Here is a 57,671-nt window from a genome sequence, read left to right as displayed (position 1 = left end):
CAGGGGCCGCCATGTTCTCGTTCCCCTGCCCTTGCAGCGTCGTCCTGGGTCGCATCAGCAGTTTTACACCCAGCCAGACGAGATACGCGGCACCGACAATTTTCAGCGCCAGGTAAGCCCACTCAGAAGCTTGCAACAGGGCACCGAGGCCCAGTGACACCGCGGCTCCCCACACCAGACACCCGAGCACGATACCGATAGCAGCCATCGCCGCCGAACGTCGACCGCCGGTCGCTGTAGCGCGAAGCACCATGGCGGTGTCCACGCCGGGAGTCACCGTGAGCACTGACGCGGCAGCGATGAAGGCAAGCAGCAGGGATAGGTCGTTCATTTGGATGTCCAGGGCAGTCGGCAGCCGTACGGTTAGCCACTCTAGTTAGCCACCTGGCGTTCGGTCAAACGTTCTGTAGCCCGTTGGCCGAGGACATGTACACCAGAAACATCTGAGCTACGATCCCCAGATCAAAAGACACCACATCGAATCCGATAGTCAGGTTGGCTCACGGCCGCGTCAAGAATGAAGGTGGCGGCTTTCGCAAGCGCCACCCCCATCCTGTTTGCAGCCTCTAGCGTTGCGCCGGGGCGCCTTCTAGAGCGCCTTCTCGGCGTTAAAACCGTCGAAGTTTTCGAAGACCCCCATAAAGCCCGGGACAGACGACTCCCGTGCCCAGTCGCGCTGGAGCTCGCAGTACATCTGCACACGGCTGATGAGTTTCGCACCCGCCTGCTCGATTCGTCGAAGGGCTGCCTCGTGCGCGGCAACTGACGTGCCACCGACCGCATCGACCGGCACATACACTTCATAGCCTTCCTGGATCGCGTCCAGTACTGGGAACGTCAGGCAGGCTTCGGTCCAGAGCGCGGTCATGATGAGCTTGCGGCGGCCGAGGCCCTTGACTGCCTGCTTGAACTCAGTGTCCTCCCAGCTATTGATCGAGGTGCGGTCATAAGTCGGCAGATGGCCGAGCACGTCCTGCAACGCTTGGATCGGCGGTTTGTTGCGACCGGTCGCGACGTTGACCGTCGAATGAATGATTGGAAGGTTGTAGTTGACGGCCGCCTTGGCAACGCTCGTGATGTTGAACACGAGCTCGTCACGGGGCATCGAGCGAATCGAGGAGACCTGGATCGGCTGATAATCGATGATGATCAGCGCGCAATTCTCAGGCGACAACAGGTGGTCGGTATGGGGGTTGCGGATAGTCTCGCTTGTCATTGTCTGGTCCTGTTCTCAGTTGTCATACACGGTGCCAGAGAGCCAGCGCGCACTCGGATAGACGGGCATGGCCCTGACGAAGTGTCTACTGATGTTGTCAGTGGATGGGGTGTTTCCAGGCAGCATTCGCAACTGGCGACATTGCCCGGAAGCGAGGATTATGCTGTTGCCATTTTCGCCGCAGTAGTCGCAACACGAGGCTAGCTGTGTCGCACAAAGAGGAACGCTGACTTGGATATGGAAGAACTGCAAACATTCGTGGAAGTGGCTGACGCCGGGGGCGTTTCGCCTGCGGCGCTCCGGCTTGGGGTATCCAAATCGATCGTCAGCCGCAGGCTCGCCAGGCTTGAGGCGGAACTTGGCATCCAGTTGCTTGCACGATCCACCCGCGGGGCCGCCCTCACTGAAGCCGGGGCCACGTTCCGAGATTACGCGGCCAGGGTCTGCGCCGAAATCGAGGCAGCCAGAGAAACGATCCTGCCGACAGGCGCCCTTCGTGGTCGCTTACGCGTCGCGGCGCCGCTGTCTTTTGGCCCTACCCATTTCGCGCCCATGCTCGCGCAAATGGCACACCGCCATCCCGAACTTCATATCCAGACCTGCTACAGCGATCGCTTCGTCGATCTCATTGCCGAGGGATTCGATTGTGCGATACGCGTCGGGTATCTCCCCGATTCCAATTTGATCGCGAGGAAAATCGGCCCGATCTACACGAAGCTCGTCGCGAGCCCAGGCTACATAAAAGCGCACGGCGCACCAGAGACACCGGACGAGCTCATTGCCCATGAGGCTCTCCTGCAGGGTACCGAAGCGTGGCAATTCATGGAGGGTGACAAGATCATCACGGTTCGTCCGCAGGGCCGCTTCAAGGCGGACAACGGCATAGCGCTCGTGGCGGCCGCAACCGCGGGACTCGGCATCGCGTACCTACCGGATTGCCTGACTTATGAACATGTGAACTCAGGGGCGCTCGTGCCGATCATGACCCGCTATCCACCACCCCCGGCAGGTGTATACGTGGTCCGTCCGCCAGGCCAGCATCCGGCACGGAAGATACGAATGCTCACAGAGCTGCTGATTGAATCATTCGGACAGTCTCCGCACTTCGCGGGGCCCGCTCGTATTTGATTGCCGCAACGATCACCACTGGCCGCCCATGGCCACGGCGTGACTCAAGCGATTGAGGGCTACCTGTCGCCTGCTTCCGCTGCCCCCCTGAACTCAATGGCCTACGGCGGGAGGTGATGCCAACCTGCCTGTACATTTTTTGAGCGCACGTTGAAACCCTTTGCCTACCTGGCATCAGCGCGGTTATCCACAGACATACTCACGGATTTCTTGGATAACTGAATGGGATCGTGAAGCACTCCTGCCGTAGCGAACCTATGGATTCGAGCCCGCCGTTACCGCACACCGTCATCAAAGCATCCAGCCGGGAGATGACCGACCGCGGGCCTTGCATACAAATATCCCTGCATCAGTTCGATACCCATGCCTAGCAGCGTCGAGCTTTCTTCACGAGTCTCGACACCTTCGGCGATGACCAGGATATCCAAGCGCCTGGCGACCAGGATGATGCCTTCGACGATCGCTTGTTTGACCGAGTCTCGATCGATGTCTCGGGTCAGTGCCATGTCAATCTTCAGCACCTGCGGCTGGAACATGGCCAGCAGGTTAAGGCCCGAATAGCCCGCGCCAAAATCGTCGACGGCGGTAATGAAACCCTGACGCTCGTACTCGACGAAAATCGATTTGAGGTGATCAGGGTCTACCACCTTCTCGCCTTCGGTCACTTCGAACATGAGCCTTTCTGGCGGGAAATGGGTCAGGCGCGCCGCTTCCAGGGTGGCCCGGATACACGTCTCTGGCCGGTACACGGCGTTGGGCAGGAAATTGATGCTCAGCAAACAATCGGGAATGTCCAGCAGCCCCAGCCTTGCGGCTTCTTCGATGGCCTTCACCCGGCAAGCCTGGTCGAATCGGTAGCGGTTGCTGTCGTTCACGAGCCCCAGGATGTAGCCAGCCGATTCGCCATTGATGCCCCTGACCAACGCCTCATACGCAAACGCAGTGCGTGTCCGGACGTTGAAAATAGGCTGGAAGGCCATGGTGAAATCAAACCCCAATGCCTCATGGTTGCGGCATTCGGCGCAGCCGAGCGATTGGAACGGAGGGTGTTTCGTCATCATAATATTCCGTGGCGGTCTTGATACATCCCTGCGGGTACAAGGAACTGTAGCCGACACCACTTGAATCGGCGCGGGCCGAAGTTTCTGAAGCGCTGTCGGCCGCCCCCGGACGCTCACGTTGATCGGTACGACATGCATACCTGGCCTTTACGGCTAAAATGCGTAGATTCCGCCACCCGCCGGGGGCGCTTCGTGAGGCCGCGTAGAACCGCGCAACCTCTCAGCGGATATGCAATCTTTTGACCGCCTAACGGTTTTAGCGTGATACACCTACGCCGTTAACCTTATTCGCCGATAAAGATGTGAATCCCATTGGAGCTGACGATGCCCCATCGCACACCCAGACTTCTCCTCGCAGCAGCTACTGCCACGCTGGTTATGTCCGTCACGGCCGCAGTAGGTCCGTTTACCCTGTTCTGGACGAACGAAACGCGTAACGACCGCAACGTGGTAGAAAAGCAGCTGGACGGCATTCGCACAGTACAAGGTTTGCTCGTGGATGCGGAGACAGGCGAACGCGGGTATGCATTAACGGGGATGGAGACATTTCTTCGCCCGTATTACGTCGCCACGTCGCAGCTTCCCAGCGCGATCAAGCTGCTTCGTGAAAACTATCGAAACGATTCGTCCGCTGAAATTGCCAAGGTGGAGGACTTCATAGAGAAGTCCGCACTGAAGCTGGACCACCTGGACATGGTGATCAATTTGCGCAGCACCCAAGGTGCTGCTGCGACGGTGGCCGAAATCGCTTCGGGTAACGGCAAGCACCTCATGGACCAGGTCCGCGACCTGGGAGGCGAGCTGATTCAAGCAGAAGTCGAGGAAGTGGCTGTTCTGGACAACCAGCTTAACGCCAACCTGCGTTGGGCCGTCGCCGTTTCCATCGCAAGCTTCCTGCTGACGCTTGTGCTGGGCCGTTTCATCTACGTGTCCATGCGTCAGACCATAAAACGCCAAGCCGAATCGACGGCTAGCGCACTGTCTTCAAGCACCCAACTGAGCAAAAGCCTGAAAAACCTTGAGCGGCGCAATGCAGAAATAGGTTTGCTCGCAGAAATGGCCCGTCTACTCCAGACCGAGATGAGCCAAGAGGAAACGCTCCAGTTGGTCAGCACTTACTGCCAACAGTTGCTGGACGGCAGTAGTGGAGCGCTGTACCTGTACCGCAATTCGGCTGATGCTTTGCAACCGGCCGCAAGCTGGGGCCACGTCGAGCCTCAATCAGATGTCCTGATCGGTCCCAAAGACTGTTGGGCCATACGTCGAGGCCATGCCCATGTGGTTGAACATCGTCATGAGCTGCGCTGCGCCCACTACTCAGAAACATCAGAGTTCGACGATGGAGACATTCACTGGTGCCTGCCGCTGATAGCCTACGGAGAAACATTGGGACTCTTGCATATCCAGCATGCTGGCGGAAATGACGATAAGGAAGTCAACCGCCAGTTTGCGGAAGCTGCCGCGGAGCAAACCGCGCTAGCGTTGGCGAATGGCAGGATGCGCCAGGTCCTGCAAGTCCAGTCGATCAAAGACCCGCTGACGGGTCTGTACAACCGTCGCTTCATGGAGGAAACACTCAAGCGCGAACTCTCCAAAGCCACTCGAGACGCAGTGGACCTGAGCGTCATCATGCTCGACCTGGACAACTTCAAGAAGCTGAACGACATCCATGGTCATGCTGCGGGTGACGCGGTGTTGCGAAGCACGGCATCCTTGATCACGAAGTCAATCAGAGCCACCGATGTCGCCTGCCGCTTTGGTGGAGAAGAGCTGATCATCATATTGCCCGATTGCTCCATTGAAGACGCTCTCCTGCGAGCCGAATCCATCCGGGATTCGCTGGAAAACTTGAGCCCTACGGATGGATTGCAGACGTTCAGCGTTACCGCATCCTTTGGCGTGGCCTCGACGACGCGTAACGGGACCGATCAAACCTTATTGCTGCAAGCAGCGGACGCCGCGCTGTATAAGGCCAAGCGCGAGGGGAAAAACCGCGTAGCCTCGTAGCCGGTCATAGAGAAGGCAGAACGTAAGCATCCTCGGAACATCAGGCAGCCAAGGGACGCCCCCTCTTCGCAACGCCTGTATGACCTTGGACAAAGCGCCCCTGACACCCCCCAGCTCATCCGCGAGCAACGTCAGCACCCAAATACCCGATGAAGTCACCGCAACGGTGTGTTCCAGAGGGTGAAACACCTTCCCTTTCCCTCGGAGTTCGAGGGGTTCGATCTGAACCCAACGTCCACCGACAATTAATCCGTTTAAATACAAGCACTTACATGATCATTGAGTTTATTCTATAAAAATATATTGCGCGCAAACATTTTAGACGATAACTTTATCGCAGTTGATTAGCGCGCAAGCATTTACCGCGCATCACAATCACTGGGTAACCCGCCCTTTTCTTCTCTTACAGGTAGTCACTCATGAAAAAGATTCTTTCTGGTCTGGCCCTCGCCACCGCTTTCGCAGCCACTGGTTTTGCAAACGCGGCTGACGTCAAACCTACAGTGGTCTTGGTCCATGGCGCTTTCGCCGACTCATCGAGCTGGAACGGCGTAGTCAAAATTCTGAAAAAAGACGGCTATCCGGTCATTGCGGCGGCGAACCCGCTGCGCGGCGTCAGCAGTGATGCACAATCGGTGGCAAGCATCGTCAAGAGCATCAAGACACCGGTGGTTCTGGTCGGCCACTCCTATGGCGGTGCGGTGATCAGCGAGGCGGCGTATGGCAATCAGAACGTGAAGGGCCTGGTGTACGTAGCGGCGTTCACCCCGGAAACTGGCGAAACCGCGGCAGAACTGTCTGGACGATTCCCGGGGGGCACCCTGGCCTCGGCCTTGTCGGCCCCGGTCGAACTGGCCGATGGCGGCAAGGATCTCTATATCCAGCAGGATAAATTCCACGACCAGTTCGCAGCCGATGTGCCTGAGGCTGAGGCTCGCCTGATGGCGGCCGGCCAACGCCCCATCACCGTCGCCGCGCTGAACGAAGCCGCCACGAATCCTGCCTGGAAAACCATTCCGTCCTGGTTCGTATACGGCGACAAGGATAAGAACATTCCCCCTCAGGCCATGGCGTTCATGGCCGAGCGTGCGCACTCCAAACAGACCGTCGTGGTTAAAGGTGCCTCCCATGTGGTGATGGTTTCCAACCCGAAGGTGGTGGCAAACCTGATCGAGAAAGCTGCGCAATAAATGTAATTGGCAACACGAGGCCCGCGCATGCGGGCTTTTTGCCGTTGTCCGTGAAGTTGAGTTTTTCGCCAGCCTGGTGGCAACGCTCATCGCTCGGAAAAAAAGGCCTCCCGTGCCGACGGCTCCTCAGCGACGTGATGACCGCTGTCAATGCCTGCGCCAGTGACTTTCCGTTCTGCCCACTGCCTTGATGAGACGTGACAATAGGGCCTAGGATCGCAAAGACGGGAACAGACATGCAGAGGAGAATCAGCCCCATGCCCCCGCACCTTGCCGATCTTTATAGCGACTACATCGCCTGCCTGAATGCACAGGACTGGGAAAACCTAGGCCATTTTGTGCACCCGGATGTGGTTCACAACGCGAGACCATTGGGGTTGCACGGCTATCGAAGCATGTTGGAAGCGGATTATCGGGCTATCCCCGACTTGCGCTTCGCCATTGAATTCCTGGTGATCGACCCACCTAAGTTGGCAGCTCGCCTGGCCTTCAATTGCACGCCGGTTGGGGAATTCCTGGGCCTGGCGGTGAATGGGACACCCATCTCCTTCGCCGAAAACGTTTTCTACGGGTTCGAGGACGGCAGGATCCGCGAGGTCTGGTCGGTCATCGACAAGGCAGTGATCGAAGCTCAGCTCCGATCAGGGTAGCGGATGCCTCAAGGCTGCAGGTTATCCAGGGCCTCCATGCTGGTGTGAAGCCTGCTCCGTTCCCATGGGTGACGGAGCAGAGCATAGACAAAGCCTGACCAGAACTTATGCCATGGGTGGGTGGCTGAGCAATCAACCACCTCGCTTTCCCAAGCCCTAGATCATCGGTGAACTGCTCACCACCCGCAGCGCCAACCCCTCGAACGCATCCAGCGTAATGGTGAATTCGCCCTCAGGCGTGAGATCACCTTCGACCCGCTCATTGATGATGTCGACCACCGGCCCCGGTGCGATATTGGGCAGGTGCAGGGTTTCAGTGATCGGCGTCGAACCGAAGTTCAGCGAGGTGATTTGCGTACCTTTGCCTGCCGGCAGTTCGTGAACCATGATCAACAGTCCCGGATGCTCGACGTCCGGAATCAGTATCTGGCGACTGGCGGCGATATCATAGGCACGGCGCGCAGCGAGAATCTTGCGCAGCTGCGAGACGAACGAATCCGGATCTTTCAACTGGCTTGGCAAGCTGCCATACAGGGTCTTCGGACGCGGCATCTGGCCGGCCGAAAATGCCGCATCAGGGTTGAGGTCCACCAGATCGTAGGCACCGCGATGAATCCAACGCGTGTCGCCGTCGCCCATCAAATGCTCGACCTGTTCGGCCGGCAACGGCAACGCGCCGACCAGGTCCCAGCCAGACAATGCGAAGACGCCGGGTTGCATCGCGTTGTACATCACCAACAGCAGATGAACCTGGCGAATCTGCTGGATATCTGCCGTCGTAATGGTTTCGAGATCGCGAATCCCCAACGCCGCCGTGATGATGCTCGCGGTGGTGCAGGACACGCCGTTGGTGACGAATTTCAGATTGTAAGGCGCATGCTCGCCAGTGAGGCGCTCGTACATCTGCTCGCGGATGTGCTCGCGCAGGATGCTGCCGGGAAAGGTCTGGCCTTGATAGAGGTAAGTATCGTGGGCGTGCAGGGTCCAGAAGTGCACCAACTCCAGGGTCAACTCATCATGATTCTGCAGCGCATGAATCAGCGAGCCCGGATCGATGCCGAGGGTGTGCATCTGCCGCAGCATCAAGCGCAGGAATTCGGCATCGCCCATCAGCAAAGCATGCTGGTAGGCGGGTCGGGTGATGAAGTCGTAAGAGAGATCCGCCCCTCCATGGGACATGGCGGCGATATCGTCTACGGTCAGGTTCAGTTCCTGGAAACTGAAGCCGCCGGCCTTGCGAATCGCTCCAGCGAGCAACTGGTTCCCGGTGATCGATAGCGGATGGCTTTCGGACCAGGCGGTACCCTCGAGCTTGCGCTCCACGCCAAGAAATCCGTTGGCGTCCAGACGGAGGATTTTCGCCCCCGAGACATCGATGGCATGCAGCGCGTCCCCAATGACCATCTGCTGAGCGGCAAAGGTCGGGTCCAGCCAGTTCAGCGAAGGTTGCCCTTCCTTGAAGTAATGCAGATAGACCCAACGGCGCGGCTTGCCGTCAACGCCCATCACCACCGGTGTCGCACTCCAGTCGGTTTCCTTGACGCCTGGTTCGAAGAAGATCACCCGTTGCAACTGCCCGACGATGTAATGCTTGTCCCGCAGAATGTCGACCTGCTGCGGGGTGAGGTTCTGCGCATCGCGCCCCTCGGCAATGTCGGGCAGCAGCGGCCAATCGTCCTCGCGGATTTCCACCATGTGGTAGAGCCCCGGATAATCTTCATACGCCATCTCGGCCAAACGAAAATCCGCGCCTTTGCCGGTATGGGACGGGATGACATCCTCGATGACGACCGCATTGTGCGCGGCGGCCATTCGGGTCAATGCTTGCAACTGCGCCTCGGTGCCCAATTGCGGGTCGAGTTCGAAACTGATGCGGTCAAAATTGCCGTCAATCGTAGGTGTGTAGTCAGTGCCCGAAAGACCACCGGACCTTTTCAAAGGGCCATTGTGGATGCCCTGGATACCGATTCTCGACAGCGCATGCCATAAGGTTTCATCCCCCAGCGCTTCGAGCACAGTGCCATTTTCGCCGGTAACGATGGAGGCCGGATACGCGGTGAACCACACCGAAGCCAATGCCGAGGCGTCGCGAGGCCGAGTATGGGCATAGGGCTGCTGCCACATTCGGCCCTGGCCCGAGTAGAGCTTGGCGCGCTTCCTCGCAGCATTGAGCATCGATTGTTCGACCAGCCAGTCGACATGATTTTTCTCGGCTGCCGTCATGGACACAATCACCTCCGTCATGGAAAAACCGCAGTCGCCCCTCTCCAACCGAAGCGCCGCTCGTTTTCATATGAGGCCACCACACGACATTCGTTGCATCGAATCAGGAGAAAGCCTGCGAGGTGCAATCGGCCAGGTCAGAGCGAAGCTCGATCGGCTGCAAACAAGCTGCGGGGGCTCATCGTCAATGCCGCCGCAGTTCGGCCGGCCCTACCTGGCGCCATTCATTCCACAGGCTCACTGCTTCGACGTGCCTGTCGACTGGCCCCTGGCGGCTGGCCATTGATGCGCTTGAATGCACGGCTGAATGCCGCTTGTGAGGTATAGCCCAAGCGTTGTGCGACAGCATCGATCGACAGGTTGTCCTGCGTCAGCCACTGGCTGGCGATCCGCATCCGCAGTTCGGTGGCGTATCGCAATGGAGGTACGCCAATGGTGGCTTGGAACCGTTGGGCGAACACGGAGCGCGAAACGTGGGATTCGGCCGCCAGCTCGGCCACCGTCCACTCGCGCCCGGGTTGGCGATGCAACGCAAGGATAGAGCGTGCCAGGCGCGGATCGCGCAGCGCAGCCATGAGCCCTTGCGCACTTTCCGAGCCATGCTCGACCCATCCCCGTACGAACAAGGAGGCAGCGACTTCCGCAAGCCGAGCCATGATCCCGGCATACCCGATGCGTCCGGCGCAGATCTCACGCTTGATTGAATCGAGTATCGCTCCCAGCCCTGGATAACGTTGACCACTGGTGTCCGCCACCATGACATTCGGCATCAGCTTGCCTAACGCCCGCATGCCCCCCAGGTCGAACTCCATGCAGCCATAGAACAGGATCGTACTGGGCGTGGAAAGTGTGCTCGGACAAGTGTTCACACCGCTGACAGCCTCGCCCAAGGGAGCGGCATCAAGTTGGTCGATATTCTGGACCGTGACATCCAGGGCGGATAGCAGTTCGTGCCCATGGCCTTGCGGCACCAACACCGCGTCACCTGTCGAGAGGTGATGCATCGCGCCATCGCCCGTACGCAGGATAGCCGTACCCACCGCCAGATAATGAAAGTAGGCATGGCCCGATTTGTGTTCGAAACCCAAGCCAAAGCTCGGGCCCGTTTGAATACGGCGGTACTGAACACCGCGCAGCCGCATCCCCGTGAGCAGTTCGCTAATCAGCTCAGAAGACAGAGCGAATGGTCCTGATTCCGTCATGTTAGGTGTTTCGATCAAAAGACTAAGACTTAGCATCATAGATCATCCTGACGCTCAGCCCTAGAGTGTGTCTCACAATCACTTTCCAAGGATTCTTGAGATGAGTAGCGATGTTCTTGACGCTGCACCTGGCAGCGTTGCTGGAGTAGAGCCGGCCACCCCGGCATGGACGGCGGTTTTCTCCCTGACCATGGGGGTCTTCGGCCTGCTGACGGCCGAATACCTTCCTGCCAGTTTGCTAACCCCCATGGCCTCTGATTTGAACGTGTCCGAAGCGCTGGCCGGACAGGCCGTGACCGTCACCGCCGTGGTTGCGTTGTTTGCCGGGCTCCTGGTACCCGGCCTGACCCGCCAGCTCGACCGCCGTACCGTCTTGCTCGGTTTCTCCGCGCTGATGATCGCCTCCAACCTACTCGTTGCCCTGTCATCGAGCCTGGCGGTCCTGCTGTTGATGCGGGTGCTGCTTGGCATCGCGTTGGGCGGGTTCTGGAGCATGGCGGCAGCCGTGGCCATGCGGCTGGTACCGGCCAAGTTCGTACCTCGTGCGTTGTCCATCATCTTCAGCGGCATCGCCGTGGGAACAGTGGTTTCCGTGCCGCTGGGCAGCTATCTGGGCGGCCTGCTCGGCTGGCGCAGTGCCTTTTACGCAGCCGCGGCGGTCGGCGTTCTGACGTTGATCTTCCAGTGGTTCACCCTACCCCGCATGGCGCCTGGGAAAATGGCACGCGCCGCCTCCGTGCTGGAATTGCTCCGCCGTCCTGGCATTGCCATAGGCATGGTCGGATGCGTGCTGGCACACACAGGTCAATACGCACTGTTCACCTACATACGTCCCGCACTTGAAAGCGTTGTACCCATCGACACCGACGGCCTGGCTTTAATGCTATTGGGCTTCGGCGCCGCCAATTTCGTTGGCACGCTCGTGGCGGGTTGGCTGCTGGAGCGTAGCTTGCGCCTGACATTGATCCTCATGCCTGCCTTGGTAGCCGTGGCCGCGTTTGCCATGATCTCGCTTCCTCTCCAGGCGCCGGGACTGGCACTCGCAGTCGCCCTCTGGGGCCTGGCTTTCGGCGGGGTGCCGGTTGCCTGGTCAAACTGGGTGGCACGCGCGGTTCCGGATCAAGCCGAAACCGCAGGTGGGATGGTCGTCGCTGCGGTGCAGTCGTCAATCGCCGCGGGCGCTGCACTCGGCGGGTTGGTCTTCGGCTTTGGCGGCGTAATGGGCGTCTTCATCATCGCAGGCGCAGTGATGTTGCTGGCCGCTCTGCTGATTGCGCTTCGTGTTCGAGTGGCATTGCCAAAGCATGCTGGAGACGAACGATCAGAACATTCCCGACTTGCGCTTTGAAATCGAATGTCTGCGGGTGCGGCAATTCGGGGCCAGATGCGGCAAACCAGAGGAACGCGCAACGTTCGCGTATTGCTCCAACAGCCGAGCCAAGTCCTGGTAACAGATCGCTAGATGATGTGCTCCGAGTCTCCTCATCGACCTCGATGTACGCCGGGCCTGGGCGGCGCTGATCGCCGGATGATGAGCATATCGAGCGATCCGCCGGGCTCCGGTTTGTGCGCATTGGGCGACGGGCGATTCAGGATCGATACCACTCGCGTTACGCTGTAGCCGGCTCAATTGTTTACTCAGCTGCAGCGACAAATAACCCGCGTGGTAATCCTGCGTGTTATCAGCGCCAAGCAAACTTTTCAACGCGACGAGCCGGGATAGTTGTTTCGCTTGCCATTTTGAGTGATCGATATGGCTTCCACGGCGAAGTAGCCGGCGTATGTCCTTGTGGAGCGAGTGTGTCAATGCCCGAACATGTTTAGCGGGATCCTTCGGCAAGACCTGGAACGCTAATAGACAGACGAGCATTGCAACGATCCAGGCCAGCGCTTGGTTGGCGAAATCGACGAAATTGTAGAAGGCGGTATCGCCGGTGCTCACCAAGGTATTGAACCCGATCAGGTAGGCAATTCCTTGCAGTGCGTAGCGCGGTTGGCTCGTCGCATGGATCCCGAAGGACCAGAACGCAGCCAATAACAGGAATAACAAAGGGAAGCCGTTGATCTGCGGCATCAACAGGAATTTGCACAGCGCTGCCGCCAAAATGGCGTAGAGCGTGCCCCGAATAAAGCTGGCGATACCTTGGGCGGGCGCGGAGGCCGGCGCCAGCAGTGTGCAGCAAGGACCCAGAACCGCCAGTAGCGCGGGCCCTTGATCCCAACCGCTGAGATACCAGACCGCACCCGCGGCCAACGTGGCGAGCAGTGCCCTGATGCCGTTTCGCGCCGCATCAGCGTAATTGCGCGGATACACCACGGCACGTACCTGCTCGCGGCGAGCATGGTCGAGGCTGGAGAAGTTCAGCAAGGCCTCGCCCAGATCCGTCAGTTGTTCGTCCAAGCGTTCGCTGAGCAACCGCGAGTGGTGGTTTGAGTCAGCGAAATCATTCACCAGGCTACGCAGTTGCCCCACCGTATCGGCAGCGGCGAGAAAGTCGCAGTGGGTGTCGTTCATCCGCTCACCCAGTTGCCGCAATGCCGCGCTTATCCGCGCGAGCAACGTGGGGTCGATCCCGGGGTATGGATCGTCGCTGTGCACATCGAGTACAGCGGATTGCAAATGCGCCAGGCCCGCCTGAATCGCCAACTGCCGGGAGCGAATCCGCGACGATTCGCCCCGCCCTATTCCCAATTGGTCGTCCACCTTGCCGATGTCCATGGCGAGCGGGTGGCGTTGCGTCACCAACTCCGCGGACTGCTCGCCTGCAAGCCTCGCGGCAAGTAGCTGAGCACTGCGGACACAGACATCGACCAGCGAGTTGCGAAGCTTCTTCTCCATCGTCCTGGAACTGCACAGCGTTACCACCAGGCTCAAGCTCAGCACCCCGAGTGCCACCGCCGTGCCGCGAGTGAGGATGTGATCGAAGGCCTGTTCAGGTACGACGATGGCAGGCCCCAACGCCAGGCAGACCGTATAACCCGCCACCACTGCCGCGGTAGCTTGGTAATGGCGCAAGACGCTCATTGCACTGACGCACAGGCCCAGCCACATACCGATGGCGAGTATGAACAGCAGCATCTGTTGAGCGAACAGCCCTGTCAGCACGAAAGCCGCCACCAGGCCTACCAGGGTTCCCAACATCCGGTAGAAGCCCTTTCCCAGCACCGCTCCTTGGATGGGCTGTACCAGCAGCAACACGGTGGATGCCCCCGAGAACGGCGACTCCAGATGCAGTTGGAAGCCGAGCCACAGCGCCAGCCCCGCCGCCAAGACACTACGCAACACGTAGAAGAAACTGGCGGGCGTCCAGGGCAAGGGGATGGTCGCGAGCAAGCGTGTCGCCAGGCGAGTCATCACATGAACGCCTGCAGCCATTGGGTGAGTCGCCAGCGTGGCGCGGCGTTCGGCTGCGTCACTTCGACACTGGCGGTCATGCCCGCCGCCAACTCCACGCCGTCCGGGACCCTGACCAACTCGATGCGCACGGGTACGCGCTGTGCCAACCGAATCCAGCTGAAGGTCGGGCTCACCTGAGGCAAACCGCTGTCGTTGCGCAATTCATTCGCATCGGCGATGCCCCTGCCCATGCTTGCCACATGCCCTTCCAGCAGTTGGGCAAACCCCATCAGCTTGATCGACACCGGCGCGCCGATGCGCACACCCGGCAGCTTGGTCTCTTCAAAATAACCCGTGATCCAGAAACTATGGCCATCGACCACGAATAGGTTGGTGTGGCCAGCCTCCGCGTAGTCACCGGGCTGTAGCCGAAGTTGAGTGACGTAGCCGTCCACCGGCGAACGAATCATCGTGCGGTCCAGGTCGAGCTGCGCCTGGGCTAACTGGCTGCGTGCCGCGTCCAGGCGCGCTTGGGCCACAGCCAAGTCACGCGCCGCGTTGTCAATTTCTTCCCGGGCGATGGCGTCGGCCAATTGGGATCGCCGCTTCAATTGTGCACTGCGCTGCTCGAACACACTGCGCGCTTCAGCGTACTCCGCCGCACGCTGTTGCAGCGCCAATCGATAAGCACGCGCATCGATGTGATACAGCAAATCGCCCCTGGCGACCCATTGGTTGTCGCTGACCGACAACTGATCGATTTGGCCGCTAACCTCTGGCGCAATGCGGACGACCTGCGCGCTCACCCGTCCGTCCCGCGTCCAGGGCGCCAAGACATAAGCCCGCCAAAGTTGCAGGCAGAACACCAGGGCCAGCACGCCAAGTCCCAGGGTGGCGGCAGGTTTGAGGATTTTGACGATAGACATGGCCGGCCTCACTCAGCAATTGACGACCATCGCCGACACGACGATAAGCGAGACAAAAAAACGCGCCAGCGCCGGGTGCCACGCCTCGTCCAGCCAACGTCGGGCAAGGCGCTCAATGAGTTTGTAGGCCAAGACCGATGCCCCCAGGTAGATCAACAAGGGGGGGACATAGAGGTTGGCAATGGAGATTTCGCTGAGCATGGCAAGCACCGGGATTCGGAGGGGTCTAGGGTTCGCCCGCGTACTGAAGGGGGCTTGGTGATGATGCTAAGGGACGACCATCATTGCCGATATTGAGTACACTGCCAAAATATAATCAAATTCAGACAGACGCCGACGACACGCCATGGCCGAAATCCACCGTTTCCACGTCGATCAATTCGAGTACGACAACCTGTCGCAACCTGCCGTGGCACTGATGCTGGAGACCCGGCGCAACGACAGTGAGTCCGCCGAACACAAGCATCGCAAGGGGCAACTGGTCGTGGCTTATTGCGGGGGTATTGTGTGTACGGTGGAAGATGGCGTGTGGATGGTCCCGTCAGGGTTCGGCGTCTGGATTCCGGGAGGGGTCGCCCATAGCAACCGCGTCACGGCCAACGGGCAGGTCTGTTTTTTATTCGTGGAACCCGGCGCCGCGTCGCTTCCCGATCGCTGCTGTACGCTGGCGCTGTCGCCACTGATCCTGGAACTCATCCTCCACCTGAGCGGCCAGGTCCAGGATTACCCCGCCAATTCGCGCATTGCACGGCTGGCCAACGTGCTGCTGGAAGAACTCGAACTGGCGCCCACGGAACAGCTTTACCTGCCTTTGCCCGCCTCAACCCAACTTCGCACAATTGCCCGGGCGCTGGCGCAAGAGCCGTCCAACCGCGCCACCATGGCCAGTTGGGCACGGCATGTGGCCATGAGCGAACGCTCCCTGGCCCGCCTGATAAAAAGCGAGACCGGGCTTACCTTCGGTCAATGGCGCAAGCAATGGCAGATCATCGTCGCGTTGCAAAGCCTGGCCGAGGGGCAGTCGGTGCAGAGAACCGCTGAAGCGCTCGGCTACGAGTCAGTCAGCTCGTTCATCACCATGTTTCGCAAGACCTTGGGCACCTCACCGGCACGCTACCTGCGCAATACCACGCTACGGCAATGAGCCGGGGGCGAGAGATATCCGCATCATGGTCACGCAACCGCCGCTGCAGCCGCTCTGGAGCGCCAGACAAACGCCAACACCATCAACAGCCCCAGCCCCGCCATCGCCGCGCCGGCCAGGGAAATCGCCGGATAACCCAGCCCGGCATTGATCACTGCGCCGCCCAGCGCCGCCCCTATCGCGTTGCCAAGGTTGAAGGCACCGATGTTCACCGCCGAGGCCAGATTGGGCGCGTCCTTGGCGGCTTCCATGACGCGCATCTGTAGTGGCGGCACCAGGGCGAAGCTGGCGATGCCCCATATCAGGATGGCCACGGCGGCCGGCAGAGGCCAACGCATCAGGACGGTGAACGCCAGCAAGACGAGAATCAGTACGCTCAGCGAAACGATCAGGGTGCGGTCTATCGAGCGGTCGGCGGCCTTGCCACCCCACATGTTGCCCAGCGTCAACCCCACACCGAACAGCACCAGCATGGCGGTGATGTAAGCGGTGGACCCGTGGGTCTCGTTGCTGAGGATCGGCGCGATGTAAGTGAAGACGGTAAACATTGCACCCGAGCCGACGACGGTCAGGGCCAACGCCCCCAGCACCGGGCCACGGCCCAGTACTCGAATTTCAGCCAGCACACCGACGCCTTGCGACATTTGCAGGTTGGGCAAGGCGAACCACAGCGCGGCCATGGTCAGCCCGCCGAGGCCGGTGATACCCCAGAATGCCGTGCGCCAGCCAAACAGTTCGCCAAACCAGGTGGCCAGCGGCACACCGCCGATGGTCGCCAGGGTCAGGCCCATGAACATTGCCGCAACCGCCCCGGCACGTTTGTCCGGGGCGACCACGCTGGCGGCGACGATGGAGCCAACGCCGAAGAACGCACCGTGGTTCAGCGAAGTCACCACCCTGGCGATCATGAGACTGTAGTAATCGGTCGCCAGGGCTGACATCAGATTACCCAGGGTGAAAATCGCCATGAGCCCGATCAGCAGATAGCGCCGGGGGATCCTGCCGGTGGTCAGGGTCATCAGCGGCGCGCCGAGCAGTACGCCCAGAGCGTAGGCACTGACCAACAGTCCGGCGGCAGGAATGGAAACACCGAGATCCGCAGCGATGCCCGGCAACATGCCCATGGGGGCGAACTCGGTAACGCCGATGCCAAAGGCACCGATGGCGAGTGCAACAAGTGGTGGATTGATACGCATGGAAGGCTCCTCATCTATGCTGCGAATGCTACGATCCCGTCTTTTCAGGCGGTAGATAGCATTGTTGGCAATCACCTTTGCGTAAGAGGCACAAATGGACTTCAACGGCAGGTCAGGTGAAATGAGCGTGTTCGCCACCGTGGCGCAGGAAGGCAGCCTGTCAGCCGCCGCGCGTGCATTGGGGCTGACACCCTCGGCGGTCAGCCGGATCATCGCGCGTGCCGAACAACGCCTGGGTACCCGCTTGCTGTTGCGCACCACCCGAGCGATCACCTTCACCGCCGAGGGCGAGGCTTTCCTGCGCGGCGCCCGGCGTATCCTGGCCGACATGGATGAGGTCGAAGAAGCGATCGCCGACCAGGGCGTACCCAGGGGCCGTTTGCGGGTCAGTGCCGCCCTTGGCCATGGGCGGCTGGCCATCGTTCCTTTGGTGGCGGCATTCAGCGCCCGCTACCCGAACATCGTCGTCGACCTCACCCTCGGCGACGAAGTCGTCGACATTCTCGGCGGCCAGGCCGACGTGGCGGTACGCTTCGGCCATCTGCCGGACAGCCCGCTGACCGCGCGCAGGATCGGCGACACCGGCCAGGTCGTGGTGGCATCGCCCGAGTACCTGCAGCGCCACGGCATCCCCCAGGAGCCGGAAGACCTGCTACGACACAATTGCCTACGCTTCAACTTCCGGCGTGCCGAACCCAACTGGCCGTTCATCCGCGACGCCAGGGAGTTTTCCCTGAAGGTCAGCGGCAACATCGAATGCAGCAGTGGTGAAGCGCTGGCACAACTCGCGCGAGTGGGTGCCGGCATTGCCCGTATCGGCGAATTCACCGTGAGCGAAGATCTGCAGCGCGGTGACCTGATACCGCTATTGGAAGCCTGGAACCCAGGCGACCGGGAACCGATTCACGTGGTGTTCGTAGGGGGCTCGGCAATGCCGGCACGGGTTCGGGTGTTCGTGGATTTCTTGCTGGAACATCACCGGATGTAAGCGGTGGCATCACGGAAAGCGACCGTGATCACACGCGCACCTTTCCATCTGGCAAGCTGCGCCGCTAGATGCCGTATCACTCTGCAGCCAGGAGCCTCTTCACCTCGGCGACAATCGAGTCGATGTCGAATGGCTTGGGCAGCACTGCATCAAACAAATCCGATCTCTTCATCCCCACGTGAGCCTGGGCGCCGCTCATCAAGATGATCGGCAAACCCTTGACGGACGGTAGGGCTCGCACGGCCGTGGCGAATTCAAGACCATCCATGACCGGCATCATGAAGTCAGTGATGATCAAGGCTGGACGTTCTCTTTCCAGCACTTCGAGTCCTTTTTGACCATTGCTGGCTTTTACGACCATGAAGCCCTCGTCCTCTAGCGCAAAACCGAGGATGTCAGCGATCAAATACTCGTCGTCGACGACCAGGATGGTGGTCATGTTAATTCAACCCGCTCAAAGACTTATGAAATTGAACCAGGCAATGACTCAGCTGCGACTGAAGGTTCATTTTTCAAAGCCTTTTCAAGGAAAACATCTTGATCCCGGATGACCACCTCGAATCGCGAGGGGTCATAAGCGCTGTCTCGTACCTTAAGAATGGAGAGCGTCCTTCTTAGTTCAGAGCGATCCTCAAGGAAGCGCATGAGCATCAGGTTGTCGACGATGCTGGACAGGTCCGAGTTCGGTGAACTGACCTCGGAACCGAATAGGTCTCGCATCTCCCAGGAGGCGAACACCGTAACGCCCCGGGATCGCAGCTCGTTCATCAGCGCGCTGTAGAAATCGGTAATCCGCGCGGGATTTGTCGAAGTCCGTGTCATGCCGCTCAGGCTATCGATGAACAGGCGCTTGATACCCTTTTCCTTGACGATGTTCAGCAGTCGTGCGCCGAGTCCATCCAGCAAGCCTTCGGTGGTGGGCTGCCAGGCAATGCTCAACGCACCGCTTTTTTCCATGTCTTCGATATCGATGCCCAGGGAGAGGCCTTTGAGGCGCAGTCGCTGCGGGCTTTCATAGAATCCGAAATGCAAGCCAGGGGCATCCGCCGTCGACTTGGCGAGGAATTTGAGACCCAGCGTCGTTTTACCAATCCCGGAAGGACCGATGACCAGGGACACGCTGGAGCTGTGCAAGCCTCCACCCAATATGTCATCCAGTGAATCAATCCCGCTGGCTATACGCGTCATGTCAGCACTGTCGGGCGCAGAAGGACGGCTGTAGAGGCTTTCCAGGCGCGGATAGACAACCAAACCGTCGTCGTTGATTTCACATTCGTGAAGACCGGTCAACGCACCGCTGCCGCGGGTCTTGCGCAGTTGAATGCGCCGAACCGAACGCGTCCCGAACAGCTCTTCACCCATTTCGATGACACCGTCCACCATCGTGTGCTCGGGGCTACCGTCGTCGAGCCGCGAACTGGTGAGGAACAACACGGTGCAACCGGCGAAAGCGGCATGTCCCTGCAGCTCTGAGATGAATTTCTTGGTGTCGATGGGCGAGTCGGCCTTGGAGCGCGCATTGAGCAGACCATCGACAACCATCACGGTAGCCTTTTGCCGACTGATCTCCCGTCGAAGCAGTTTCACCACTTCATCCAGGCCTTCGTTTTCCAATGTGTCGAATGCGCTGACAAATTGGATTTCAGCGCCGACTTTGGCTGAGTCGAAAAAGCTCAGCGTAGAAAGAAACTGGAAAAGTCGATCATGTGATTCGGCCAGCAGCGTGGCGACTAAAACACGACCACCACTGCGGGCATGATGGAATCCAAGTTGGTTCGCGAGGATAGTCTTGCCTGAACCTGGGCGTCCTTGGATTATGTATGAAGCACCCGCGACCAGCCCTCCCTGGAGCAGCGCGTCGAGTCCTTCGATTCCGCTTTGAAGGCGTTTTAGCTTTTCCACAATGCGACCCTGATCTGAAAAACAGGCTGTTCAAGCCCAATGGAGGGGATGCTAACGCCATTTCCACTTCGGAGCCATTCAGGTTGAATGGAAAATTGGTCTGGGAGTCGCCCGTCTTGGGCCGATACGACTCCACCGACAACGCCCAAGCGTTGCCCGCAGCTTCCTCAATAAACGCTCAAAACAAGGCATCCAATACTCGGTAATAGCTGATTCCGGCCGCAAGATAAAGCCGCTGCAACGCATGAAACGGAATTCGCCGCAATGGCATCACCGGGAATGGGAAGTCCTGCGTCGCCCCTGAGAGCTTCGCGGCCAGATGCTTGCCTAACGCCGTGGACAGGGCGATACCGCGGCCGTTGTAGCCGAGCAAGACTGACAGCCCCGGTGCCGGATCGTGCACATGGGGAAGAAAGCTTTGCGTCAGCGCGACCCGACCACTCCAGCGGTATTCGACAGGTACATCCGCCACTTGCGCAAACAGCGCCCCCAGCGAACGCTCCAGGTGCGCCCAGTCACGCTGCCGGGAAGGCTCCGAGAACGGCCCTCGCCCTCCCAGAAGCAAACGCCCCTGGGCATCCAGCTTGAAGTAGAGCAGCAAACGGCGGGAGTCCGAACAGACCTCGCCACCGGGCAGGATGGTCTTGCGGATCGCCGGCGGGAGCGGACGGGTCGCGATGATGAAGCTGTTGGCGGCGACGACGGTCTGGCGCAACCCGGGCCACAGGTCGTCGGTGTAGCCATCGGTGGCCAACAACACCCGTTGCGCACTGACCTTGAAGCCTTGCGCTGTGGACAATAGCCAGCCTGATCGCTGTCGCTGCAGCCCCGTGACGCGGCTGTGGCCGTGGATCATTGCGCCCTGCCCCACTGCGGCCTTCGCCAGGCCACGGGCGTAACTCAATGGATGCAAGCTGCCGGCCCGAGGATCGACCCACCCCCCCAGGTAATGCTCGGTACCGATACGCTGGCTGACCGCGGCCCGGTCCAACAGCTCCACCTTGACGCCCCGGCGTTGCCATTGCGCGGCGCGCTGCTCGATGGTCTTCATCGCGGTCGTTGAACAGGCCGGTTGAATCCAGCCTTTCTGGGTGGCATCACACTCGATCCCGTACTGACGAATCAGCGCAAACACCTCGTCAGCGGCTGACCCGGCCGCCTCGATCATCGCTTCGGCCCGGGCCGGGCCGAACTTGGCGTGCAATTGATCCGGGTCGAACTTCAGCCCGGGAATCACCTGCCCGCCGTTGCGCCCCGAGGCCCCCCAGCCTGGCTCCCCGGTGTCCAGCACACAGACGCTGACACCCGCTTCGGCCAAGCGTAAAGCCGTCACCAAACCGGTATAGCCGGCCCCCACGATAGCCACATCCACTTGCTTGTCTTCGGCCAAGGCCGGCGTTTGCACCGCCGGTGTGGCCGTCGCGGCCCAGAGCGAGGCCGGCAGTTGCGGGGCGAAAGGTGCATTCATGCCGGCACCTCCCCGCTGTGGTTGAGCAGTCGGCGGAGAAAGTCCTGTGTGCGAGGATGCGTCGGCGTACTCAGTACTTCCCCGGCGGGTCCTGACTCGACGATCTTGCCGCTGTGAAGAAAACAGACCTTGTCGGCGACGTCTCTAGCGAAGGCCATTTCGTGGGTCACCACGATCATGGTCATGCCCTCATTGGCCAGATTGCGCATCACCGCCAACACTTCACCGACCAACTCCGGATCGAGGGCCGAGGTCGGTTCGTCGAAGAGGATCGCCTGGGGGTTCATCGCCAACGCCCGGGCAATGGCGACACGTTGCTGCTGCCCCCCGGACAGTTCGTCCGGGTAGGCATTCATCCGATGGGCCAAGCCGACCTTTTCCATCAGCGCCTCGGCATTCTTGCGCGCCGCCTGAGGGTTCTCCTTCTTTACGTAGATCGGCCCTTCCATGACATTTTCCAAGGCTGTGCGGTGCGGGAACAGATTGAAGCGCTGAAAAACCATCGCCACCCGAGTGCGAATGTCGTGGATGTTCCTGGCATTGCGGTCGACACGTTCATCGCCGACCAGGACCTCGCCCTGGTCATAACTTTCCAGGCCATTGATACAGCGCAACAACGTGGACTTGCCCGACCCCGAAGGGCCAATCAGGCACACCACTTCACCGCTCTTGACCTGCAAATCGATGCCTTCGAGGACCGGCACGTTGCCGTAACGCTTGTGAATGCCCTTGATCTCGATCATGACGTTCTCCGGTTGCTGAAGCGTGCTTCCAGACGGCGCAGCGCAAAGGACAGCGGCAGGCTCATCGCCAGGTAGAGCAATGCCACCAGGGTGTAGACCGTCATGTTCTCGAAGGTCGAAGAGGCGATCAGTTGCCCCGCGCGAGTCATCTCGGCCACGGTGATGGTGGAGACCAGCGACGAGTCCTTGAGCATCATGACCAGGGTGTTGCCGTAAGGCGGCAAGGCGATGCGAAATGCCTGGGGCAGCACCACTCGTCGCATCACCATCGCACCGCGCATACCCAAGGATTCCGCCGCCTCGATCTGCCCTTGCTGGATCGCCTGGATACCGGCCCGGAAGTTCTCCGCCTGATAGGCCGAATAAGCGATTCCCAGGCCAATGACACCGGCTTGCATGGCCGTCAGTTGAATGCCGAATTCCGGCAGGACGAAATAGATGTAAAACAGCTGCACAATGATCGGCAGCCCCCGGATGATGTTCACCACGCTGATGGCGAACAACGCGATCGTACGTATTTTCGAGACCATCATCAGGGCCAGGAGCAGGCCGATCAGCGAGCTGAGTACAAACGACCCGGCCGTCACTTGAAGAGTGACCACCGCCCCCTTGAGCAAGATAGGGAGGAAGTCCAACGCATTCTGGAGAATCATAAAAGCTACCCACGGAACAATGAGTGGACCCGCCCGCTACCGCAGGCGGTCGACAAAACCCTCAGTTGAGCTTCCACTTCTCGATGATCCGTTCGAGGGAACCATCAGCCTTGATCGCAGCGATGCCTTTGTTGACCTGCTCCAGTGTTGCGTTGTCGCCCTTGCGCACGATCAGGCAAACGTCCCCCATTACCACCGGCTGATAGCTCTGCACCAGGTGCACCTTGTTCTGCGTGCCCTGGGCCAATTGGTAGGCGACGATCGGGCGATCGGCGAAACCCGCCTTGATACGGCCGAGGGCCAGGTCGCGCATCAGATCGGGGATCGAGTCATAGCCACGGACTTCCTTGAAGACGCCACGCTTGTTCAGCTCATCGATGAACACGGTGCCGACCTGGGCGCCGACAACTTCGCCGGCAAAATCCTCCATGCGGGTGTATGCGGTCTGGTCGTCGGCCTTGACGATCAGCCCCTCGCCATAGGTGAAGACCGGATCCGAATACTGCACCACCTTTTCCCGCGCCGGCGTCCGGAGCATGGCGGCAGAAATCAGATCGATCTTGTTTGACGTCAGTGACGGGATCAGCGAAGCGAAGGTGGTCTGCTGGATCTCCACCTCGAAGCCGCCAGCCTTGGCCACTGCCTGCGCGGCGTCGATCATCATGCCCTGGATACTCTGGCTCTTGACGTCGAGAAAGGTGAAGGGAATCCCCGTTGCGGTTGCGCCGACCTTGTAGACGGGCTCGGCGACGGCGTTGGCTGAAGCGATGCCAGCAGCCAGGGCAACAACGAACGTGAGTGCACGAAAGCGAGTAAGCATGGCGTATCTCCCATTGGACGCTTTTATTGTCTTAAGTCCGGTAAGGGTTGCCCCATAGGAATGGCAGGAGGCTCAAAATGACTGTAAAGCGATTTACAAAAATCGTAAAGAGATTTATAAGTATCGAATATCGATATTCAAAGCGCAGAATTTAAGGATTTCCATGAGCGATAACCCTCACCCGCTGTTCAATCAGTCATTGGAAAAAGGCCTGGCGGTGCTGCGAGCGTTCAACGCAGCCCGGCGCACGATGAACCTGGCGGATATCGCCCAAGCTGCAGACATCAACAAAAGCTCCGCGCAACGCATGATTCATACCCTCGAAGAGCTGGGTTATGTGCGCAAGCATCCGCAGACCAAGCGTTTCCAGTTGACCCCGAAGGTCATGGAGATCGGCTACAACTACCTGGCCGCCGATACACTGGTAGACGTGGCCAACCCGTTCCTTGCCGAGTTGGCGCAGGCTACCGGGGAGACGACCAACCTGACCGAACCCGACGGGCTGGACATGGTATACGTGGCCCGCTTCGTGGCGCCGAAATTCATCCCTATCCACATGCCCATCGGCAGCCGGATCCCGATGTACTGCACCGGTTCCGGACGGGCCTTCCTGAGTGCCCAGCCCGACGACGAACTCCTTGCCGCACTGCAAGCCAGCGAGCGCAAACGCCATACCCAGTACACCCTGACCGAGATCGACGACATCATCGAGCAGATCGAGACCACACGGCGCAGGGGCTACGCCACGAACAAAGAAGAGTTGTTTCTTGGCGACATGTCCATTGCCGCGCCGATCATTGGCAGCCAGGGCCTGCCGGTCGCAGCCGTGCATGTAGTGGTGCCCACGAGTCGCTGGAGCATGGAGGAAGCCGAGCGCAAGCTGGCGCCTGCAGTGATCGAATGTGCACGGGCGATTCGCTCTTCGATACGAACCCTTTAGCCGGACACCAACGCAGTAGCCAACAAGCGTGCGCTCTGTAGTGAACAATTCCTAAGGTGTGGCGTTACTGGGCCGGGGTGATTGAGCCCTAAAGATAATTCAACTGCATGTCCTTCCAACGGAACACGCCGGAACAGGTCGCGATGTTTGAACGAGAACAGCGCCAACGGTTTGATCACGCAACTTACCTATCACTCCGGTTGCCGCCACGGCCCGTCATTATCCAACACACAAACAATCAAACCGAAGCCGTCAGGTCCACTCCCAGCGTCTGGGCAAAGGCCCTGACCCAGGGGCTGCCCACAGTGTTGTGACGCAGTATCAGACTGGACGGCGTGGCGATGTTGACCAGGTCCGGGCGCCCCCCCGCGCAACTCTCCCCGCGCCAGTTCGGCGCTTGACAGCACTCTTCCCAGGTCTCTAACATCAGCCCACTGAAAGAAATGATGTTTCTTTCAGTGATACGCTAAATCCAGCTCGATAACTGCCCGCCTTCTTGGGTGAGAGCGCACGACTGAGCCGGTCAATTTTCGAAGTCCCCCTGAAACCAGGAGCGTCCATGACCACCTAGCCCACATAAACCATTCCTTCTGGCAGAACGCTGCACGCCCCATAACAACAATTACAGCGCTGACCGTTTCCCGCCCAAAGGAAATGGCTGGACGCTTGCGCACGCCTGGAACATGACTCATATGAACAACAAACATGTTTTGACTGTTGCCCTCACCTGCACACTCCCCCTGAACGCGCTCGCCGACAACGGCGGCTTTGTCGAGGATTCGCACTTCTCGATCAAGGCGCGCAACTTCTACATGAACCGCAACTTCCTCGATGACCGCACTGCGCAGAATTACTCAGAAGAATGGGCGCAGGGTTTCATCGGCATCTTCGAGTCCGGTTTTACACCGGGAACGGTCGGGTTCGGTGTGGATGCCATCGGCCTGCTGGGGATCAAGCTCGACACAGGCAACGGGCGCAAGGGCGGCGGCACGCTGCTGCTCGAAGAAGACAGCGACGGGGCCAAGGATGAGTACTCCAAGGGCGGTATGGCACTCAAGGCGAGGCTATCGAAAACAGTGTTGAAATACGGCGAGCAGTTGGTGAACCTTCCAGTACTGGCGACCAGTGATAACCGGCTGCTGCCGGAAACCACCCAAGGCTGGCTGGTCACCAGCAAGGAACTGCCCGGCCTCACCCTCAATGCAGGGCATTTCACCGCCCTGCGCGGGCGCGATCAGAGCGAGCACGACAGCGGCCGCCTGACCGACCTTGACCTGATCGGCGGCAGCTACCAGTTCACCCCCAACCTCAGCGCACGGGTCTACCACTCCGACGTCGACGACTACTGGCGCAAGACCTACGTGGGCGCCACCTCAATCCTGCCGCTGGGCGCAGGCTACAGCGCAACCTTCGACTTCAACGGCTACGACACCAAGAGTCAGGGTCAGCAACGAGGCGGTGTCCTGGACAACCGTATCTGGAGCCTGTCGGCGTCCCTGGCGGCCGGGTCTCACACGTTCCTGATCGCTCACCAGCGCGTCACCGGCACCGGCAATTATACCTACGGCGTGGACGGTAACAGCACGGTGTTCCTGGCCAACTCGGTCCAGTATTCGGACTTCAACTATGAGAACGAACGCTCGTGGCAGGCGCGCTACGACTTCAACTTCGCTGCACTCGGCGCACCGGGACTGACGTTCATGACCCGCTACCTCAAAGGCACCGATTTCCACACGGCGCTGACCAACAACGGTCACGCGTGGGAACGCGACATCGAGATGAAATACGTGCTGCAATCGGGCCCGGCCAAGGACCTGTCGTTCCGGGTGCGCCAGGCCAGTTTCAGAAGCCCGGATCGCGGGCTGAACTTCAACGAAGTCCGGCTGATTACCGAGTACCCGCTCAACATTTTCTGATCCCCATCGCCTTGAACAATAAAAAACCCCAGACCTGAAGCAGGCTGGGGTTTTGTTGTGAGGATCAGGTGCGAAACATCACAGACGCTGGTAAGTCCCCGCGTGAAGGCGCTCGCTGATTTCTGCCGCAGCCGATTGCAGTTCGCGCAACATGGCCGCTGGCGGAGGTGACGGAATTGCCGCGCTTGGCCCGACGATACCGATGGTGCCCACGATCACATCGTTCTCGCGAAAGATCGGGCAGCACAGGGCGTTGATGCCCATGGTCACTTCGCTGTCGGCGTCGTCGTACAGACGCTGACGAATCAACTCCAGACGCTGTGCCAGCAACTCAGGCTCATGCAGGGTGCGCTCCGTCAGTCGTGGCATCTTGCGACGCATCACCCGCTGCTGACTGGCGGCATCGGCGAACGCCAGCACTGTACGGCCCTGCGCCGAGCAGTAAGGCAATACGCGGTTGCCCGGCTTGACCGAGATGCACACGTTGGCCTTGGACTCGACGCAGGACACGACCAGAGCGGTGTCATGGGTGGCGACAGCCAGCAAGGCCGACTGCCCCGTGGCATCGCGGATACGGGTCAGGTAAGGGTCTGCGATTGCGCGCAGGTCGAACTGCTCGCCCGCGGCCTCGCCGTACGCCACCAGACGAGCGCCCAGCAGATATTTCTCAGTGACGGGATCCTGCTCGAGGATCCCCAGCTGACGCATCGAAGCCAGATGCCGGTAGGTCCTGGGCTTGGCGGTTTGCAACTGATGCGCCAGTTCGGTCACACCCAGGGGACGGCGCGCAGCCGTCAATTCATCGAGCAGACGGAACACCATTTCGACCGACTCGAGCAATACCGGTCCGGTGGTGGGCTTTTCGTCATCCTGTTCCAAGAGGTCACCTCAGATCGATCACTGGAAAAGCCCGATTGTATCTCCTGCCGAAACGCTTGTGTTGTTCTGCGATATCAAATAGCAGAGGGTTGCGGCATGGCCACCACGGTTTGCGCGCTGGTCGGCTTGACCCTCGACATCACCCAGGCGCCGATCAAGGTCATGACTGCCAACACGTACAGGCCATACTCCAGATGCCCGCTGCTTTGCTTGATCCAGCCCATCATGAACGGACTGGCATAACCACCCAGGTTGCCCACGGTGGCAATCAGCGCAATGCCCGCAGCCGCGGCCGTACCGGTCAGCAGCACGCCAGGCAAGGCCCACAGCACACAGAAGCCTGCCAGGCCGCCGGACATCGCCAGGCTCAGACCGGCCAACGACAGTACCGGCTGATCGTGAAAGAACGCAGCAATCGCCAGACCCAGTGCCGAGGCGAGGTTGCACAGTGTGCCGTGCCAGCGGCGCTCACGGGTTCTATCCGAATGACGGCTGACCAGCACCATGACCACCGACGCCACGGCGAACGGAATCGCCGCGATCAAGCCAGTGTGAAACAGGCTCTTGACCCCCAAGCTCTGCACGATCTGCGGTAGCCAGAACGACACGCCGTAGGTACCGCACAACAAGGCGAAGTTCACATAGATCAGGCACCACAGCCCCTTGCTGACGAATGCCGCACGAAAGTTGTGCCCCGCCCCTGCCGCCTCATGCTCCTGTCGTTGCTCGGCCAGATGCTGCACGACACGCGCATTCTGCGCCGGGGTCAGCCAGTGAACGTTGCCAGGGCGGTCATCCAGGTAGAAGAACACCACAATCCCCAGCAGCACGGCAGGCATGCCTTCGAGCAGGAACAGCCATTGCCAGCCCGCGAGCCCATGGACCCCAGCGAAGGTCTGCATGATCCAGCCGGACAAAGGACTGCCCAACACGCCCGCCATGGCGATCCCCAGGTTGAACCAGGCCATGCCCTGTGAGCGAGCGTAGGACGGGAACCAGTACGTCATGTACAGGACGACGCCGGGGTAGAACCCCGCCTCCGCCATGCCCAGCAGGAAACGCAGGATGTAGAACGACGTCGGTGTCTGGACGAACATCATCGACATCGACAGGAGCCCCCAGGTGATCATGATCCGGGTGATCCAGTACCGCGCCCCGACCCGTTGCAGCATCAGGTTGCTGGGGATTTCACACAGGCAATAGCCGAGGAAAAACACCCCGGCGCCAAACCCGTAGGCCATGTCGCTGAGGCCGACGTCGGCCGCCATCTGCAGCTTGGCGAACCCCACGTTCACCCGATCGAGGAAGGCAATGATGTACAGCACGAAAAGGAACGGCAGCAGGCGCCAGGCGATGCGATTCCAGAGGAGGCTGTCCTGTTCATTGTTAAAGGTGTTACGAGAGATAAGGTTCATCGCTGTACTCTTGTAATTGTTGTGTATGCGAAGAGAAACCGGTTCCGAAAAACCGGTTTTTTCAAGACATCCGACGTTCAGGCAATCAGGCAGCGCTCCCCAGGATGAAATCGGCACAACGTTCGCCGATCATGATACTGGGCGCGTTGGTATTGCCACTGACGATCGTCGGCATGATCGAAGCGTCAGCCACACGCAGCCCCTGCACACCGTGCACTTTCAGGTCCGGGCCGACCACGGCATCGGCGTCGGTACCCATTCGGCAGGTGCCTGCGGGATGGAAAACCGTCTTGGCCACGCTGCGCACATAGTCCTCCAGCACATGATCGGGAATGTCGTCGTGGTTGGGGAGCAGCAGCATGTTTTCCACCACACTGGCCAGCGCCGGCGCGCGCAGAATACGACGGGCAAACCTGACACCAGCGACCATGGTGCGCAGATCGTGTTCATCGCTCAGGTAATTGGCCTTCAGCGCCACTTCCTGCATCGGGTCTGCGCTCTTGAGGCGCAATTGGCCTCGGGAACGTGGTCGCAACGCACAGGGGTTGATGGAGATGCCGTGGCCGCCGGGCGGCAAACGATCGATGTCGCCGACCAACGCCGGCACCACGTGAAACTGCACGTCGGGGCGGCCACAGCCGGTGGCATCGACGAACGCACCGCTCTCGACCACGTTGGAACTCAGCAGTCCCGAGCGATTGGCCAGGTACTTCAACCCATGGCCCACGGCACGCAGGCCTCGATCATGGCCCAGCAAACTGACTGGCTCGCGGGTCTGGGCGTAGACCGAGGCACTGAGGTGATCCTGGAAGTTCTCGCCCACCCCCGGAGAATGCACCCGGGTGGCGATGCCCATCGCTTGAAGATGGCTTTTCGGACCGATACCCGACAGCATCAGCAACTTGGGCGAAGCGACCGCACCGGCGCTGACAATGACCTCGGCCCGTGCCGTAAATTGTGTCGCCGCGCCGCCACGACCCAGCGCCTGCACGCCCGTGACACGGCTGCCATCGAACAGCAGCCCTGTCACATGGGTATCGGTCATGACGGTGAGATGGGGATCGCGTCGCATCGGCTTGAGGTACGTGACGGCGGAACTGGCACGACGTCCTTGTGAGGTCGTGGTCTGGTAGAAACCTGCACCTTCCTGCTTCGAACCGTTGAAATCATCGGTCTCGGGCACGCCGGCCTGCACCGCTGCCTGGACGAACGCGCGACTCAAGGCATGCCGGTGATCCGGGTCGCTGACCTTCAACGGGCCGTCCTGGCCATGCAGCTCGCCACCCAGGCGAGCATTGGACTCACAGCGGCGGAACACCGGCAAGACGTCCTGCCAGCCCCAGCCAGGGCAGCCGCTGGCTTGCCACTCGTCGTAGTCCTCGACCTGGCCACGAATGTAGATCATGGCGTTGACCGAGCTCCCGCCTCCCAGGGTGCGTCCCTGGGGGATGTAGATACGACGCTGATTGACGAAAGGCTCAGGCTCGGTGCGGTACATCCAGGTCCGCTGCGAACCGTGAATGCGAATGAAGGTGCCGGGAATGTGGATGTAGGGATGATTGTCGGCAGGACCTGCTTCGAGCAGCAGCACCTGCTTGCCCGCCTGTGCCAGCCGTGCGCTCAACGCACAGCCGGCCGAGCCGGCCCCGACGACGATGTAATCGAAGGTTTTCATTGTTGTTGTTCTCGTTGTGTGGCGTCTTCTCAGCCGATCTGGCTGACGAATTTAGTGGTGAAGTAGGCGTCCAGCCCTTCGCTTCCGCCTTCGCTGCCGTAGCCGCTATCCTTAACGCCACCAAACGGTGTTTCCGGTGCTGCCAGGCCAAAGTGGTTGATGGACACCATGCCCGATTCCAGCTCGTCGGCCAGCAAGGTGGCGCGCTGGATAGAGCGGGTGAAAGCAAAGGCGGCCAACCCGAACGACAGGCCGTTGGCTTTCTCGATCACCTCTTCGACGGTGTCGAAGCGAACGATCGAAGCGATGGGCCCGAACGGTTCCTCGTTCATCACCCGGGCGTTGTCCGGAACATCGGTCAACACCGTGGCCGGGTAGAAAAAGCCGGCGCCTTGTGCCGGTTTGCCGCCCAACATCAACTGCGCACCGACAGCCAGTGCGTCATCGACGTATTCCTGTACCGCGCTTACCCGACGCGGGTTGGCCAATGGTCCCAGTTGAGTCGAAGTGTCATGACCATCACCCATCTTGATCGCTGCACCGGCCTGGCAGAATGCGTCAACGAACGGCTCGTAGATCGACGACTGCACGTAGAAACGCGTCGGCGACGCGCAGATTTGCCCGCCGTTGCGAAACTTCAGACCGGCTCCCAGCGCCGCCACGGCCTTGACGTCCACATCGTCACAGACGATGAACGGCGCATGCCCGCCCAGCTCCAGGGTGCAGCGTTTGAGGTACTGCCCGGCCAGCGCGCCCAGTGCACGGCCAACCGGCACGGAGCCGGTGAACGACACCTTGCGAATGACCTCGGAGCGGATCAGGTAATCGGAGACTTCGGCAGGCACGCCGAACACCAGGTTCAGAACGCCATTCGGCACACCAGCATCCTGAAACGCCCGACACAATTCGATGCACGATGACGGCGTTTCTTCCGGCCCTTTGGCAATGATCGAGCAGCCCGCAGCGAGTGCTCCGGCGATCTTGCGCACCAATTGGCTCACCGGGAAGTTCCAAGGACTGAACGCCGCGACCGGGCCCACTGGTTCGCGCAGGACGGTCTGCCGCACACCACGGGCACGGGGCGGAATCACACGTCCATAGGCGCGACGCCCTTCCTCGGCGTACCAGTCGATGTGATCGCCAGCGCCGAACGCTTCAAGCTTGGCCTCTGCCAGCGGCTTGCCCTGCTCCAGCGTGATCAACGCCGCGATCTCGTCCGAACGCTGACGCACCAGATCGGCAGCTCGACGCAGAATCTTCGAACGGTCATAGGCAGACGTCTTGCGCCAGGCCTGGAACCCACGTTGCGCGGCGGCCAGTGCTCGGTCCAGGTCGGCCGTCGAAGCCAGGCTCAGCTTCGCGATGACCTCACCGGTGGCGGGGTTGAACACATCCGCCTGACGCTCATGAGCACCGGTGGACCACTGGCCATCAATGAGCAGGGATTCAATAACTCGCATATCACGGGCCCCTCAGAATTAATCACGGTTTATTTCATTGAGAGAAACACTATTTCTCTGAATGACGTAATCCTAGATTTCCCGAAGAACAGGTGTCAAGCCAAAAAAAGTCACTTGACCGTCTATTTGACCGGGCGTTAGCTTTGTCTTACAGAGAAATATAATTCTTACAAAAGAAACAAAGGAGTCACCGATGAGCCTAGCCAACGCATTGCTTCACAACTGGAATGACCTGCCACGCGAGACGGTTCGCAAAGGCGTGGAGCGTGTCGCGTTCCGCGGGGACGACACGCTCTGTGTCATGAACTGGCTGACGCCGGGGATGGACGTGTTTCCCCACAGCCACACCTTCGAGCAGCTCGTCATCATCGTGCAGGGTCGGGTGCGCTTTCATCTCGGCGACGACGTCGTGGAAGGTGGCCCGGGCAGCATGATTCGCATCCCGCCCCACGTGGTGCATTACGCAGAACCTGTGGGCGATGAGGTGGTGATGAATCTGGATGTGTTCTCGCCGATTCGCGATGACTACCGCCACTTGATCGAATACCAGGCGGCCGAATTTGCGGGTGCCGGGCACCAGCCGTCATGAGCCGTACGGATTTCGCGACCAGGCTGCGCGGCGGTGAAGCGCTGGTCAGCACCTTCATCAAGACGCCGAGCCATGCCGTGGTCGAGATCGCCGGGGACTGCGGCCTGGACGCGGTGGTGCTGGATGCCGAACATGCGCCCTTCGACCAGGGCAGTCTCGATCGTGGGTTACTGGCCTGCCGCGCCAGCCATGTCGCAGGCTTGGTACGCGTGGCCGACGATCGCGCCACGACCCTCCTGCAAGCGCTGGATCTGGGGGCCGATGGCCTGGTGCTGCCGCATATCGTCCATGCCGCCCAAGCCAGGCAGGTCTTGCAGGCCACCCGCTATCGCAGCGGCACTCGCGGCTTCTCCAACTCGCCAAGAGCAGGCGGCTATGGCCGTGCGAATCTGGCAGAACACATGGTCGCCGAAGATGGTCGCCACGGGATCATCGCGCAAATCGAAGACCGTGAAGCGCTGGACAACCTCGCGGCCATCGCCAACGTCGATCAGATCGACTGTCTGCTGGTGGGCCGTGCGGATTTGAGCGTGTCGCTGGGCGTCAGCACGCTGGATGACCCGCGCGTGGAGTCCGCTGTCAGCCGGGTGATCGACGCGGCACAACAGGCCGGCAAGACGGCCGGCATTTTTGTCTCCAACAGCGACGACCTGGCGCGCTTCCATGCCATGGGCGTGCGCTTTTTCATTCTGGGTGCGGATCAGGCGGTGCTGCGTACCGGCTGGACGCAACAGGTCCGGCACTTTCACGGCCTGGTTCGCTGAACCCTATCCAAAACAACAAGAGGTAATGTCATGAACGCCATCGTCAAACCCACCATCGAGGACCGCCAGGCCCACATCGACAGCCTGATGCGCGGCGCCATCGATCTGCACTGCCACAGCGGCCCGTCCGTGATGCCCCGCTACTGCGATCACCTCGAGGCCATGCGTGAAGCCAGCGAAGCCGGGCTCAAGGCTGTGCTGCTCAAGGATCACTACTACAGTTGCACACCGGTCACGACCTTGCTGAACAAGCATTTCAGCGAGCTTGACGTGCACATGCTTTCCGGCGTGCCGTTGAACAACGCGGTTGGCGGCCTGAACGTACATGCGGTCGAACATGGTTTGAAGCTGGGAGCGAAACTGGTCTGGATGCCGACTTTTTCTTCGGCCAATCACATCGCACACCATCATCAGGACGTCAAGTTCACCGAGAAATTCCCGCAGACCACCCAGCGCATGCTGCAGCCGATTCCGCTGACCGTACTTGATGACGACGGCCATCTGAAAGAAGAAGTCAAAGCGATTCTGGACCTGATCGCCGCCGAAGACATCGTGCTTTCCGCCGGTCACCTGAACATCCGGGAAATCTGGCCGCTGTTCGAAGAAGCTCGCAACCGCGGGGTCAAGCGCTTGCTGGTCAACCATCCGACCTACGTGGTCGACGCGACCCTCGATGACATGCGTCAACTGGCCAGGGAAGGTGTGTTCATGGAGCACTCGATGTGCATGTGGGTGCCCGGTTCGAAGTTCAAATTCTACGATGATCAATTCCTGCGACAAGTCATCGAAGCCGGCACGGTCGACCTGACCATCCTCGGCTCCGACCTCGGCCAACAGGGCAACCCGAGCATTGCCGAAGGCTTTCGCAACGTGATCGGCCAACTGCTGGACCTGGGCTACAGCGACGAGGACATTCGCAAAATGACCTCCGGCAACGCCTCCCGCCTGATGAACCTGTGAGTGGGAACGACCATGACGCGACTCACCACACCCATCGGAAGGCTGACGCTGAAAAACCCGGTCATCTGCGGCGCCGGCGAACAGACCATGACCCGCGAGGCCATTCGTGCCGCCCTGGCCACCGGCGTTGGCGCGGTAGTGGCCAAATCCACCAACGAATCCCAGGCCGCCAAACAGCAACTGGACAAGACCGACTACGTGCTACTGGACTCGAACTGGAACCGTTTGCCGTGGGACTTCTCGCCACCGGCCGATGCCAGCCTGTTCGGTCGCTCCGGCCTGGTTCAGCGCGAGTTCGGCGAATGGCTCGATGAACTGGCGGCGTTGGACATCGAAGCCCGACGGCAAGACGCCTATGTCATTCCAAGCCTGATCCTCAGTGACCTTGAGCAATGCGCCGAGTACGCCCGGCAGATCGAACAGGCCGGTCTTCGCGTACTGGAGCTGAACATCGGCGCACCTCACGGCGAAGAAGCGGCCAAGGGCGCCATCGTACTGGAACGGGGAGCGGCGCGAATCGAGGCGATTGTATCGCGCATTCGCAAGGCCACCACCCTGCCCTTGTGGATCAAGCTGACCGGGCAGAGCGAGGACGTGGTCGGCCTGGCTCAAGCGGCACGTCGGGGGGGCGCGGACAGCGTGGTGATGATGGGCCGCTTCATGGGGTTTCTACCGGATCTGGACAGCGGCCTGCCAATGCTTGGGACCAGTGCAGCAATCGGTGGTGGTTGGGCGCTGCCACTGACCGCACGCTGGCTGATGATGACCCGCAAGGCCATGGGCGACAGCTACCCGCTGATCGCCACCAACGGTGCCCGTAACGGTCTGGATGTCGCGCGTTTTCTACTGGCGGGTGCCTGCGCCACTGAAATGACATCGGCGGTATTCGCCGGCGGTTACCCGGTCCTCTCACGCGCCGTGCAGGAACTGGACGACTATGTCAGCCGGCGCGGCCTGAGCGTGGAGCAACTGCTGGGCAGTGCGGCCGATCAGGTGCAGACCTATCAGCAACAGGCTGACCGTCCCGACTGGTGGAAACACTTCGCCCCGGAGTGCCCAGGGTCTCCAGACTGAAGCGGCTTGGCCGGGAGATCACTGAAAGCTGGCGATTCATGTTGCCGTAAAAAGGGCCCCTGTAGGGTAATGCTGCTCACTAAAGCGGAGCAGCATTACCGCCGGAAATCGCTTTTTTGGGATCTTCACCGTCCTCGGCCTCACAGGCCTAGGGCCGTGATCCAGGAACAAGCTGCCGACACCCATTCTATGGGATGTTTGGATAAAAGTGCTCAGGTCGCAAAAGTTGAAAAGTTCGCGTTTGTTGCCCTTACGGAACACGCCGGAACAGGCAGCGGTGTTTGAACGAGAACAGCGCCAACGGTTTGATGGTGCAACTTGCCCTATCACTGCGGTTGCCACCAAGGCTCGTGGATGACTACCCCATAAACATCAAACCGGCGCCTTCAGATCCACCCCTAATGCCTGGGCAAAGGCCTTGACCAAGGGACTGCGCACAGTGTTGTGACGCAGTATCAGACTGAACGGCGTGACGATGTTGATCAGGTCCGGACGCACTGCGCGCAACTCTCCCCGCGCCACCATCGATGCGGCGTAATGCTGGGGCAGGAACCCGAGGAAACGCCCCGTCTTGATCAGCAACGCCACGGCTTCCACCTGGGTGGCCGAGGCGGAGAAGCGGTCATAGTGTGCAAATTTCAGTTTGTCGCGATGAATCGCGTAGCGATGGTTGACGCACTCATACTCCTTGAGCACATGTTCCCCCATGTCCGCGTCCGCCATGGAGAACAGCGGGTGGCCGAGTGCGCAATAGACCTGCGAACGTTCTTCATAGAGTTCGTAGTAATCGAACTCTTCGCGCTTTTGATAAATCGGTACGATCCCCGCCACCAACCGTCCTTCGACGACACCTCTTTCGACTTCATCGAGTTGCGAAGCCTGAAGTTGAAACCGGACCTTGGGCGACTGTTCATTCATTTGCCTGAGCGCAGCAACTAACGGGGAATTATAATCCGAAATAGTATTATCAATAACCCCCACACCAAGATCACCAACAAGTTCGTTTTGCGCGGAACTAAGGCGATCACGAAAGTTGTCGACCGAGGCAAATAAGTCTATCGACGCCTGATACACCAGGCGCCCTTCTTCCGTCAGGTGAAAGCCCTCGCGCCCGCGCGTGCAAAGGCGCATCCCGATGCGGATTTCCAAGTCGGAAATCTGTTTGCTGATGGCCGCAAGCCCCACATTCAGCTCATTTTGTGCGGCACTAAAGCCTCCCGCCTCGACCACGGCCTTGAACACTTTGAGCAATTTGAAGTCCAGCCCGCTGAGGGCCAATGGTGCCCTTTGCGGGGTTCTTGGCGGCGGGTTTCCGGAATTGGAAAGTGGGGTTTCCATAATGCTTATTTACCTCTGGCGCTCTATTCAACAACCTGTGCCCAACAACAAAAACAAGCTGACCCAATAATAATGAACACAGAAAACCAAGCTTGGCAACCGACAATAAATTCCGAACATCAGCGTCAAAACGCTGGTCGCGAAACATCAAAAGCTGACAGTTCGATCAGCTCTCGCACCGATGCAACTGCCCTATTGAAAACTGCTCTGGCCTGACTTCGCTCGCTGACTTTCGTAGCGACGCCGTGGCCTGGAGTACCCGTTTCAGTTCGCGTAACCGACGAGGAAAACAACAATGTCTCAAACCACCGACCGACTCTGGGGTGCTCGCTTCAAATGCGGCCCTTCCGAAGCCTTGGCGGCCCTGTCCCGTTGCCCTGAGCGCTATTTCCGGCTCACCCCGTACGACCTCGCCGGCTCCAAGGCCCATGCCCGGGAACTGCAGCGCGCCGGACTGCTGACCGAGCAAGAAACCCAGACCATGCTCGACGCCCTGGAACGCATCGGCGCGGATTATCGCGCCGGCAGCATCGCCCCGACCCTGGATGATGAAGACGTCCACACGTTCATCGAGCGCCTGCTGACCGAACGGCTTGGCGCCCTGGGTGGCAAGCTGCGGGCCGGCCGTTCGCGCAACGACCAGACCGCCAATGACCTGCGGCTGTTCCTGCGTGACCACGTACGCACCGTGGCCGTTGAAGTGTTGGGCCTGCAGCAGGCGCTGGTGGAACAGGCCGAGCAACACATCGAAAGCATCTGCCCCGGCTTCACCCATCTGCAGCAGGCGCAACCGATCGTGTTCGCTCACCACCTGCTGGCCCACGCCCAGTCGATGCTACGCGACGTACAGCGGTTGGTGGACTGGGACGCGCGCACGTCGCTGTCGCCACTCGGTGCGGCGGCCATGGCGGGCTCGGCGATCGCGCGCCTGCCTCAGCAATCGGCAAAGGAAATGGGCTACAGCGGCGTTTGCGAAAACTCCATCGACGCCGTGGCCAGCCGCGATCACGTCGCCGAGTTTCTGTTCATCGCCAGCATGCTCGGCATCAATATCTCGCGCCTTGCCGAAGAGTTCTGCCTGTGGTCGTCACGGCAATTTCGCTGGGTCGCACTGGACGATGCCTACGCCACCGGCAGCTCGATCATGCCGCAGAAGAAGAACCCGGACATCGCCGAACTGGCGCGAGGCAAGGCCGGCCGCCTGATCGGCAACCTGACCGGCCTGCTCTCCACGCTTAAATCCCTGCCGCTGTCCTACAACCGTGACTTGAGCGAAGACAAGAACGGCGTGCTCGACAGCGTCGACACGCTGCTCCTGGTGCTGCCCGCCATGGCGGGCATGGTGGCGACCATGAAAGTCAACGTCGAGGAGTTACGCCGCCAGGCACCGCTGGGCTTCACCCTCGCCACCGAAGTTGCCGATTGGCTGGCGGTGCGCGGCGTGCCGTTCAAGGAAGCTCACGAAATCACCGGTGCGTTGGTCCAGGCGTGCGAGAAACACGACATCGAACTGTGGGAGGCCTCCCCCGCTCTGCTGGCGGAAATCGATCCGCGCCTCACCCCAGAGGTACGCGAAAGCCTGACCCTCGAAGCCGCCATCGCTGCGCGCAATGGCTGGGGCGGGACCGCGCCACAACAGGTACGCGAACAGATCGGACGCTTGAAAACCGCCCTCGCCACCCAGCAGCAATGGACCGAGGACTATCAGGGCTTCCGCCTCTGAGCAACACACCGAACCTGTGGGAGCGAGCTTGCTTCCACAGCGATAGCGCCGCAACCGAGTACGGAGAAACAACATGAGCCAGACACAGGCAGAACGACTCCAGGCGGAGCGCAAGCTGGCGGAAAACCAGTTCGACATTACCCAGTACGATCATGTGCCCCGGCGCTACTACGGGCGGATCTTCTTCGCCACGCTGATCGTTATCGCCCTTGTTGGCCTGGTGCGCGCCTTCGCCGAAGGCAAGATCGAATGGTCGTACATCGGCCAGTTCCTGACCTCCGAGGCGATCATGTGGGGCTTGCTCAACACCATCGTCATGGCCGTATTGGCCATGGCGCTGGGCATCGTGTTCGGCGTGATCACTGCGATCATGCGCATGTCGGCCAACCCGATCCTGCGCTATGTGGCCGTGACCTATACCTGGCTGTTTCGCGGCACGCCGCTGATCCTGCAACTGCTCCTGTGGTTCAACCTGGCGCTGATCTTCCCCACCATCGGCATTCCCGGCCTGTTCGAAATGGACACCGTGAGCCTGATGACCCCGTTCGCGGCGGCCCTGCTGGGCTTGAGCATCAACCAGGGTGCCTACACCGCCGAAGTGGTGCGCGCCGGCCTGCTCTCGGTGGACACCGGGCAATATGAGGCTGCCAAATCCATCGGCATGCCACGCCTGCAAGCGCTGCGCCGGATCATCCTGCCCCAGGCCATGCGGATCATTATTCCGCCGGTCGGCAACGAGTTCATCGGCATGGTGAAGATGACCTCGCTGGCGAGCGTCATCCAATACTCGGAACTGCTCTACAACGCCCAGAACATCTACTACGCCAACGCCCGCGTGATGGAGCTGCTGATCGTCGCCGGCATCTGGTACCTGGCCACCGTCACCGTCCTGTCCTTTGGTCAGAGCCGCCTGGAGCGTCGTTTCGCCCGCGGCGCCGGCAAGCGTTCCTGAGGAGTTCCCCATGAGAAGCATCGTCAAGGCCGTGAGCCTGAATAAATATTACGACCAGTTCCACGCGCTCAAGGACATCAACATCGAAGTCGAGCAAGGCGAAGTGCTATGCATCATCGGTCCGTCCGGCTCGGGAAAAAGCACCTTGCTGCGCTGCGTCAACCAGTTGGAAAAAATCGACAAGGGCGGCCTGTGGGTCGACGGCGAACTGGTGGGCTACCGGATCGTCGGCAACAAGCTGCACGAACTCAACGAAACCCAGATCGCCCGCCAGCGGCTGTCCACCGGCATGGTGTTTCAACGGTTCAACCTGTTCCCGCACATGACCGTGTTGCAGAACATCATCGAAGGGCCGTGCCAGGTGCTCAAGCGCTCCCCCAAAGAGGCGAATGAAGAGGCCCTGGAATTGCTCGCCCGTGTCGGTCTGGCGGATAAGCGCAACAGCTACCCGATCGAGCTTTCGGGCGGCCAGCAGCAACGCGTGGCCATCGCCCGTGCATTGGCCATGCGCCCCAAGCTGATGCTGTTCGATGAACCCACTTCGGCACTCGACCCGGAACTGGTCGGTGAGGTGCTGTCGGTGATGCGCGATCTTGCGCAGACCGGCATGACCATGATCGTCGTCACCCATGAACTGGGCTTCGCTCGCGAAGTTTCCAATCGCATGGTGTTCATGGACGGCGGGCAGATCGTGGAGGCTGGAAGCCCCGAAGAAATACTAATAAGTCCGCAAAACCCTCGCACCCAAAGCTTCATTTCTGCCGTTCGAACCTAAGCGTCCGTTGACGCTCACAACACTCATAAGAGAACGACCATGAAGAACTTCTTTATCCCCGCAGTACTCGCAAGCGTCATGGCATCGGGCTTCACCTTCGCGGCCGAATTGCCGGCCAGCATCAAGGCCAAGGGCGAAATCGTCGTGGCGATCATGCCGAACTACCCGCCGATGGATTTCAAGGACCCGGCCACCAACACCCTCACCGGCTTTGACTATGACCTGGGCAATGCCCTGGCCGAGCGCCTGGGTGTGAAGATCAAATGGCAGGAAACCGGCTTCGAACAAATGATCAACGCCCTGACCACAGACCGCGTGGACATGGTGCTGTCGGGCATGACCGACACCGTCGAACGCCAGGCCAGCGTAACCTTCATCGACTACTTCACCAGCGGTCCGCAGTTCTACACCTTGCAGAAAAACAAGGACACCAACGAGATCCTCGACCTGTGCGGCAAGAAAGTCGGTACCAGCCGCCGCACCACCTTCCCAAAGGAAATCGCCGAGTGGAGCAAGGCCAACTGTGAGGCCGCCGGCAAGCCGGCGATCAACGTGGTCGGCACCGAGGGCTCCGCCGATGCCCGGGCGCAACTGCGCCAGAGCCGTATCGATGCAGCCATGCAGGGCAGCGAAACCCTGCCTTACCTCAAGACCCAGGAAAAGGACATGTACAAGACCGTGGGCCTGCCGATCTCCGAGCAGTACACCGGCATGGGCGTGAGCAAGAAGAAACCTGAGCTCAGCGAAGCGGTGAAGATCGCGCTGCAAAGCATGATCGATGACGGCAGCTACCAGGCGATCCTGAAGAAATGGGACCTGGAACTGGGGGCGATCAAGACCGTGACCATCAACGCCGGGAAGTGATCCCACAGGCCGTTTGATTCCGATGTGGCAGCGGGCTTGCTTGCGAGTGATCCAACATCAATGTTGCCTCACTCGACGCCATCGCGAGCGAGCCCCGCGCCACAAAGGGTCTGGTGTCTACGACTAAAGATGGAGCGCTACCGATGCCCTCTTCACCTACCTGGCCCGCGCCGCACAAGGCTTGCCTGGCCCTGGCCTTCGATCTCGATGGCCCGACCGGTGATGCCATGCTCAACGGCTCGATCTGGCGCAAACCCGAGTACTTCGGGTTCGGCGGCTATGGCCCTTACCGGGCACTGCCGCGCCTGCTCGATGTGCTCGACGAGTTCCAGATCCCGACGACATTCTTCGTTCCCGCCTGGGTCGTGGAGAACTGGCCGAAACAATGCCAGGCGATTGTCGAGCGCGGGCATGAAGTGGCTTATCACGGCTACAAACACGAATCCTTTTATGCCCTGACACTGGATCGGCAAAAGGAGGTGATGCAGATCTCCCGCGAGGTGTTCTGGAAACACTTGAATATCCGCGCAGAAGGCTTTCGCACGCCGTCCGGCGACTGGCGTGCCGAAACCCCAGCCATGCTGGTGGAAGCCGGCGTGACTTATTCCAGCAGCATGCGCGGCGACGACCGACCGTACCTGGTGGACGTAACGGGTTTCGATACGCCGCTGGTGGAAATCCCAGGCCGATGGGAAATGGACGATTACGCGTCCCTCGCCTACACCCGCGCGCCGAACTTTCCTTCCGGGTTGGACCGTACGTCCAGTTATGCGCTGACCCTGGACAACTGGTGCCGCGAATATGACGGCGCGATGGACGAAGGGTTGTGCCTGACCACCCTTTTCCACCCGAAAATCATCGGTAAGCCGGGACGCATCCTGCTGCTGGAACAGCTTTTCGAACACATGCGTCGGCGCGATGACGTGTGGTTCGCCACCTGCCGCGACGTCGCCCACTTCTGGTTGAAGGAGCACCGCCATGGCTGATTCCCCCATCTGGCCGGAAGGCTATCGCTGCGCAGTGGTACTGACCGTCGATTACAACGACATCCACGGCATCCTCACGCAAGCCCCGGAAGTTGCCGGGCGTGACAAGACCTTGTCGGTGTGGCGCTACGGTACCCAACGCGGCGTGGCACGCTTGCTCGGCCTGTTCAAGGAACTCGGGGTCTGCAGCAGTTGGTTCGTCCCCGGCATCGTTGCCGAGGAAAACCCTGCGCTCATCCAGGCGATCCAGGGCGACGGTCATGAGATCGCCTGCGCCGGTTACCGTCATCAAGATTACGATGCGCTAGACCTGGTCGCCCAGGGCGACGATGTCGCCAAAGGCTGCGAAACCCTGGCCAGGCTGACCGGCAAGCGCCCGATCGGCTTTCGAATCCCGGCGGGCAATGGTGCGCCGGGATTCATCGGCGCATTGAAGGACCAAGGCATCCGCTGGTCCTCGTCATGGCGTGGCGATGACTTGCCATTCGCTCACCCGACGGCGCCCGGTGTCATTGAAGTGCCGCTGCATTATGAGCTGGAAGACGAGCCTTACTTCGCCTTCAACTTGAGCCCGGCGGTGCCACCGGCACAATCACGGATCGCCTCCTACAGCCACACCCTGGGCAACCTGCAAATGGATTTCGCCGGGTTTCACCGTTTTGGCCTGTGCTACGTACTTCGCCTGCACCCGGAAATCATTGCCACACCGGGACGGATAGGCGTGTTGCGCGAGCTGATCGAGGGCATTCAACAGCACGATGACGTGTGGATCGCCACCGGCGCCGAGGTCGCGCAATGGTGGGCAAGCAGCGCAGCGCCGGCGGCCGAGGATCATCCCGCATCGGTGTACGAGCGCCACTATCGGGATTACGTCTGATGAGCGAACGCTTGCAACGGTTGGCGCAATTCTGTGTCGATCTGCGGTTTGAAGATCTATCGCCTGGGTTGGTAGCCCAAGCCAAGCGGCACATTCTCGATACGTTCGGCGCAACGTTGGCCGGCGCCGCGAGCGATATCGCCAGACAGGCACACAAGGTGTTCGCGGGTGAAGCGGGAGAGGTACCGGTTTGGGGAACCGATCTGCAGGTCTGCGTGGGCCCGGCAGCGCTGTTGAACGGCATCGCCGCCCATGCGCTGGAACTGGATGACACCGGTGGTTGCGATCACTCCGGGGCCGTCGTGCTGCCAGCGGCGATGGCGGCGGTTTCGCTGCGCGCACGGCCCGTGAGTGGCCGTGAATTCATCAACGCCGTCGTGATCGGCTATGAGGTTAGCCGTCGAGTGCTCGAAGCCTGCGGCGGCTATAGCGCCCACAATGGCGCCGGTTGGCACTCCACCGCGACCTGTGGGGTGTTCGGCGCAGCCGCCGCCAGTGCGCGCATCCTGGGTCTGGATACCCGGCAAACCCTGGCGGCACTGGGCATTGCCGGCAGCTTCAGCGGTGGCCTGTGGGCCTTCATTCACGATGGCTCGCACAGCAAGAAACTGCACAGTGGGCGCGCCGCAGAAGGGGGTCTGTTGGCTGCGCGGTTCTCCCAACAGGGCATCAGCGGGCCGACGCAGCTGTTCGATGACGTCTGGGGCGGTTTTCTGAACACTCTTGCCCCAGCGACTTCAAGACCCGAAGCGCTGGATGCGGAGCTCGGCGTGAACTGGAAGCTCGCCCGCTGCTCAATCAAACCCCATGCCTCCTGTCGCGGCACCCATTCGGCCATCGATGCACTCGGCCAGCTATTGGAGCAGTTGAAGGTATCCGTCGACCAGGTCGAAAACCTGCACGTCGGGCTGAGCGGTTTTCTCCACGGCATGTGCGGCGGCCGGGATGTCACCCACCTCGCAGCCGCGCAAATGAGCCTGCCGTATGCCCTCGCCGCGCGGTTGGTGCATGGGCATTGCCGACTGCACGCTTATGACGATCGGCAACGCAACGATCCGCTGGTGATTCAGTGCATGTCGCGCATCCAGCTTGAAGTGGACCCGCGACTGGATGAGGATGGCGAGCCTGTGGTGACCCTGCGGACCGTGGACGGCCGGCAGGCAAGCCTGTGTGTGGAAGTGCCCTTGGGAGCGCCGGGCAATCCACTTGCCGATGAGGCCCTGGATGAGAAGTTCTTCAGTTTGACGACGCGGGTCATGCCGCAGGAACGGGCTGCGGAACTGCTGAAGCAACTGCGACGCATGGAAGACCTGGAATCGATACGTACGCTGGAACGGTGGCTGGGTTGATCAGGGTATTGACGGCTCGGGCGTCATCGCGGTGTACGCCAACAATCTGAATAAGGACATTTGCCCCCCGTGGCCACTTACTCCCTCGTTATTCGGCGCTTGATGATCGTTTCGCTGACCATCGTGGTCAGCCGCGCCATCACCAGCCCTTTGCTCACGCTGTTCCTGAGCAACAAGCTGGGCCTCAACCAACAAGATGTCGGCTTACTGCTGGGCATCGCGGTGTTCATCGCCACCCTGCTGGCCCTGTACGGCGGCTACATCATCGATCGCCTGGAAAAGCGCCGGCTGCTGATCCTGGCGATGCTCTCCAGCGCCGTGGGTTTCGTCCTGCTGACCTTTGCCGAAAACCTTTACCTGACCACCCTGACCGTGGTGATCACCGAGACCGCGTCGGCCCTGTTTCTGATCGGCTCCAAAGCGATCCTCAGCGAAAACCTGCCCATCGGGCAGCGTGCCAAAGCGTTTTCCCTGCGCTACACCCTGACCAACATCGGCTACGCCACCGGCCCCATGCTCGGCGTGGTGATTGCGGGGGTCTACCCGATCGCGCCATTCCTGATCGCCGCGGGCATCGCGTTCTCCAGCATCTTTCTGATGATGGGCATCCCGGGCGATGGAACGCCGACAGCGGCCATGGGCCCACCGCCCAGTTTTCTCAAGACCCTGAAGACCCTGAAAAACGACCGCACCCTGATCATGTTCACCTGCGGCTGCCTGCTCAGCACCGTGGTGCACGGACGCTTCACGCTGTATCTGTCGCAATACCTGCTGGTCACCCACGACGCCAAGCGTGCACTGGAGATCATGGCCGCCCTGCTCGCCTGCAACGCCATCACTGTGATCCTGCTGCAATACCAGATCGGCCGGTTCCTCGATCGCGAGAAGCTGCGCTACTGGATCGCTGCGGGCACCAGCCTGTTCATGCTTGGCCTGATCGGATTCAGCCTGGCGGACGACATGCTGAGTTGGTGCGTGGCGATGTTCATTTTCACGCTCGGTGAAATGATCATCTACCCGGCCGAATTTCTCTTCGTCGATACCCTGGCCCCGGAAGAACTGCGCGGCAGCTACTACGGCGCACAAAACCTGGCCGCTCTCGGCGGCGCCCTGAGCCCGGTGATCTGCGGGTACCTGCTGATACAAACCCCGGCACCGACGATGTTCTACGTCTTGAGCGCCTTGACTGCGGTGGGTGGGCTGCTGTGTTTCATGAGCGGGCGTCGGGTGGCGATCGTGCGGAAGTGATTCATGGAACGGCATCCTTGCTGCGAGACGGCTCGGCGGCGTGATCAACGCGCCAGCTTCCGGAGCCCCGGATCCATGACTGACGATCAGGGCCGCGGCCAGTGATCAATAGTTTAGAAATCTCTGAACTATCTTTTTGCGCTTCCCTATTCTTTCCGCCAACCGCCCCTCCCTACTATTGACGGCAACAAAGGAGCCTTTCCATAGAGATGCGGCCCGAAGATTGCTTTTTCTGATTGTCACTGCCGTTCGTTGTGCGTTTCGGTTAGCGCCGCAACGTCGCCGTGCCAATCATGCGAAGGAACCTTTGGAGCAGATCGATGAAGCTGGAGATATTCCGCACGTTGTGGGGCTACACCGCGAGCAAGGCACAAGCGCTCGATGAGTTGCTTGAAGCCGGGTTCGATGGCATGGAAGCCCGCCTGCCCATGACCGCCAGCGAACGTGCCGAGTTCGCAGCCTTTCTACGCATCAACAACGTCAGCTATATCAGCACCGTCTTCAGCGCCTACGACGTTCTGCCGGAACAGTCGGCAACCGTCGACGAACACCTTCTGGACCTCGACAAGAAACTCGGCTGGGCGGCTGAGTTGGCGCCGCGTTTCGTCAATCTGCTGGCTGGCAACGACCGCTGGCCCCTGGCACAGCAAGTCGACTTCTTTGGCCGCGCGATGGACCTCGCGGGCAAGCATGGCCAGGTGTGCGCCTTTGAAACACATCGCGCTCGCTCGTTATTCAACCCCTGGGTCACCCTCGAGTTGATTCGTCAACTGCCGGACCTGCGCTTCACCAGCGACATCAGTCATTGGGTCGTCACCTGCGAGCGCCTGCTCAACGATCCGGAAGACGACCTCAGCGCCTTCGTCGAACGCGTTCACCATATTCAAGCCCGAGTCGGTTATGACCAGGGACCGCAAGTTCCCCACCCCGCCGCTCCCGAGTACAGCCAAACGCTTGCCTTCCACCAGCAACATTGGGAGGCCATCTGGCGATCCCAGGAAAAACGCGGGTATCAGGTCACCACGCTGACACCTGAGTTCGGCGCCGACGGTTATCTGCATCACCTGCCCTTCACCAACGTGCCGGTGGCTGATCTATGGTCGCTGAACGTGTGGATGGCAAACACCGAGCGCGAGCATTTTCGGCGTTTCGCCCGCACCTCAACCCGATAAGGAGTGCTCCCTCATGCCTGACAAAGCGCCCACGACTGCCAACTTCAGCCGCATTCCGGTGGTGGATATCGCCGGGCTGTACAGCGACGACCTCACCCAGCGCCAGGCAGTGGCCGAAGAACTGGGTAACGCCGCCCGCGCAGTCGGTTTCCTGTACATCAAGAACCACGGCATCGAGTCGTCACTGATCGACGGCTTGCGTCAAGCGGCGAAGGACCTGTTCGCACAATCGCTTGAATACAAAATGCAGCATTACATCGGCACTTCACGCAGCCACAAGGGTTTTGTGCCTGAAGGTGAAGAGGTCTATGCCAAAGGCAAACCCGATCACAAGGAAGCTTTCGATATCGGTTTCGAAGTGAGCGAAGACGATCCGCTGGTCATTGCCGGCACGCCATTGATCGGGGCCAACGAATGGCCAGACCTGCCGGGTTTCCGCCCCGCCGTCGAAGCTTACTACGCCGCGGTGTTTGCGTTAGGTCGTCGCTTGTTCAAGGGCTTCGCCCTCGCGTTGGGCCTGGAGGAGAACTATTTCGAGGCACTGGTGACTCGCCCACCGTCGAAGCTGCGCCTGATCCACTACCCATTTGACCTGGCGGCTCAAGACGCGCCCGGCATTGGCGCCCATACCGACTACGAATGCTTCACCATTTTGCTTGCCGACAAGCCAGGCCTCGAGGTGATGAACGATCAGGGGCAATGGATCGATGCGCCGCCCATGGACGGTACGTTTGTGGTCAACATCGGCGACATGCTGGAGGTCATGACCGCAGGTGCATTCGTCGCGACAGCTCACCGAGTGCGAACCGTCAGCGAAGAGCGCTACTCGTTCCCCCTCTTCTATGCGTGCGATTTCCATACGCAAATCAAGCCACTGCCGCAGTTTCTTGAAGGCGGTAAGGATTACGAGGAAATCACCATCGGTGAGCACATGTTTGGCCAAGCGTTGCAAACCTATCAATACCTGCGCCGCAAGGTCGAACGCGGCGAACTCAAGCTGTACGAGCGCGCGCGCAAGCCATCGAGCTTCGGTCACTTGAAGAGCCAGGCGCAGGAAGCGTCCTGATGCCCCCCTCGACCTGTTCCAAAACAGCCCTGTTTCAAAACCAGTCCAATCCTACTTTTTCGACGTGGAGTCACCGATGATGCGCAACCCAATGAACATTGCTGTCCGCTTGTCCCTGCTGGCCTTCGCGTTCCTCGGTGCGACAGGAGCCCACGCAGCCACGACGGTGACACCCGGCGTCCTCAAGGTCGGCATGGAAATCACCTATCCGCCCTTCGAATCATACGACGAACAAAAAAATGTCGTCGGCTCCGACCCCGAACTGGCGCGGTTACTCGCTAAACATCTGGACCTCAAGGCTGACTTCGTTGACACCAAATTTTCCAACCTGCTGCTGAGCCTGAACGCCGGTCACTATGACGCGATCATCTCGGGCATGTACATCACCCCCCAACGGCAGACTCAGGCGCAAACCATCCCATACGCCAAGACTGGCGCAGCGATCATGGTGCTGAAGGACAGCCCGCTGAAACCGAAAGTACCGGAAGATCTTTGCGGCCTGAAAGTCGGCCTGGAAAAAGGCACCACTTGGGTGACGCAATTCAACAAACTCTCGACCGACTACTGCGTCCCGAACAACAAGGGCGGGATCATGGTCAGCGAATTCCCGTCCGCCCCTGAAGTGACCCAGGCGCTGCTTTCCGGCAACGTGCAGGCTCAGGTGGAGATCGACGGCGCCGCCGGCATGATCGCAGAACGCACCAAAGGCCGGGTTGTGATCAGCACCGAGCACTCGATCTATCAACAGACACTGGGTATCTACGTCAAAAAGGACAACGACGCCCTCTATCAGGCGCTGCTCAAGGCCTTTGATGCGACGAAAGCGTCGGGTGAATACGCCGCCCTGTTGAAGAAATACAACCTGGAAGAACCGACTAACTGACTCAGTGCAGCCCTGTGGGAGCGAGGCCGCTCCCACAGTCGGCGGCGTTCGCTTGACTGCCCGGCATAGGTGAAGCCTCCGTCGACGCCAGCAGTTGGAGGTACACATGCAATTTGAATGGCCCTACTTTTTTTCTCTGTTTTCGGTCTCGGACTTCTGGAAAGCCTGCATTACGGTGGTGCAACTCAGCACGCTGGCCTGGTTTATCGGCATGCTGCTGGGCTTCCTGCTGGCGTCGGCCAAGCTTTCGGCCACGCGTTGGATCAGCGTGCCGGCATCGGTTTATATCTGGTTCTTTCGCAGCGTACCGCTGCTCGTACTGGTGGTGTTCGTCTATAACCTGCCGCAGATGTTCCCGGTCACCCGTGGCGTACTGTCCAACCCGTTCTATTCAGGCCTGTTGGCACTGGTGGTCACCGAGGCGGCGTACATGGCGGAAATTCATCGTGGCGGCTTGATATCCGTTGCCAAAGGCCAGAAAGAAGCCGGTCGTGCGCTGGGTATCGGCCTGATCGGTTTGCAGCGCCTGATCGTGATCCCACAGGCGTTCCGCATTTCCCTGCCGACACTGATCAACGAATACATCACCGTGGTGAAACTGACCTCGCTGGTCTCGGTGATTTCCTTGACCGAACTGCTGACCGTGGGCCAGCGCCTTTACGCGCAAAACTTCCTGGTCATGGAAACCCTGTCGGCTGTGGCGGTGTATTACGTGCTGATCGTGACCGTGCTCGGCTGGCTGTTCCATTGGCTGGAGCAACACTTGGAGCTCAACAACCGTAAACCCCAAACGCTGGATGACATCAGCCTGCGGCGTCTACGCGCGTCACGGTCGGCGCCCGCTTCGGCAGACGCTCGTACAGCGCCGGGGCCTGGCTCGGCACCCGCCCTGCAACTGGTGAACATTCACAAGCGCTACGGCCAGCACGCCGTGCTCAAGGGCATCAACCTTGATGTCAACGTGGGCCAGGTGATTTCCATTATCGGTCCGTCGGGATCGGGAAAAACCTCGCTGATTCGGACCGTCAACGCCTTGGAAAGCATCGACCAGGGCGAGATCATTCTATTCGGCGAAAGTTATATCCACGCCGGTGACAACACCAACACGCAACAAGTACGCCATGGGGTGCAGCGTATCGGCATGGTGTTTCAGAGCTTCAACCTGTTTCCCCATCGCACCATCCTCGACAACGTCACCCTCGCGCCGCGCTATCATGGCCGCGACAAGTCCATCAGCGAGCAGCGCGCCTACGCTCTGCTGGACAAGGTCGGGCTGCTGGCGCATGCGCAAAAGTATCCGCATCAGTTGTCGGGCGGTCAGCAACAACGCGTGGCAATCGCCCGCGCATTGGCGATGGATCCCCACATCATGCTGTTCGATGAGCCTACTTCAGCCCTTGACCCGGAACTGGTCGGCGATGTGCTCAAGGTGATCAGCGACCTGGCAAAAGAAGGCATGACCATGTTGATCGTGACCCATGAAATGGACTTCGCCATGTCAATTTCCGACAGGGTGGTTTTCATGGAGGACGGCCTGGTCAAACTGGATGCGGCGCCTGGGATGATCCGAGCTGATCAGTGCGGCGAGAGAATCAGAAAATTCATGAGGGTTTGAACGCGGTGTGATTGGGTCCTGACACTCGCGGTGGGATATCCGTCAAGCACGCTGGTTCCCACCCACGTTATGCGTTGCGGAGCTGCTGGCGATTCATTCTGATGGGGATTCATCAAGATCGTCGTCAAGGCTCGCAATGCAGGCGTCGAGCAATTCGTGCAATACAGCCACGCGCTCCACGCCGAGTAGACCATTGAGTGCTCGCTGTGCCTCCTTCCACGCCCGCTGGCCTTCGGCTTGCTTTACGCGTCCAGCCTCGGTCGCTTCGACAAGGCGACTGCGGGCATCGCCTCCTGCACCAATTTCCAGCCACCCCTGAGCGGTCAGGGACTGCATGTTTCGAGTCAAGGTCGAATTATCCATCTGCATTTGCCTGGCCAGATCACTCGGCCGAATAGGCCCCAGCCTGACGACATGGGACAACAATGCGTACTGCGTGTTCTTCAGGCCGGACTCGGCGACGTAGCGGTCGTAGTGACGCGTCACCATGCGATTGAGCTGGCGGAGCTTCAGGTTGGTGCAGCCCTGTGGCTTGATAGTATTTTTCATGGAGCCTATTGTACCTGCAATATTTGCATATACAATTTTATTTGCACCGACACTATCTGAAAAGATCGTTCCGACTTGATCAATGGTGAAAACATGAAATATGCACCCTTCGGCAAAACAGGACTGAGTGTGTCCCAGGTCGTGCTTGGGACGGGCAACTTTGGCACAGGCTGGGGCTACGGTGCGGATCCCGATGTCAGCACGGCAATCTTCAACGCCTACGCGGAGGCCGGCGGCAACTTCATCGATGGGGCCGATATCTACCAGTTCGGAGAGTCCGAGGAGCTGCTCGGTACCCTGCTGAAGGGCCGACGCGAGCGTTTCGTCCTGGCGACCAAGTACACCCAAGGCGCGCAGCCAAATGCCGATCGCCTCGTCACTGGCAATAGTCGTAAAGCCATGGTGGCCTCGGTAGAGGCGAGCCTGAAGCGACTCAAAACCGATCGCATCGATCTCTACTGGGTGCATTGGCCGGATAATGTCACGCCCATCGAAGAAATTGTCCGTGGGTTCGAAGATCTCGCCCGCGCCGGTAAGATTCTTTATGCCGGCCTCTCCAACTTTCCTGCTTGGCGGCTATCGCGAGCAGTCACCCTCGCCGAACTCACCCACTCGGTGCCGATCGCCGCGGCGCAATTCGAGCATAGCCTGGTCCACCGCGAACCCGAGATTGATCTGTTCCCGGCTTCGCATGCGTTGGGATTGGGTATCGTCACTTGGTCGCCACTCGGCGGAGGCATGCTGACCGGTAAGTACCGCAAGGGCGAGAAAGGACGCGCCGAGGGCCTCGGTGGCAAGGTGTTCCAAGCAGAGAATAGCGAGCAGCGTACACAGGTCCTCGACACGGTCATCGCCATCGCCAACGAACTGGGCGTCAGCCCCGGTCAGGTCGCCATCGCCTGGTCCGGCACGCACGGGTCGTTGCCCATCATCGGCCCGCGCTCGCTTGAGCAATTGACCGACAACCTCGCAGCCCTGTCGGTCGAACTGTCAGCCGAGCAGATTCATCGACTCGACACCGTTAGCAGCTTGTCTTCTTCGATGCCAGCAAGGACAGCGACCCCTTGGGCTTGCGGAGCAGCGCAGATCGTGGCTTGAACGTGGGTGGGTGATGCAAGCCGACGACAAGAAGGCCAGGCTCAACTGTATGCATCACCTACCCGCCCCCCTTTATCGCCTGACATGTTCCTGTCAGCCTCCCGTCACCCTGACGTCAGATCGTTGCGCCTAAAGTAACGCCAGGATTGCTCCCGCGGCGCCAGCGCGAACCTGCGGGAGCAAGCCTGCTCGCTCCCGCAGGAACTTGGCTTAACCAGAGATTTTGCACACGAGGTTGCCTTTTGCTGGAGCTCTTGTCATCAGCCGGAAGGAGAAACGCAGATGAACCACCCTGACGGGCACGACAGCGCGGTTGATCAATTCATCTGGCCATCGCCAGACGGTATCCTGGACCGCAAAGACCTGTTGCTTCGCCTGCGCGCCGAACAGCAATTCATGGCCGCACAGGACCCTGGATGCAGGCTCGATCAACAAGACTACCTGCTTTCCCTGATCGATTCGGTATCAACACGGGCCGACGGCGCCGCGCAACGCTCAGGTTTCGATGCCCGGCGAATGCGTAGCGTCATCACCGAAGCGGCCACGCGAAGCCATTGGGGCAAGCCTTCAGACGGACGCCGAACCCAGGGCATCGCCGCACACTGCGATGCGCAGACTTGCATGGCCGCGGTACTCGATGTCGAGCTGAGCGACGAGGGCCGCTTGATTGTGCATGACACGGTGTTTGTCGCTGACCTGGGCGCTGTAGAAAACCCCGGTCGCCTACGCGCCCAGCTTGAAGGCGCGTGCCTGATGGGGGTCGCATTCGTGGCATCTGCTGAATTTGGTGTGACAGCGGCTGATCTGTGCCCGACGATCGCCCAACGACCCCGCTGGCCACTCGTCTCATGGCTGCCAGGGCACATCGCCGTACACTTGATCAACCCAACGGGTGCGCTCCAGGCCTGCCAGCCCAGCCAGCTGAGCTACGTACCCATCGTCCGGGCCTTGTGCAATGCGATTCGCAAAGCCTCGGACAAGCGTACCAGCGATTTGCCGTGCAAAAGCCAGTCGCTCGAAAGAATGGGCGGACGTTGAATCACTGACGGGCTTCAAATCAAACCCAGCGTCAGGGCTTTTAGCGTCGCCGCCGCACGGGGGGCGCATTGCCATTTGGCAATCCGATAGCCACAAAAGCGGGATAAAGTATTTATTCCAAATGAGTGAGGTTTCGTGCCATGCCTTCAACTCCCTGCATCCCCAGCATCCGTGGGCAACGCGGCGCGGACCTGCTCGTAGAAGTACTGCGCAGCGAAGGCGTTCGTCATGTCTTCGGCAATCCGGGCACAACGGAGCTGCCTTTGCTCGATGCGCTCTCGGGTGTCTGCGACATTCACTACGTGCTCGGCCTCCAGGAGGCCTCCGTCGTGGCGATGGCCGACGGTTATGCCCAGGCATCCGGCCGCCCCGGTTTCGTGAACCTTCATACAGCAGGAGGCCTTGGCAATGCGATGGGCGCCATCCTGAACGCGAAGATGGCGAACACGCCGCTGGTGATCACCGCGGGCCAACAGGATACCCGCCATGGCGTGACCGACCCGCTGCTTCATGGTGATCTGGTCAGCCTGGCCCGTCCGAGCGTCAAATGGGCGGAGGAAATCCAGCACCCCGAACATATCCCGATGCTGCTGCGTCGCGCTCTTCAGGACTGCCGCACAGGGCCGACCGGCCCGGTTTTCCTTTCGCTGCCGATCAACGTGATGGAGCAGCACACCGATGCCGATGCTGGCCAGCCGTCGCGAATCGAACGAAGTGCGGTGACCGCGGCGATTGACCCGCTGGCTGACGCCTTGGCGACGGTTACCCCCGGCCGCCTGGCGATTATCGTCGGGGAGGAGGTCTTCCAGTCGAATGCGCAAGTGGAAGCGGTGAGACTCGCCGAAGCACTCGGCGCGCCGGTCTTCGGGCCATCCTGGCCCGGGCATATCCCCTTCCCCACCGCTCATCCTCAATGGCGCGGAGCCTTGTCGCCCAAAGCTGCCGATATCCGCGAAACGTTCGCTGACTTCGATGCGGTCTTGCTTCTCGGCGGCCATTCGCTGATCAGTTACCAATACTCGCAAGGCCCGGCGATCCCCTCTCATTGCCGTCTCATTCAATTGACCGGCGATGGCCACCAACTGGGCAGAGTGCATGGAACGGCACTGGGATTGATAGGCGACATAAAACTGTCCTTGCAGTTGTTGCTGCCGTTATTGGATCAGGCACTGGCCCCACACCGCCAGGCAATCGCGACGCTGCGAAATGTCGCTGCGCACGAGCGCAGTACCCGCCGAATCGAAGTGGCCGAGCGCGCGAAGCGCGAATTCCATACGCCCGTGACAACGCCTTTCGTTGCGGCCCATGAAGCGGTCCGGGCAATCGGCCCTGACGTGTGGATCGTCGACGAAGCGCCGGTCACCATCGCTCATGTGCGTGCGTGCCTGGATTCGCATTCGGCCCGCCAGTACCTGTTTACGCGGAGCGCCATCCTCGGCTGGGGCATGCCGGCGGCTGTCGGTACATCCCTTGGCCTGGACCGCACCCCGGTGGTCTGCCTGGTCGGCGATGGCTCGGCGATGTATTCACCCCAAGCGCTTTGGACAGCGGCACACGAGCGTTTGCCCGTCACCTTTGTGGTCATGAACAATGGCGAATACAACATCCTGAAAAACTACGCGCGTAGCCAGGCGCACTACCGAAGTGCCGGTACGAACCAGTTCATCGGCATGGACATCCGGAACCCGGCCATCGACTTCCAGGCCCTCGCCTCCTCCCTGGGGGTTGCTTCGCGCAGGGTCGAGCGCGCCAGCGATATAGCTGAAGCGGTCGAGGATGGCATTCGCTCAGGCCGCCCCAACCTCATCGAATTGCCGATCATGGCTTGAAGCTAACGGGCCTTTCGAAAACTGAGTTGCACTGGCTAATGTGGCCCAAAGCATCGGTAAGCAAGCCAAAGTTCGCAAAGTGTTTGGCATCGGTTGATCTTGATTAGGTTGAAGAGATGCAATTACTCCCCAACCTGTGGACGTTCGATCTACCAAGCTTCGTGGTTGCCTTGGTCAGCACAAGAGCTGTAGCTTCAATCTTCAGTTAGCGAGGATATGTAATTGAACGACTCTGAACATCTGAAACAACTGTGCGCCCGTTTCAACTCTGGAGAATGTCTGAGCGACAGGTAAAGGCCCCTCTCCACCGTTGCTCGCGCTCAGCAGTTGGTAATACTCATCAGGAAGCGTTGACGCTAGACTGGCGCTAGCCCAGTCTCTACGCCGGTCAACCAATGCCTCTCCTTCCGCCAGATACCGCCGAACAGACAACGTTGACCCTCGAAGTGGTGCTGCGTTACCACATGGCGTGGAAACGCCGTGACTTGGAGGCGATTCTCGCGATGTATCACCCGCACGTGCAGTACAACGATTTCTTTCAGAACCGCAGCATGGGCCTGACCGAGTTGCGCGCTTATATCACCAGCACGTTACCGCGCCACCCCGACGAGTATCTTGAACACAACGACCGCATCCGTGCAGATGGCTGTACCGCATTCATCCAGTACCAGACCGCGCTGAAAGGCAGTGGCGAGCGGGTGGTTTTTCGCACCAGTGAAGCCATCACGGTATGTGATGGCCTGATCCTTCGTATAAACGAATATGCCTCACTGGTGCGCGACAGCGAGCCTCAGACTGGGCGCCACGCGCCCGCCATCAGTAAACTGGGGCTCTCGGCGCGTCAGCTGACTTTCATGGCGCGAGACTTGGCCGACTATTTTACGCGCCAGCAGCCATTCCTCGACCCGGATCTGGACCTTGCACGGATTGCCAGCGCCACCGGGTACAGTCGCAATCAGCTGTCTTACCTGCTGAATCAAGTGCTGGGACAAAGCTTCTATCGCTACGTGACCCAAGCCCGGTTGACCTACCTGCTTGAGCGCCTGCCCAATCACGGTGAAAACGCGCCCATCGATGCCCTTGCGGCGAGTGCCGGATTCAATTCCACTTCGGCGTTCTACAAGGCCTTCCGCAGTCATACCGGTTGCACACCCAAGGCGTGGTTGAAAGCCAATTGCGCGCGTGCCCGCAGATAACACAGCCCCCGTCGCAGCGCATTAATCTCTGTCGGCAATCAACCGATGGAGCATGGGATGTCTGGCTGGGGTGGTGTGAGTTTGTGGATGGAGCAACTCGGCGAGGCGCTGACGCCGCGCCCGGCGTTGTATCAGGATCTGCAAGCAGACGTCGTGATTATCGGCGCCGGTTACAGTGGCCTCTGGGCGGCCTATTACCTTAAACAGCAAGCACCGCACCTGAACATCGTCATCGTTGAAGCACAGATTGCCGGCTTCGGCGCCTCCGGTCGCAATGGCGGCTGGTTGATGGGCAACCTGCTGGGCGAAGACCGGCTCCTGGGCCCACTACCTGCCGCGCAACGTCACGCAGGCTACCAACTGCTGCATGCAATCCCCGACGAGGTGGCGCGAGTGTGCCACCTCGAAGGCATCGATTGCGAACTGCGCAAAGGCGGCGTGCTGTACTGCGCGGCGCGTTATCCCGAGCAAGAACGGCGCCTGCGCGAACAACTCGATGCTGTCCGTGCGCAAGGCCTGGGTGAAGACGACTACCGCTGGTTGAGCCCCCAGGCCTTGCATGAACAGTTGAATGTGGCCCAGGCGTACGGCGCCCTGTACTCACCTCACTGCGCGACCATCCAGCCTGCACGGTTGGTACGAGGGCTGGCCGAAGCCGTCGAACGGATGGGTGTGCGCATTTACGAGCAAAGCCCGGTGCTCGACTGGAAGCCAGGCCAGGTCCGAACCGAGCACGGTCGGGTGAGCGCCGATTGGGTGGTGCCGGCGGTCGAAGGTTATGCCAGCACCCTGCCCCCGTTGAACAAGCATCAACTGGCCGCGCAAAGCCTGATCGTCGCGACTGAGCCACTCCCGGCCGATGTATGGGCCGAAATCGGCCTGACCCGCGGCCAGGCTTTCAGTGAAAACAGCCGACAAGTCACCTACGGCCAGCGCAGCCGAGACGATCGCCTGGTGTTTGGCGCCCGCGGTGGATATCGCTTTGGCGGTCGCCTGCGCAGTGACTTCAACCTCACTCAGGCCGAACGAGCATTGCGGCAACACCTGTTCAGTGAACTCTTTCCGATCTTGCGCAATGTGCGCCTGACCCATGCCTGGGGCGGCAATCTGGGGATTGCCCGGTCCTTTCACCCGCACATGCTCACCGACCGTCGCCAGCGGCTCGCGCTGGCGGGTGGCTACGGAGGTGAAGGTGTAGGCGCCAGCAATCTGGGCGGCCGAACCGTGGCGGCGTTGATTCTTGGCCAAGACAACGAACTGACTCGCCAACCCTGGGTGCTGGATGACCGCCCCCTGGCCTCGTTGCCACGATGGGAGCCCGAGCCTCTGCGCTGGCTGGGTTACAACGCCATTATCCAGAGCTTCGTTCACGAGGATCAGGTATTGGCCAACCTCCATGCGCCACGCTGGCGTCGCCGGATGGCTGAAGGCCTGGCCGGTTGCATGGAACGTCTGATGAAGTCCAAGGAGCCGTTTGCATGAAGATCGATCATTTTCGCGACACCGCCCGTTTGCCTCTCGGCGAGCCTGGCGCCGTTGGTGTACCGCTGGGCGAGCCGCTTTCACAGGTTGCCACGGCATGCGTCG

52 protein-coding genes (2 of these 52 cut by a window edge) are annotated in these 57,671 nt (G+C 60.1%); 31 read left to right on the top strand and 21 right to left on the bottom strand.

The genetic code is table 11. From position 1 onward, the window contains the following. Nucleotides 1-331 carry the 5' portion of a LysE family translocator gene (locus BM317_RS07190; RefSeq protein WP_092168838.1) on the bottom strand. It extends 299 nt beyond the left edge of the window, so 331 of the gene's 630 nt are visible here — the first part of the coding sequence; it begins with the start codon at nt 329-331; the stop codon falls past the left edge of the window. Between the two features lie 258 nt (nt 332-589). Further along, entirely contained in the window at nt 590-1,216 is a 627-nt protein-coding gene (locus BM317_RS07185; protein ID WP_092473681.1) for a hydrolase, read from the bottom strand. 231 nt (nt 1,217-1,447) lie between these two features. On the opposite strand from BM317_RS07185, the gene BM317_RS07180 reads away from it, so the two are divergent. Further along, a complete protein-coding gene (locus tag BM317_RS07180) occupies nt 1,448-2,344 on the top strand; it encodes a LysR family transcriptional regulator (RefSeq protein ID WP_092473679.1) in 897 nt (298 codons plus the stop codon). 275 nt (nt 2,345-2,619) lie between these two features. Here the strand turns inward: BM317_RS07180 and BM317_RS07175 are convergent, their stop codons facing one another. After that, nucleotides 2,620-3,402 carry an EAL domain-containing protein gene (locus tag BM317_RS07175; protein ID WP_092473677.1) on the bottom strand — a complete coding sequence of 261 codons (783 nt, stop codon included), beginning with the start codon at nt 3,400-3,402 and terminating at the stop codon, nt 2,620-2,622. 327 nt (nt 3,403-3,729) lie between these two features. Here BM317_RS07175 and BM317_RS07170 point away from each other — a divergent pair, with 327 nt between their 5' ends. The 3 genes from BM317_RS07170 (at nt 3,730) to BM317_RS07160 (ending at nt 7,252) form a co-directional block, all read left to right on the top strand. Further along, a complete protein-coding gene (locus BM317_RS07170; RefSeq protein WP_256574064.1) occupies nt 3,730-5,412 on the top strand; it encodes a GGDEF domain-containing protein in 1,683 nt (560 codons plus the stop codon). A 419-nt stretch (nt 5,413-5,831) separates the two neighbouring features. Continuing rightward, nucleotides 5,832-6,602, top strand: coding sequence for an alpha/beta fold hydrolase (locus tag BM317_RS07165; RefSeq protein WP_092473675.1), 771 nt, complete (start codon nt 5,832-5,834; stop codon nt 6,600-6,602). 257 nt (nt 6,603-6,859) lie between these two features. Next, nucleotides 6,860-7,252, top strand: coding sequence for an ester cyclase (locus BM317_RS07160; RefSeq protein ID WP_092169086.1), 393 nt, complete (start codon nt 6,860-6,862; stop codon nt 7,250-7,252). A gap of 156 nt (nt 7,253-7,408) precedes the next feature. On the opposite strand, the gene treS is transcribed toward BM317_RS07160, so the two are convergent. Both treS and BM317_RS07150 read right to left on the bottom strand, forming a co-directional pair. Next, on the bottom strand, nt 7,409-9,475 hold the full coding sequence (treS, locus tag BM317_RS07155) for a maltose alpha-D-glucosyltransferase (protein ID WP_092473788.1): 2,067 nt from the start codon (nt 9,473-9,475) through the stop codon (nt 7,409-7,411). A 224-nt stretch (nt 9,476-9,699) separates the two neighbouring features. Further along, nucleotides 9,700-10,677 carry an AraC family transcriptional regulator gene (locus BM317_RS07150; protein WP_218189420.1) on the bottom strand — a complete coding sequence of 326 codons (978 nt, stop codon included), beginning with the start codon at nt 10,675-10,677 and terminating at the stop codon, nt 9,700-9,702. A gap of 100 nt (nt 10,678-10,777) precedes the next feature. Here BM317_RS07150 and BM317_RS07145 point away from each other — a divergent pair, with 100 nt between their 5' ends. Continuing rightward, nucleotides 10,778-12,025 (top strand): MFS transporter, encoded by a 1,248-nt coding sequence (locus BM317_RS07145; protein WP_092168856.1) that lies wholly within the window; start codon nt 10,778-10,780, stop codon nt 12,023-12,025. Here BM317_RS07145 and BM317_RS07140 read toward each other — a convergent pair. The 3 genes from BM317_RS07140 to BM317_RS07130 are packed head-to-tail and all read right to left on the bottom strand — an operon-like array spanning nt 11,999 to nt 15,141. Next, a complete protein-coding gene (locus BM317_RS07140) occupies nt 11,999-14,032 on the bottom strand; it encodes an FUSC family protein (RefSeq protein ID WP_092473673.1) in 2,034 nt (677 codons plus the stop codon). The two genes, BM317_RS07145 and BM317_RS07140, sit on opposite strands and share 27 nt — an antisense overlap. Further along, nucleotides 14,032-14,940, bottom strand: a complete 909-nt coding sequence (locus BM317_RS07135) for an efflux RND transporter periplasmic adaptor subunit (RefSeq protein WP_092473671.1) — start codon at nt 14,938-14,940, stop codon at nt 14,032-14,034. Before BM317_RS07135 ends, BM317_RS07140 begins: the two co-directional genes overlap by 1 nt. Before the next feature lie 12 nt (nt 14,941-14,952). Next, nucleotides 14,953-15,141, bottom strand: coding sequence for a DUF1656 domain-containing protein (locus BM317_RS07130; RefSeq protein WP_092168864.1), 189 nt, complete (start codon nt 15,139-15,141; stop codon nt 14,953-14,955). A gap of 145 nt (nt 15,142-15,286) precedes the next feature. On the opposite strand from BM317_RS07130, the gene BM317_RS07125 reads away from it, so the two are divergent. Continuing rightward, a complete protein-coding gene (locus tag BM317_RS07125; protein WP_092168867.1) occupies nt 15,287-16,084 on the top strand; it encodes an AraC family transcriptional regulator in 798 nt (265 codons plus the stop codon). A gap of 29 nt (nt 16,085-16,113) precedes the next feature. Here the strand turns inward: BM317_RS07125 and BM317_RS07120 are convergent, their stop codons facing one another. After that, on the bottom strand, nt 16,114-17,280 hold the full coding sequence (locus BM317_RS07120) for an MFS transporter (protein WP_092168870.1): 1,167 nt from the start codon (nt 17,278-17,280) through the stop codon (nt 16,114-16,116). A gap of 94 nt (nt 17,281-17,374) precedes the next feature. On the opposite strand from BM317_RS07120, the gene BM317_RS07115 reads away from it, so the two are divergent. Beyond that, nucleotides 17,375-18,268: a LysR family transcriptional regulator gene (locus BM317_RS07115; RefSeq protein WP_092168873.1), complete on the top strand. Its 894-nt coding sequence runs from the start codon at nt 17,375-17,377 to the stop codon at nt 18,266-18,268. 76 nt (nt 18,269-18,344) lie between these two features. On the opposite strand, the gene BM317_RS07110 is transcribed toward BM317_RS07115, so the two are convergent. From BM317_RS07110 to BM317_RS07085, 6 genes are all read right to left on the bottom strand, one after another. Continuing rightward, nucleotides 18,345-18,707, bottom strand: a complete 363-nt coding sequence (locus BM317_RS07110) for a response regulator (RefSeq protein WP_092168876.1) — start codon at nt 18,705-18,707, stop codon at nt 18,345-18,347. Nucleotides 18,708-18,730: 23 nt separating this feature from the next. Beyond that, nucleotides 18,731-20,170, bottom strand: coding sequence for an ATPase domain-containing protein (locus tag BM317_RS07105; protein ID WP_092168879.1), 1,440 nt, complete (start codon nt 20,168-20,170; stop codon nt 18,731-18,733). Nucleotides 20,171-20,348: 178 nt separating this feature from the next. Beyond that, a complete protein-coding gene (locus tag BM317_RS07100) occupies nt 20,349-21,638 on the bottom strand; it encodes an NAD(P)/FAD-dependent oxidoreductase (protein ID WP_092168882.1) in 1,290 nt (429 codons plus the stop codon). Continuing rightward, nucleotides 21,635-22,381, bottom strand: a complete 747-nt coding sequence (locus BM317_RS07095) for an amino acid ABC transporter ATP-binding protein (RefSeq protein WP_092473669.1) — start codon at nt 22,379-22,381, stop codon at nt 21,635-21,637. Before BM317_RS07095 ends, BM317_RS07100 begins: the two co-directional genes overlap by 4 nt. Beyond that, nucleotides 22,378-23,034, bottom strand: a complete 657-nt coding sequence (locus BM317_RS07090; protein WP_092168887.1) for an amino acid ABC transporter permease — start codon at nt 23,032-23,034, stop codon at nt 22,378-22,380. Before BM317_RS07090 ends, BM317_RS07095 begins: the two co-directional genes overlap by 4 nt. Before the next feature lie 61 nt (nt 23,035-23,095). Next, on the bottom strand, nt 23,096-23,854 hold the full coding sequence (locus BM317_RS07085; protein WP_072405107.1) for an ABC transporter substrate-binding protein: 759 nt from the start codon (nt 23,852-23,854) through the stop codon (nt 23,096-23,098). 163 nt (nt 23,855-24,017) lie between these two features. Here BM317_RS07085 and BM317_RS07080 point away from each other — a divergent pair, with 163 nt between their 5' ends. Then, nucleotides 24,018-24,794 carry an IclR family transcriptional regulator gene (locus BM317_RS07080; RefSeq protein WP_092168893.1) on the top strand — a complete coding sequence of 259 codons (777 nt, stop codon included), beginning with the start codon at nt 24,018-24,020 and terminating at the stop codon, nt 24,792-24,794. 692 nt (nt 24,795-25,486) lie between these two features. Continuing rightward, complete coding sequence (locus tag BM317_RS07070) at nt 25,487-26,710, top strand: OprD family porin (RefSeq protein WP_092168899.1); 1,224 nt, start codon at nt 25,487-25,489, stop codon at nt 26,708-26,710. Between the two features lie 78 nt (nt 26,711-26,788). On the opposite strand, the gene BM317_RS07065 is transcribed toward BM317_RS07070, so the two are convergent. The 4 genes from BM317_RS07065 to BM317_RS07050 all read right to left on the bottom strand — a co-directional run bounded on the left by BM317_RS07065 (nt 26,789) and on the right by BM317_RS07050 (nt 32,139). Continuing rightward, the gene (locus BM317_RS07065) at nt 26,789-27,589 is read right to left on the bottom strand and encodes an IclR family transcriptional regulator (RefSeq protein WP_092168902.1); all 801 of its coding nucleotides are present in this window, start codon (nt 27,587-27,589) and stop codon (nt 26,789-26,791) included. A gap of 74 nt (nt 27,590-27,663) precedes the next feature. Continuing rightward, nucleotides 27,664-29,004, bottom strand: coding sequence for an MFS transporter (locus BM317_RS07060; protein ID WP_092168905.1), 1,341 nt, complete (start codon nt 29,002-29,004; stop codon nt 27,664-27,666). An 85-nt stretch (nt 29,005-29,089) separates the two neighbouring features. Beyond that, on the bottom strand, nt 29,090-30,679 hold the full coding sequence (locus BM317_RS07055) for a GMC family oxidoreductase (RefSeq protein ID WP_092473665.1): 1,590 nt from the start codon (nt 30,677-30,679) through the stop codon (nt 29,090-29,092). A gap of 29 nt (nt 30,680-30,708) precedes the next feature. Continuing rightward, nucleotides 30,709-32,139 (bottom strand): NAD-dependent succinate-semialdehyde dehydrogenase, encoded by a 1,431-nt coding sequence (locus BM317_RS07050; RefSeq protein ID WP_092473663.1) that lies wholly within the window; start codon nt 32,137-32,139, stop codon nt 30,709-30,711. Between the two features lie 193 nt (nt 32,140-32,332). On the opposite strand from BM317_RS07050, the gene BM317_RS07045 reads away from it, so the two are divergent. The 4 genes from BM317_RS07045 to BM317_RS07030 are packed head-to-tail and all read left to right on the top strand — an operon-like array spanning nt 32,333 to nt 35,526. Beyond that, nucleotides 32,333-32,728, top strand: coding sequence for a cupin domain-containing protein (locus BM317_RS07045; RefSeq protein WP_092197962.1), 396 nt, complete (start codon nt 32,333-32,335; stop codon nt 32,726-32,728). Next, nucleotides 32,725-33,492 (top strand): HpcH/HpaI aldolase family protein, encoded by a 768-nt coding sequence (locus BM317_RS07040; RefSeq protein WP_092168917.1) that lies wholly within the window; start codon nt 32,725-32,727, stop codon nt 33,490-33,492. The genes BM317_RS07045 and BM317_RS07040 overlap by 4 nt, the downstream gene beginning before the upstream one ends. 30 nt (nt 33,493-33,522) lie before the next feature. Next, nucleotides 33,523-34,452, top strand: coding sequence for a DUF6282 family protein (locus BM317_RS07035; protein WP_092473661.1), 930 nt, complete (start codon nt 33,523-33,525; stop codon nt 34,450-34,452). Between the two features lie 12 nt (nt 34,453-34,464). Beyond that, nucleotides 34,465-35,526 carry a beta/alpha barrel domain-containing protein gene (locus BM317_RS07030; RefSeq protein ID WP_092473659.1) on the top strand — a complete coding sequence of 354 codons (1,062 nt, stop codon included), beginning with the start codon at nt 34,465-34,467 and terminating at the stop codon, nt 35,524-35,526. Nucleotides 35,527-35,898: 372 nt separating this feature from the next. On the opposite strand, the gene BM317_RS07025 is transcribed toward BM317_RS07030, so the two are convergent. Beyond that, nucleotides 35,899-36,864, bottom strand: coding sequence for a LysR family transcriptional regulator (locus tag BM317_RS07025; protein WP_092168926.1), 966 nt, complete (start codon nt 36,862-36,864; stop codon nt 35,899-35,901). Between the two features lie 295 nt (nt 36,865-37,159). Here BM317_RS07025 and argH point away from each other — a divergent pair, with 295 nt between their 5' ends. The 12 genes from argH to BM317_RS06965 all read left to right on the top strand — a co-directional run bounded on the left by argH (nt 37,160) and on the right by BM317_RS06965 (nt 50,374). Further along, nucleotides 37,160-38,587, top strand: a complete 1,428-nt coding sequence (gene argH, locus BM317_RS07020; protein WP_060742900.1) for an argininosuccinate lyase — start codon at nt 37,160-37,162, stop codon at nt 38,585-38,587. Between the two features lie 73 nt (nt 38,588-38,660). Beyond that, nucleotides 38,661-39,539, top strand: coding sequence for an amino acid ABC transporter permease (locus BM317_RS07015; protein ID WP_060742901.1), 879 nt, complete (start codon nt 38,661-38,663; stop codon nt 39,537-39,539). A 10-nt stretch (nt 39,540-39,549) separates the two neighbouring features. After that, nucleotides 39,550-40,314, top strand: coding sequence for an amino acid ABC transporter ATP-binding protein (locus BM317_RS07010; RefSeq protein WP_008001408.1), 765 nt, complete (start codon nt 39,550-39,552; stop codon nt 40,312-40,314). Nucleotides 40,315-40,353: 39 nt separating this feature from the next. Continuing rightward, complete coding sequence (locus tag BM317_RS07005; protein ID WP_092473657.1) at nt 40,354-41,178, top strand: ABC transporter substrate-binding protein; 825 nt, start codon at nt 40,354-40,356, stop codon at nt 41,176-41,178. Nucleotides 41,179-41,321: 143 nt separating this feature from the next. After that, nucleotides 41,322-42,164 carry a polysaccharide deacetylase family protein gene (locus tag BM317_RS07000; protein WP_092168932.1) on the top strand — a complete coding sequence of 281 codons (843 nt, stop codon included), beginning with the start codon at nt 41,322-41,324 and terminating at the stop codon, nt 42,162-42,164. After that, nucleotides 42,157-43,041, top strand: a complete 885-nt coding sequence (locus BM317_RS06995) for a polysaccharide deacetylase family protein (protein WP_092473655.1) — start codon at nt 42,157-42,159, stop codon at nt 43,039-43,041. The genes BM317_RS07000 and BM317_RS06995 overlap by 8 nt, the downstream gene beginning before the upstream one ends. Next, complete coding sequence (locus BM317_RS06990; protein WP_092473653.1) at nt 43,041-44,390, top strand: MmgE/PrpD family protein; 1,350 nt, start codon at nt 43,041-43,043, stop codon at nt 44,388-44,390. The genes BM317_RS06995 and BM317_RS06990 overlap by 1 nt, the downstream gene beginning before the upstream one ends. Nucleotides 44,391-44,459: 69 nt before the next feature. Continuing rightward, the gene (locus tag BM317_RS06985; RefSeq protein WP_092473651.1) at nt 44,460-45,638 is read left to right on the top strand and encodes an MFS transporter; all 1,179 of its coding nucleotides are present in this window, start codon (nt 44,460-44,462) and stop codon (nt 45,636-45,638) included. A gap of 320 nt (nt 45,639-45,958) precedes the next feature. Further along, nucleotides 45,959-46,810 (top strand): sugar phosphate isomerase/epimerase family protein, encoded by an 852-nt coding sequence (locus tag BM317_RS06980; protein ID WP_092168944.1) that lies wholly within the window; start codon nt 45,959-45,961, stop codon nt 46,808-46,810. Between the two features lie 13 nt (nt 46,811-46,823). Then, nucleotides 46,824-47,876, top strand: coding sequence for an isopenicillin N synthase family dioxygenase (locus tag BM317_RS06975; protein WP_092168947.1), 1,053 nt, complete (start codon nt 46,824-46,826; stop codon nt 47,874-47,876). 79 nt (nt 47,877-47,955) lie between these two features. Continuing rightward, nucleotides 47,956-48,759 carry an ABC transporter substrate-binding protein gene (locus BM317_RS06970; RefSeq protein WP_092473786.1) on the top strand — a complete coding sequence of 268 codons (804 nt, stop codon included), beginning with the start codon at nt 47,956-47,958 and terminating at the stop codon, nt 48,757-48,759. A gap of 106 nt (nt 48,760-48,865) precedes the next feature. Beyond that, the gene (locus BM317_RS06965) at nt 48,866-50,374 is read left to right on the top strand and encodes an amino acid ABC transporter permease/ATP-binding protein (protein WP_092473649.1); all 1,509 of its coding nucleotides are present in this window, start codon (nt 48,866-48,868) and stop codon (nt 50,372-50,374) included. 93 nt (nt 50,375-50,467) lie between these two features. On the opposite strand, the gene BM317_RS06960 is transcribed toward BM317_RS06965, so the two are convergent. Continuing rightward, complete coding sequence (locus tag BM317_RS06960) at nt 50,468-50,923, bottom strand: MarR family winged helix-turn-helix transcriptional regulator (protein ID WP_092168953.1); 456 nt, start codon at nt 50,921-50,923, stop codon at nt 50,468-50,470. A gap of 93 nt (nt 50,924-51,016) precedes the next feature. Here BM317_RS06960 and BM317_RS06955 point away from each other — a divergent pair, with 93 nt between their 5' ends. The 6 genes from BM317_RS06955 to BM317_RS06930 form a co-directional block, all read left to right on the top strand. Beyond that, complete coding sequence (locus tag BM317_RS06955; RefSeq protein WP_092473784.1) at nt 51,017-52,021, top strand: aldo/keto reductase; 1,005 nt, start codon at nt 51,017-51,019, stop codon at nt 52,019-52,021. 282 nt (nt 52,022-52,303) lie between these two features. Beyond that, nucleotides 52,304-53,059, top strand: coding sequence for an aldehyde dehydrogenase (locus BM317_RS06950; RefSeq protein ID WP_092473647.1), 756 nt, complete (start codon nt 52,304-52,306; stop codon nt 53,057-53,059). Between the two features lie 140 nt (nt 53,060-53,199). Continuing rightward, nucleotides 53,200-54,888, top strand: a complete 1,689-nt coding sequence (locus BM317_RS06945) for a thiamine pyrophosphate-binding protein (RefSeq protein WP_092473645.1) — start codon at nt 53,200-53,202, stop codon at nt 54,886-54,888. Nucleotides 54,889-55,283: 395 nt separating this feature from the next. Further along, nucleotides 55,284-56,084, top strand: a complete 801-nt coding sequence (locus tag BM317_RS06940; protein ID WP_092168965.1) for a helix-turn-helix domain-containing protein — start codon at nt 55,284-55,286, stop codon at nt 56,082-56,084. A 57-nt stretch (nt 56,085-56,141) separates the two neighbouring features. After that, nucleotides 56,142-57,566 (top strand): NAD(P)/FAD-dependent oxidoreductase, encoded by a 1,425-nt coding sequence (locus BM317_RS06935; protein WP_092473643.1) that lies wholly within the window; start codon nt 56,142-56,144, stop codon nt 57,564-57,566. Further along, a protein-coding gene (locus BM317_RS06930; protein WP_092168971.1) for a cupin domain-containing protein crosses the window boundary here: on the top strand, nt 57,563-57,671 show its beginning. The gene runs 233 nt beyond the window's last position; 109 of the gene's 342 nt are visible here — the first part of the coding sequence; it begins with the start codon at nt 57,563-57,565; the stop codon falls past the right edge of the window. Before BM317_RS06935 ends, BM317_RS06930 begins: the two co-directional genes overlap by 4 nt.

The sequence above is a fragment of the Pseudomonas sp. NFACC24-1 genome (genome assembly GCF_900115235.1).
Classification (GTDB): domain Bacteria; phylum Pseudomonadota; class Gammaproteobacteria; order Pseudomonadales; family Pseudomonadaceae; genus Aquipseudomonas; species Aquipseudomonas fluorescens_AA.
The sequence above is the reverse complement of the archived record's forward strand: the minus strand, read 5'-3'. Positions and strand labels throughout refer to the sequence as shown.

What these genes read in the sequence shown, in the direction of transcription:
- BM317_RS06950 (WP_092473647.1), top strand. Translation starts at nt 52,304, where the DNA reads ATGAACCACCCTGACGGGCACGACAGCGCGGTTGATCAATTCATCTGG.
- BM317_RS07110 (WP_092168876.1), bottom strand. Translation starts at nt 18,707, where the DNA reads ATGACCACCATCCTGGTCGTCGACGACGAGTATTTGATCGCTGACATC.
- BM317_RS06980 (WP_092168944.1), top strand. Translation starts at nt 45,959, where the DNA reads ATGAAGCTGGAGATATTCCGCACGTTGTGGGGCTACACCGCGAGCAAG.
- BM317_RS06965 (WP_092473649.1), top strand. Translation starts at nt 48,866, where the DNA reads ATGCAATTTGAATGGCCCTACTTTTTTTCTCTGTTTTCGGTCTCGGAC.
- BM317_RS07010 (WP_008001408.1), top strand. Translation starts at nt 39,550, where the DNA reads ATGAGAAGCATCGTCAAGGCCGTGAGCCTGAATAAATATTACGACCAG.
- BM317_RS07015 (WP_060742901.1), top strand. Translation starts at nt 38,661, where the DNA reads ATGAGCCAGACACAGGCAGAACGACTCCAGGCGGAGCGCAAGCTGGCG.
- BM317_RS07060 (WP_092168905.1), bottom strand. Translation starts at nt 29,004, where the DNA reads ATGAACCTTATCTCTCGTAACACCTTTAACAATGAACAGGACAGCCTC.
- BM317_RS06960 (WP_092168953.1), bottom strand. Translation starts at nt 50,923, where the DNA reads ATGAAAAATACTATCAAGCCACAGGGCTGCACCAACCTGAAGCTCCGC.
- BM317_RS07085 (WP_072405107.1), bottom strand. Translation starts at nt 23,854, where the DNA reads ATGCTTACTCGCTTTCGTGCACTCACGTTCGTTGTTGCCCTGGCTGCT.
- BM317_RS07140 (WP_092473673.1), bottom strand. Translation starts at nt 14,032, where the DNA reads ATGACTCGCCTGGCGACACGCTTGCTCGCGACCATCCCCTTGCCCTGG.
- BM317_RS07090 (WP_092168887.1), bottom strand. Translation starts at nt 23,034, where the DNA reads ATGATTCTCCAGAATGCGTTGGACTTCCTCCCTATCTTGCTCAAGGGG.
- BM317_RS07040 (WP_092168917.1), top strand. Translation starts at nt 32,725, where the DNA reads ATGAGCCGTACGGATTTCGCGACCAGGCTGCGCGGCGGTGAAGCGCTG.
- BM317_RS07100 (WP_092168882.1), bottom strand. Translation starts at nt 21,638, where the DNA reads ATGAATGCACCTTTCGCCCCGCAACTGCCGGCCTCGCTCTGGGCCGCG.
- BM317_RS07030 (WP_092473659.1), top strand. Translation starts at nt 34,465, where the DNA reads ATGACGCGACTCACCACACCCATCGGAAGGCTGACGCTGAAAAACCCG.
- BM317_RS07045 (WP_092197962.1), top strand. Translation starts at nt 32,333, where the DNA reads ATGAGCCTAGCCAACGCATTGCTTCACAACTGGAATGACCTGCCACGC.
- BM317_RS07000 (WP_092168932.1), top strand. Translation starts at nt 41,322, where the DNA reads ATGCCCTCTTCACCTACCTGGCCCGCGCCGCACAAGGCTTGCCTGGCC.
- BM317_RS06975 (WP_092168947.1), top strand. Translation starts at nt 46,824, where the DNA reads ATGCCTGACAAAGCGCCCACGACTGCCAACTTCAGCCGCATTCCGGTG.
- BM317_RS06955 (WP_092473784.1), top strand. Translation starts at nt 51,017, where the DNA reads ATGAAATATGCACCCTTCGGCAAAACAGGACTGAGTGTGTCCCAGGTC.
- BM317_RS06940 (WP_092168965.1), top strand. Translation starts at nt 55,284, where the DNA reads ATGCCTCTCCTTCCGCCAGATACCGCCGAACAGACAACGTTGACCCTC.
- BM317_RS07170 (WP_256574064.1), top strand. Translation starts at nt 3,730, where the DNA reads ATGCCCCATCGCACACCCAGACTTCTCCTCGCAGCAGCTACTGCCACG.
- BM317_RS07165 (WP_092473675.1), top strand. Translation starts at nt 5,832, where the DNA reads ATGAAAAAGATTCTTTCTGGTCTGGCCCTCGCCACCGCTTTCGCAGCC.
- BM317_RS07115 (WP_092168873.1), top strand. Translation starts at nt 17,375, where the DNA reads ATGGACTTCAACGGCAGGTCAGGTGAAATGAGCGTGTTCGCCACCGTG.
- BM317_RS07150 (WP_218189420.1), bottom strand. Translation starts at nt 10,677, where the DNA reads ATGACGGAATCAGGACCATTCGCTCTGTCTTCTGAGCTGATTAGCGAA.
- BM317_RS07185 (WP_092473681.1), bottom strand. Translation starts at nt 1,216, where the DNA reads ATGACAAGCGAGACTATCCGCAACCCCCATACCGACCACCTGTTGTCG.
- BM317_RS07160 (WP_092169086.1), top strand. Translation starts at nt 6,860, where the DNA reads ATGCCCCCGCACCTTGCCGATCTTTATAGCGACTACATCGCCTGCCTG.
- treS (WP_092473788.1), bottom strand. Translation starts at nt 9,475, where the DNA reads ATGACGGCAGCCGAGAAAAATCATGTCGACTGGCTGGTCGAACAATCG.
- BM317_RS07055 (WP_092473665.1), bottom strand. Translation starts at nt 30,679, where the DNA reads ATGAAAACCTTCGATTACATCGTCGTCGGGGCCGGCTCGGCCGGCTGT.
- BM317_RS07175 (WP_092473677.1), bottom strand. Translation starts at nt 3,402, where the DNA reads ATGACGAAACACCCTCCGTTCCAATCGCTCGGCTGCGCCGAATGCCGC.
- BM317_RS07125 (WP_092168867.1), top strand. Translation starts at nt 15,287, where the DNA reads ATGGCCGAAATCCACCGTTTCCACGTCGATCAATTCGAGTACGACAAC.
- BM317_RS07005 (WP_092473657.1), top strand. Translation starts at nt 40,354, where the DNA reads ATGAAGAACTTCTTTATCCCCGCAGTACTCGCAAGCGTCATGGCATCG.
- argH (WP_060742900.1), top strand. Translation starts at nt 37,160, where the DNA reads ATGTCTCAAACCACCGACCGACTCTGGGGTGCTCGCTTCAAATGCGGC.
- BM317_RS07025 (WP_092168926.1), bottom strand. Translation starts at nt 36,864, where the DNA reads ATGGAAACCCCACTTTCCAATTCCGGAAACCCGCCGCCAAGAACCCCG.
- BM317_RS06945 (WP_092473645.1), top strand. Translation starts at nt 53,200, where the DNA reads ATGCCTTCAACTCCCTGCATCCCCAGCATCCGTGGGCAACGCGGCGCG.
- BM317_RS07050 (WP_092473663.1), bottom strand. Translation starts at nt 32,139, where the DNA reads ATGCGAGTTATTGAATCCCTGCTCATTGATGGCCAGTGGTCCACCGGT.
- BM317_RS07120 (WP_092168870.1), bottom strand. Translation starts at nt 17,280, where the DNA reads ATGCGTATCAATCCACCACTTGTTGCACTCGCCATCGGTGCCTTTGGC.
- BM317_RS07130 (WP_092168864.1), bottom strand. Translation starts at nt 15,141, where the DNA reads ATGCTCAGCGAAATCTCCATTGCCAACCTCTATGTCCCCCCCTTGTTG.
- BM317_RS07080 (WP_092168893.1), top strand. Translation starts at nt 24,018, where the DNA reads ATGAGCGATAACCCTCACCCGCTGTTCAATCAGTCATTGGAAAAAGGC.
- BM317_RS06970 (WP_092473786.1), top strand. Translation starts at nt 47,956, where the DNA reads ATGCGCAACCCAATGAACATTGCTGTCCGCTTGTCCCTGCTGGCCTTC.
- BM317_RS07095 (WP_092473669.1), bottom strand. Translation starts at nt 22,381, where the DNA reads ATGATCGAGATCAAGGGCATTCACAAGCGTTACGGCAACGTGCCGGTC.
- BM317_RS06990 (WP_092473653.1), top strand. Translation starts at nt 43,041, where the DNA reads ATGAGCGAACGCTTGCAACGGTTGGCGCAATTCTGTGTCGATCTGCGG.
- BM317_RS07135 (WP_092473671.1), bottom strand. Translation starts at nt 14,940, where the DNA reads ATGTCTATCGTCAAAATCCTCAAACCTGCCGCCACCCTGGGACTTGGC.
- BM317_RS06995 (WP_092473655.1), top strand. Translation starts at nt 42,157, where the DNA reads ATGGCTGATTCCCCCATCTGGCCGGAAGGCTATCGCTGCGCAGTGGTA.
- BM317_RS07035 (WP_092473661.1), top strand. Translation starts at nt 33,523, where the DNA reads ATGAACGCCATCGTCAAACCCACCATCGAGGACCGCCAGGCCCACATC.
- BM317_RS07070 (WP_092168899.1), top strand. Translation starts at nt 25,487, where the DNA reads ATGAACAACAAACATGTTTTGACTGTTGCCCTCACCTGCACACTCCCC.
- BM317_RS06935 (WP_092473643.1), top strand. Translation starts at nt 56,142, where the DNA reads ATGTCTGGCTGGGGTGGTGTGAGTTTGTGGATGGAGCAACTCGGCGAG.
- BM317_RS07145 (WP_092168856.1), top strand. Translation starts at nt 10,778, where the DNA reads ATGAGTAGCGATGTTCTTGACGCTGCACCTGGCAGCGTTGCTGGAGTA.